The sequence below is a fragment of the Streptomyces sp. NPDC087270 genome, from assembly GCF_044744625.1.
Classification (GTDB): domain Bacteria; phylum Actinomycetota; class Actinomycetes; order Streptomycetales; family Streptomycetaceae; genus Actinacidiphila.
Genome location: NZ_JBIUYR010000011.1, coordinates 1 through 55843 on the forward strand (window position 1 = coordinate 1; position 55843 = coordinate 55843).

The window sequence follows — 55843 nt, forward strand, 5'->3', positions numbered from 1 at the left end:
CGCGCAGTTCCCCGCGCCCCTTGTTTGTGGCGCGCCTCCGCTGCACAGCGCGCCTCAGAGCACCCCCAGGGGCGCGGGGAACTGCGCGGCCAGCCACAACGTACGGGCACTGTGAACGCGGCGCTCGTTACCGTGGGGCGGTGACGCGGCGGCCGTGTTGGTGGGGGAGCGGGGGGAGGTCTTCCGCGCCGAAGGGATAGACGCGGAGCTGCCGCCAGACGTCGTCGGGGCCCTGTTCGTAGAGGGCGAAGCCGGACGCGGTCCACTCGGCGGCGAACCCCGCCAGCTCGGCCTGCGCCCGATCCATCGCATCCTCGGCGATGCCGTGCGCGATGGTGACGTGCGGGTGGTAGGGGAACTGGAGCTCGCGGGCCACCGGCCCGGACCGCACCTGCTCCTGGAGCTCACCGCACGCGGCATCCCCCTCGGCGATCCGCACGTAGACCACCGGGGAGACCGGCCGGAAGGTCGCGGTGCCGTCGAGCCGCATCACGAACGGCCGTCCGTACGAGGCGACCCGGGAGAGGTGCCGGCCGAAGCCGGGCAACTCCTCGCGGGCCACCTCCGTCGGCGGGAGGAGCGTCACATGCGTGGGGATCGCGAAGGCCGCGGGGTCACCGAACCCGGCCCGCCGCTCCTGCAACAGCCGTCCGTACGGCTCCGGGACCGCGATGGACACGCCGATGGTGGTGGTACCCACTGCGTTCACCTCTTTCCCGGGTCGCCTCACGGTCGTGCTCGTTCGTCCTGCTCAGTGTCGCGCGCATGCCGAGGAACCGGACAGCGACGTGCGTCACAACCCGATCCACCCGGCCGTACGGCCGGTACTTCAGTGCTTCGCCGGCAGGAAGCCGATCCGGTCGTACGCCAGCGCCAGCGTCTCGGCGGCGACGGCCCGTGCCTTCTCGGCTCCCTTGGCCAGAACGGAGTCCAGCGTCTCGGGGTCTCCCAGATACTCCTGCGTGCGCTCGCGGAACGGTGTGACCCACGCCACGAAGATCTCCGCGAGGTCGGTCTTGAGCGCACCGTAGCCCTTGCCCGCGTATCGCTCCTCGAGTTCGGCGATTCCGGTGCCAGTGAGGGCGGAGTGAATCCTGAGCAGGTTGCTGATGCCCGGCTTACCCGTTTCGTCGTACCGGATGACCGTGTCGGTGTCCGTGACCGCGCTGCGGAACTTCTTCGCCGACACCTTCGGCTCGTCGAGCAGGTTGACCAGACCCTTCGCGGAGGCCGCGGACTTGCTCATCTTCGCGGTCGGGTCCTGGAGGTCGTAGATCTTCGCGACCTCGCGCACGATGTGGGCCGCGGGCAGGTTGAAGGTCTGGCCGAACCGCCCGTTGAACCGCTCCGCGAGGTCCCGGGTCAGCTCGATGTGCTGCCGCTGGTCCTCGCCGACCGGCACCGCGTCGGCCTGGTAGAGCAGGATGTCGGCGACCTGGAGGATCGGGTACGTGAACAGGCCCACGGTGGTGCTGTCGGCGCCCTGCCGGGCCGACTTGTCCTTGAACTGCGTCATCCGGGACGCCTCGCCGAAGCCGGTGATGCAGTTCATCAGCCAGCCGAGCTGCGCGTGCTCGGGCACGTGGCTCTGCACGAAGAGCGTGCAGCGCTCCGGGTCCAGGCCCGCGGCCAGCAGCTGCGCGGCCGCCAGCCGGGTGTTGGCGCGCAGCGTCGCCGGGTCCTGCGGCACGGTGATCGCGTGCAGGTCCACCACCATGTAGAAGGCGTCGTGGGTGTCCTGCATCGCGACGTACTGCCGGATCGCACCCAGGTAGTTGCCCAGGTGGAACGAGCTGGCAGTGGGCTGGATGCCGGACAGGGCACGAGGTCGCAGGTTGGCCATACCTCCATTCTCTCAGGCCGCGGGCCCGCGCCCACACCCCCGGGCGATGCCGTCGATCCTTCGACGCACGGGCGGGTCCGCGGGAGGTTTCACCGGGACGGCGGTGAGCGACGATAGAAACGAGGGCACCACCCCCGCCCCGCTCCAGGCCCGGCCTGGCTCCTGACGCATGACGAACGGAGTACGCACGTGACGAACGACGAACCCGGCACCTCGGCTTCCGGCAGCGCCCCGGCTCCCGACAGCACCACGACCGACCGTGAGATCGCGGTCGTCGAGGAGTACAGCGCGCACAACTACCACCCGCTGCCCGTCGTCGTCGCCTCCGCCGAGGGCGCGTGGGTGACCGACATCGACGGCCGCCGGTACGTCGACATGCTCGCCGGGTACTCGGCGCTCAACTTCGGCCACGGCAACCCGCGGCTGATCGCCGCGGCGAAGGCGCAGCTGGACCGGGTGACGCTCACCTCGCGGGCCTTCCACCACGACCGGTTCGGCGAGTTCTGCCGGGGGCTCGCCGAGCTGTGCGGCAAGGACATGGTGCTGCCGATGAACACCGGGGCGGAGGCGGTGGAGACCGCGGTGAAGACCGCCCGCAAATGGGGCTACCAGGTCAAGGGCGTGCCGGACGGCCGGGCGAAGATCGTCGTCGCCGAGGGGAACTTCCACGGCCGCACCACCACGATCGTCAGTTTCTCCACCGATCCCGAGGCCCGCGCGGACTTCGGCCCGTACACGCCGGGCTTCACGATCGTCCCGTACGGCGACCTCGCCGCGATGGAGGCCGCGGTCGACGACGACACCGTGGCGGTGCTGATCGAGCCGATCCAGGGCGAGGCCGGCGTTCTCGTGCCGCCGCCCGGGTACCTCGCCGGGGTGCGGCGGCTCACCCGCGAGCGCGGGGTGCTCTTCGTCGCCGACGAGATCCAGTCCGGCCTCGGCCGCACGGGCCGCACGTTCGCCTGCGAGCACGAGGACGTGGTTCCCGACGTCTACGTCCTCGGCAAGGCGCTGGGCGGCGGGGTCGTCCCGGTCTCCGCGGTGGTCGCCTCCCGGGACGTGCTCGGGGTCTTCCACCCGGGCGAGCACGGCTCCACGTTCGGCGGGAACCCGCTGGCGTGCGCGGTGGGCATCGAGGTCGTCGACATGCTGCGGACCGGGGAGTACCAGCAGCGGGCCGCGGAACTCGGTGACCACCTGCATCGCGAGCTCGCGGCGATCGCCTCCGGCGGGGCGGTCACGGCGGTGCGCGGGCGCGGGCTGTGGGCCGGGATCGACGTCGATCCCTCCCTCGGGAGCGGGCGCGCGCTCACTGAGCGGTTGCTTCGGCGGGGGGTGCTCGCCAAGGACACCCACGGGTCCACGATTCGGCTCGCGCCCCCGCTGACCATCTCCAAGGAGGATCTCGACTGGTCTTTGGGGCGGCTTCGCGATGCCTTGACCTGACCCCCCGTAGCGGGTGGTCCCGCCCGCCCCGGGACCATCCCCCGGTGGTGGGCTTGTCGCGCCGTTCCCCGCGCCCCTGGGTAACCGCGGCTCTTCCGCGGAACGAACCTCGCTCCTTTCGGGGGTGCCCCCTACCGCGTTCTTGAGCTCGTTCTGTTGGCGGGCTTGACACCCGCAGAGCCTGCCCCTTGCAGGGGTCGCCGGATCTTCCCCCGGTGATGGGCTGGTCGCGCAGTTCCCCGCGCCCCTTGTTTGTGGCGCGCCTCCGCTGCACAGCGCGCCTCACTTGGTGCGGCTCCTTTCGCGGAAGAACCCGCAGCTTCCCAGGGGCGCGGGGAACTGCGCGGCCGGCCACAACGCACCGGGACTGTGAACGCGGTGGGCAACCACCCCGAAGGGGCGCGGGGAACGGCGCGGGAAGCCACCCACCGGGGGGTGGTCCCGGGACGGCGGGGGCGGGGGACCCGGGGGGTCCTGTTACCGCGGAGTCGTGATGCGGCGGAAGAGGGGGCGGGGGAGGTGGCGGAGGGCGGACATGACGGGGCGGAGCCGGCCCGGCACCCAGATCACCTCGGCCCGGCGCCGCAAGCCGGACTCGATCGCGGCGGCAACCACCTCGGGTGTCGTGGCGAGCGGCGCGGCGGGCAGATGCGCCGTCATCCGGGTCCGCACGAATCCGGGCCGTACCGCCATGACATGGACCCCGCAGGGGTGCAGCGCGTCGCCGAGCCCCTGGGTGAACGCGTCGAGCCCGGCCTTGCTGCTGCCGTAGATGAAGTTCTCCCGCCGGGCGCGCTCCCCGGCGACGGAGGAGAGGACGACGAGGGAGCCGTGCCCCTGGCGCTGGAGCGCCGCCCCGCAGATCAGGGACGCGGAGACCGCCCCGGTGTAGTTGGTCGCGGCCACCCGTACGGCCGACAGCGGCTCCTGCTCGTCGCGCGCCTGGTCCCCGAGCACGCCGAAGGCGACCAGCACCATGTCGATGTCGCCCTCGGCGAAGACCTTGCCGAGGACCTCCTCGTGCGAGCCCGGGTCGAGCGCGTCGAAGCCGGTGACGTGCACGTCGGCGCCGAGCGCGGACAGCTCGGCCGCGGCGGCGTCCAGCGCGGGGGAGGGCCGCCCGGCCAGGTGCACCCGCCGGGTCCTGCGGGCGATCAGCCGCCGCGCGGTGGCCAGCCCGATCTCGGAGCCGCCGCCGAGCACCAGCAGGGACTGGGGAGCCCCGAACGCGTCCTTCATGAGCGAACTCCCTACGTCACAGCGCGAGCCGCCGCGCCAGGTCCGAGGTGATGGCGCCGCGCGGGTCGTAGCGGGCGCGCAGGGAACGGAAGTCGTCCAGCCGCGGGTACATCCGGGCGAGCATGTCGGGCCGCAGCCGGGAGTCCTTGGCGAGGTAGACCCGGCCGCCGGCGGCCGCGACCGCCTCGTCGAGCTCGTCGAGGAGCGCGCCGAGCCCCGGCAGCCCCGCGGGGATGTCCAGCGCGAGGGTCCACCCGGCCATCGGGAAGGAGAGCCAGCCCGGATCGCCCGACCCGAACCGTTTGAGCACCGCGAGGAACGACGGGCAGCCGCGGGTGCTCAGCCGGCGCACCACCGAGCGCAGCGTCTCCTCCTGGCCGTGCCCGACCACGAACTGGTACTGCACGAAGCCGGCCCGGCCGTAGACGAGGTTCCAGTCCGGCAGGCCGTCCAGCGGGTGGAAGAAGGTGGCGAGCTTCTGGAGCTGGCCGCGCCGCTCGCGGGGCGCCTTGCGGTACCAGAACTCGTTGAACAGCCCGACGGTGGTGCGGCCGAGCAGCCCGTCGGGCGCGGGGCGCGGCGGGGCCGGCAGCCGGCGCGGGCGGAACGCGAGGGGGGCGCGGCGGGCCCGCTCCGGCAGCGCTTCGAGCGGGGCGTGGTCGCCGCGGGTGAGCACGGCCCGGCCGGTGCGGGCGCCACGGGCGAGCAGGTCGATCCAGGCCACCGAGTAGCGGTAGTGGTGGTCGGCGGCGGTCATCCGGGCCATCAGGTCGTCCAGGTCGGTGGCCCGCTCGGTGTCCACGGTCATCAACGACGTCTCGACCGGCAGCAGTTGGATCGTGGCGGCCAGCACCACCCCGGTCAGGCCCATCCCGCCGGCGGTCGCCCAGAACAGCTCCGGCTCCGCCTCCGGGGTCACCAGCCGGGTCTCGCCGTCGCCGGTCAGCAGTTCGAAGGCGAGCACGTGGCGGCTGAAGGAGCCCGAGACGTGGTGGTTCTTGCCGTGGATGTCGGCGCCGATCGCGCCGCCGACGGTGACGTAGCGGGTCCCGGGGGTGACCGGCACGAACCAGCCGAGCGGCAGCAGCACCTCCATCAGCCGGTGCAGCGACACCCCCGCGTCGCACGTGACCACGCCGCCGACGGCGTCGATCTCGTGGATACGGTCCAGCGCGGTCATGTCCAGCACCGCGCCGCCCGCGTTCTGCGCCGCGTCGCCGTACGCCCGGCCCAGGCCCCGGGCGATGGCGCCGCGGCCGTCGCAGGCCCGTACCGCCTCGACGACCTCCTCGTACGTGCCCGGGCGCAGCAGCCGGGCGGCGGTCGGGGCGGTGCGGCCCCAGCCGGTGACGGGGGTGGTGGCCGGCGCGAGCGGTACGGGCATGTCCGTGAACGTACCGCCGGCCAACCCGGAGGAATGCCCTATTGGGTGAGGTTCGACGGTATATGCGGCTTTTCTCACCGTAACGGTCGATCGGGAGGGGTAAGCGCGGGTGCCGCACGGTAAGCATTCGCAGTCCGATGGCCGAATCGTATGACTCACGCGCCGTGCGCGACGCGCACGGCGCACGCGACCCAGGGGACCCAGGGGGCGTGCACCCCGCACGCGACCCGGGGGGCGCGGCCGGCCATCGGCGCGAAGCCCGACCGAGGAAGCGAGGAGGTGCGGCCGGTGTTCCGCCCGGATCACGACCTGCTGACCGTGCTGCGCGGCTGCGGCCGGCAGCCGTACGCCGCCGCCGCGGCAAGGGGGCTGTCGATGGCCGGCGAGCACGGCGCGGTCTGGCTCGCCGCCGGGCTGGCCGGCGCGGCGGCCGACCCGGCCCGCCGCGGCGCGTGGCTGCGCGCCACCGCCCTGGTGGCCGCCTCGCACGCCGCGAGCATGGCCGTCAAGCGCGTGGTGCGCCGCCCGCGCCCGCAACTGCCGCCCGGCGCCGCGCCACTGGTGCGCACCGCCGGCCGGCACAGCTTCCCCAGCTCGCACGCCGCCTCCTCCGCCGCCGCCGCGCTCGCCTTCGGCGCGCTCGCCCCGGCCGCGCCCTTCCGCCCGCTCGCGACCGCGATCTGCCTGTCCCGGCTGGTCGCGGGCGTCCACTACCCGACCGATGTCGCCTTCGGCGCGCTGCTCGGCGCGACCACCGCCCGCCTCGGGCGGGACTGGACCCACAGGGGTGTGCGATGAGTGAACCCGCCACCGTCATCGAGCAGTCGGCGCCGCCGGCGCTCGCCGTCCCCGGCACCGGCTGGACCCTCGCCACCGGGCTGCTGCGGGCCGCCCGGCCCCGGCAGTGGGTGAAGAACGGGCTGGTGCTCGCCGCGCCGTTCGCCGCCGCCCGGCTGCTCGACCTCGACGAGGCGATACGGCTGGCGACCGCGCTGGTGCTCTTCATCGCCTGCTCGGCCGCGGTCTACCTGATCAACGACGCCCGCGACGCGGAGGCGGACCGGGCCCACCCGGTGAAGTGCCGCCGTCCGGTCGCCAGCGGCCAGGTCCCGGTCTCCGTCGCCTACACCGCCGGCGGCCTGCTCGCCGTCCTCGCCCCCGCCGTGGGCGCGCTCGCCTGCAACGGCCACACCGCAGCGCTGCTCGCCGCGTACGTGGTCATGCAACTCGCCTACTGCCTGCGGCTGAAGCACATGCTCGTGGTCGACCTCGTCATCGTCACCACCGGCTTCCTGATGCGGGCCATGGCCGGCGGGCTCGCCCTGAACATCGATCTCTCCCGCTGGTTCCTGATCACCTCCGGCTTCGGCGCGCTGTTCATGGTCGCCGCCAAGCGGTACTCCGAACTCGTCCTGATGTCGCAGCGCGACGGCGACCTGACCGCCACCCGCGCGCTGCTCGGCGAGTACACCATCGGCTATCTGCGGTTCGTCTGGCAGCTCGCGGCGGGCGTGGCCGTGCTCGCCTACTGCCTGTGGGCGCTGGAGAGCAGCGGCGGCGAGCACGGCCTGCTGCCCTGGCGGCAGTTGTCGATGGTCCCCTTCACCCTGTCGGTGCTGCGCTACGCGGTCTTCGCCGATGTCGGCGCCGCCGGTGAGCCCGAGGACGTGGTGCTGCGCGACCGCCCGCTGCTGGTGATCGCCATGGCGTGGAGCGCGCTGTACGTGCTCGCGGTGGTCAATTCGTGAGGCGGCGGGTGGGGCGGCCGGTGGGGCGGGTCTCGTCGTGCGCGGGCTGAGGAGGTCCGCGCGGCACGGAGCGAACGGGGCCGCGCGGCGCGAGGTGAGGGGGGCCGCGCGGCGCGGGATGTGGCCGGAGTTGATGGGGTTCGCGCTGGCCGGAGGGGCCGCGTACGCCGCCGACCTCGGGCTGTTCGTGTGGCTGCGCGGGCCGGGCGGGATGGGGCCGCTGACCGCGAAGTCGCTGTCGTTCCTGGCCGGCTGCTCGGTGGCGTACCTCGGCAACGCGCTGGGCACCTACCGCGGTCGCGGCCCGGTCCGGGGCAGCCGGGCGCGGCGGTACGGCGCCTTCTTCGCGGTGAACCTCGCCGGGGCGCTGGTGCAGTTGGCGTGCCTGGGCTTCTCGCACTACGTCCTCGGCCGCACCTCGGCGCGCGCCGACGTGGTCTCCGGCGCGGGGGTCGGGATGGCGCTGGCCACCGCGCTGCGGTTCTGGGGCACCCGGACACTGGTGTTCAGCTCCGCCGCCCGCGGGGACGGGCCCGGCCGGCGACACCCGGACGAGGGACCCGCGCAGCCCGCGGGCGTGCAGGCCACGGGGGAGGGTAGCCGCCCGACATGGACTGGTTGACCCGGCTGCCGTGGATCGGCCCGCACATCGCGCGGGCGATGCGCACCCACGCGTGGCGGGCGTTCGCGCACCTTCAGACCGTGCACTGGACGCGGCTGGCCGCCGCGATGACCTTCACCAGCTTCCTGTCGCTCTTCCCGCTGCTCGCGGTGGTCGCCGCGGTCGGCGCCGCCACCTTGTCGGATCACCAGCTCGACACGCTGGAGCACAAGATCTCCCAGCAGATCCCCGGCATCGCCGACAAGCTCGACATCAACAGCCTGGTCTCCAACGCCGGCACCATCGGCGTGGCGGCCGCCGCCGCGCTGGTGTTCACCGGTATCGGGTGGGTCGGCTCGCTGCGCGACTGCCTGCGCGCGGTGTGGCGCAAGGACGACGAGGAGCGCAACCCGGTCAAGGCCAAACTCTCCGACGGCGGGGTGCTGCTGGGCCTGGGCGCGGCCGCGCTGGTCTCGCTCGCGGCCTCCGGCTTCGCCACCGCGGCGGTCAACTGGACCGCCGACCGGGTCGGCCTGGACCACCACGGCCCGGGCCGGGTGCTGCTCACCGTCGTCGGCTACGTGCTGGCGATCGTCGCGGACTTCCTCATCCTGGTCTACCTGCTGACGCTGCTGCCCGGCGTCGACCCGCCCCGCCGGGCCGTCGCGGTGGCGGCGCTGATCGGGGCGGTCGGCTTCGAGATGCTCAAGGTCGGGCTGAGCGGCTATCTGCGCGGGGTCGCGGGCAAGAACGTCTACGGCGCCTTCGGCACCCCGATCGCCCTGCTGCTGTGGTTCAACTTCATGGCGAAGCTGCTGCTGTACTGCGCCGCGTGGACCGCGACGCAGTACGGCGAGGTGGCGCCGCGGGGCGCGGTCAGTGCTTCCGGGGGGAGCGGGGACGGCGCCGGATCGCCGGGCGGTCCGGAGAAGTCCCTGGCTGCTGCGCCTTCGTCTGCCCCTGCGTCTGCTCCTGTGCCTGCTCCTGATCCGGCGCGGTCCGCTGAGCGGGGGGAGACGCCTGGAGCGGAAGGTCCCGCGCCGCGCTCGGGCTCGCACCGCTGGGAACCACCGCGGACGGAAGCGGACGGCGACGCCGCACGACGATGATCACCGCGGCCAGTACCACCAGGGTCGCGGCGGTGATCCCGGCCGCCGTCCACAGCCCGCGGGACGACGAAGAGGAAGAGGACGACGCGGCGGCGACCGCGGTCCGCCCGTCCGTCGCGACGGACGACGGCGCCGACGTCTTGGCCGCGGGCACCTGGCTCAGGGGAGGCACCAGGGTGCCGACCGGCTTGACCGTCGGCGCGGCCTTGAAGCCCCAGTCCAGCAGCGATGCCGCCTCGCGGTAGACCGCGTTGTGCCCCGACACCGCCGGGTCCGGGTGCATCACGGTGACCAGCAGCTTGCGCCCGCCGCGTTCGGCGACCCCGGTGTACGTGGCGCCGGCGTTCGTCGTGTCGCCGTTCTTCACCCCGGCGATGCCCGGGTACGGTTTCACGTCGGAGTCACCGCTGAGCAGGCGGTCGGTGTTCTGGATCTGGAAGGTCTCCCGGGTCTTGCCCGGCTGGCCCTTCTTGGGGTGCTTGACCTTCTTGTAGTCGCCGGGGAACTTCGCGGTGACCGTCGAGCAGTACTCGCGGAACTCGGGGAGCTGGAGCCCCGCGCGGGCGAACAGCGTCAGGTCGTACGCGCTGCTGGCCTGGCCGGGCATGTCGTAGCCGTCCGGCGAGACCACGTGGGTGTCGTCGGCCTGGAGTTCGTGCGCCTCGGCGTTCATGTCGGCCACGGTCGCCGGGACGCCGTGGTTCATCGCCGACAGGACGTGCACCGCGTCGTTGCCCGAGCGCAGGAACACCCCGAGCCACAGGTCCTTCACGGTGTAGGTCAGGTTCTCCTTGATCCCGACCAGGCTGCTGCCCTCGCCCATGCCCTTCAGGTCCGAGGGCACCACCTTGTGCACGGTCGACGCCGGCAGCTTCGGTATGAGCATGTCGGCCAGCAGCATCTTCAGGGTGCTGGCCGGGGCGAGCTTCCAGTGCGCGTTGTGCTCCGCGAGGACGTCGCCGGTCTCGGCGTCCGTGACGATCCACGAACGCGCGGTGATGCCCTTCGGGAGCGCGGGCACGCCCGCGGCCGCGTTCACCTGCGTGCCCGGCAGGCTCAGCCGGTCGCCGCCGACCGTCGACATCACCGTCGGCGGGCTGGGCGTCTTCGGCTTGGCCGGCGCGGCCTGCGCGGTGCCGGCCAGCACGGTCCCTCCCAGCAGGAGGGCGGTCAGGGACGCCGCGGACGCTTTCAGGGCTGAGGTCACTGTCTTGGCCACCCGCAGAACGTACCGGGCCCGGCCGCCCTCCCGCGCCCCCGGGCCCCGCGCCCGTCACGTGACCCTTCGCACGCTCGCCGCCCGGAACCCCCGCACCCCGCCCGTCATCCCTCCCGACAGCCCGCCCATACTGGTACGTATGAAGCTCAGCCGCCGCGTCTCCTGGTTCCTGGTCGCCTTCGGCGTGTGGTCCTGGATCGTCTGGACGACCTTTGTGAAGAATCTCTGGAAGGACACCAGCGGCCTCGCCTTCCACCACGGCGACCACTCCCACCCGACCGCGTACTTCTGGATTCACCTCGCCCTCGCGATCACCTCCACGATCCTCGGCACCGCGATCGGCGTCCTCGGCATCCGCGGCCTGCGGGCGCTGCGCCGCGAACGGGACCGCGCGGCGGGCGAGCAGCCGCGGGACCTGCGGGAGCAGCAGCAGTCCGAGCGGGCAGCCGCCCGCTGACCCCTGATCGACGGGTCAGTGGCGGGTCGGCGCCGAGGTCACGCGTAACAGGACAGCAGCTCGTCCAGCGTCCAGACGGTCGCCGCCACCCCGGACGTACGGTCCAGATAGCGGTCCCGTTCGATCAGGATGTTCAGGTCGCCGCAGCCGAGCCCGTTGGAGGCGTGCTCGACCAGCGTGCTGCCGGTGCGGCCTCCCTGGATCAGCGCCTGCAAGTGCGCAGCGCCCCACTCCACCTCGTTGAGCGCCCAGGGAGCGTCGCCCTTGACGACCGCACGCAGCATCGCCGCGAAGAGCTCGGCACAGGTACGCCGCTGACGGCCGTCGGCGAGCTGGGCTATGTGGTTGCCCGTCTCGATGATCGCGGTCACCGGGAGCAGCAGGTCGCAGTCGCGTGCCTCACGCTTGGCCTGGTACTCCTCGACCACTTTCGCGTGATCCTGGCACTTGCCGGGGATCTTCAGCAGGTTGCAGAGGACGGAAGTGTCGACGAACTCGACCCTGCGTGCCATACGTCACCCGATCCCCAGCAGCCGGTCGAACTCGGTGTAGTCGCGATCGCGGGGCGGGCGGGTTTCGAGGCGTCCCCGCGTGACCACCTCGCCGAGCGAGCCCGCTGCCATGGCCGCGGGATAGCCGTCGAGTTCGGTGAGCCGGGTCAGGCGGCTGGTCCCCGTGTCGGGATCGCGCCAGCAGACCACCACGCCCTCGTGATCCTCGGAATCGAGTGCGGAGAGCAGCGCCGGGCTGTGCGTGGTGATGAGCACCTGGGTGCTGTTGGCCGCACCGGCCTGGCGGACCAGCCCGAGCACCTCGGACGCCTGGGACGGATGGAGGCCGTTCTCCAGTTCCTCGATCACCAGCATCAGCGAGCGTTCGTCCCGCTCGGTGGTGGAAGGCCCCAGGTCGAGCCCGCCACCACCGGTGAGGAGCGAGGTCGTGATGGCCAGGAAGCGGAGCATCCCGTCGCTCATCTCCCGGGCGGGTGTGAGGCCGAGCGGGCCCTCGTTGAGCGCGATCATGACGTCGCCGAGTTCGGAACGGGTGACCGCGAGTGTCTCGATCTCGTGATCGGCGAGGCCGCGCAGCAACTCCACCAGGCGCCCGAAGAGGGGCCCGTCGGTACGCTCGATGTTCCCCACCGCGGCCGACAGGTTCTCGGCGGTACGGCGCAGGCTGCTGTCGCGTGAGGGGACGTACTGGCGCATGAGGTGGGGGACGGGGTCGAGGTGGAAGACGCCCTCCAGCGTGGAGATCATTGTCTCGGCGCACCGCACGGCGTACTTGCCGCCAGGCGTCTCACCGTCGACGCGCAACGGGAGCTGCGCCGTCAGAAGGCGGGAGCCGCGGAACCGGAGTTGCGGGTCCCGGCCCGGTTTTCCGTTGTGCCAGGTGGCCACCACATCGCCGTGCTCCGCGTTCGACTCGCGGCTCACCAGCATGTCCTGGCGGCCGTCGTCGGTCCGGGCCGTCAGCCGCTCCTCGATGATCTGCACCTCGGGCTCGACCTGGACGGTCACATCGAGCTGGATCGGCCCACGCTTCGTCCGCACGCTGCACCCGAGCGAGAAACGGTCGGAGCCGTGCGGGACGCACCCTGCCAGTCCGCCCCGGACCGCGCCTTCCGGACCGCGCCGGCTCTCCAGCGCCTCGGCGATGTCCTCGCCCCGGGCGAGCCGGGACAGCACTTCGAGACCGTCGAGCGCGTTGGACTTCCCGCTGCTGTTGCGACCGATGAGAGTGGTCAGCGGGGCAAGGGGGAGGACCTGGTCGCGAAAGCTCTTGAAGGCGGTCAGCCGCACCTCTTCGATGCCCTGGACGTTCACGCGATTCAAGCTACCCCAGCGGGTCATCAGGCGGCCCTTTTCGTGGGGGGTGGGGTGGGGCGGCAGTCGGCGCAGCGGGTGGTGGGGTCGTGGGTGCGGAAGGCGCGGTCGCAGCCGTCGCAGGTGTGGAGGGGGGCCGGGCGGCCGGTTGGCAGGGGTGCGGGTGGGAGTGGGGGTGGCAGGAGGGCCGTCAGGCGGTGGGCGAGGAAGCGGCCCGGGTGGTGGACGGGGCCGTGCGGCAGACCGGAGGTCAGGGCGCGGGTGACCTGGTCCGGGTCGGCGAGGCGCTCCAGCCAGGTGTCCACGGCGGGGACCAGGCGCGCGATGTCGCGGGCGGGCAGCAGCAGGCGGGGGTCGGCGAGCCGCAGCCGGGCGAGCAGGTCGGCGGCGGGTCCCCGGGTGGGCGCCCGCACGGGCTCCTCGGCGGGGATCGGCGTCGGGCGGGCCGTGGAAGTCGGCACGGGTGCTTCCGGGCCGATGCCGCCTCCGCCGCCTCCTCCGCTCGGTCCGCCTCCTCCGTCCGGTTCGGGCGGCCGCGGGGGCCAGGGGTGGCCGGGCTCCGGGCGGTCGTACGCGATCGTGCGGCTGGCGAACCGGCCGCCGCCGATCAGGAAGCGGCGCCGCTCCAAGTAGCCGGTGGCGACAAGCTCGTTGAGCGCGCGGCGGATCGTGATCTCGCCCTCGGGAAAGCGCGCGGTGAGCGCCTTCACGGTCACCGGGGCACCGTCGGGCAGCGACAGGATGTACACGCCGAGCCCGATCGCGAGGGCGGACAACCCGGTGTGCTGGGCCAGGTGGTTGCCGATCACCGTGAAGTTCTCGGTGTGGCGGTGCCGGACGTGGATCACCCCGGAGTACGGAGTGCCGTCGGGGAGTGGGGACGCGGACAGGGGCGCGTTAGACTCAGGGTCAGCCATCGGGAAGGGTCTTCTTCCTGGTTGGTCAGGCCCTCGGACCAGGATTGCCGTCCTGCCGGGGGCCGAAGTCGTTTCGTGGGTGGGGCGCTGCCGGTGGTGCGGAGTGGCGGCGCCGTTAGCGGCGACCGTACCGCATCCGTCCGACAATCCTGACGGTATGTCACCCGTTCGGGTTAATGGTCGGATGTGGGCCGGGGGAGCCCCGACTGCGGGGACGGCAGGGGTGGTTGGTGGTTCTTTCACCTGGTCCTTTAGGTACCTCGCGACCGTCCGGTACCGGGGCCACCGCAACGTGTGCGGCCACGCCCCGGACGTGGATCGCCGCCGCGAACTCGCTACGGACGCGCCCCCTGCGGGCCTTCGTCCATGACCGCTTCCGCCCGCACCGTCTTGCCGACCTCGCGCGACGAGACACCCCACGCCCGCGCCGGCGCCTGCACCAGCAGCAGCCCGCGTTCGGGCCCGAGGCATGGGCCGCGTTCGTCGCGTACGCCGCCGAGCGGGCCCGAGTGCAAGGGCGTCAAGTGCCGGACGGGTCCGCCCGAGCGGTGAGTTGAACGTTTCAATCACATCAGGTGTGACCGGGTGAGGTCGCACGGCGAGGCGCGGCGTAGACGACTTCCTTCCTGGGCATTGCCCGGATCGAAAGCACGGGTCTAACCTGGCGCACGAGTTGAACCGAATCAACTGCACCGGGTCGTCTCCGCGTGCCGTCCAGCGTCCGATGCCGACGAAGGAGCGGAACGGACGGTGCCCCGTGTCGGGTTTCGCGACAGCGCCGGGACGACGGCCGACACGGACGACCGTTCGCCTGCTCGGCTTCGCCGCTTCGCCGCTTCTCCGCCAGGAGGCACCCGTATGGTCACGCGCAGAACGTTCCTGTCCGGCTCGGCGGCCGCGGCGGTGGTCGGCGTCGGTGCGGAGCCCGCTGCCGCCGAGGCCCGTACGCCGGCGGGCGCCGGGTCGATGCGCCCGATCGACCGGCAGGCCGTCGTGGCCCGCCACCGCGTGGTCCGCGGGAAGCTCGACACGCAGAGCCCCCTGCAAGTCGGCAACGGCGGGTTCGCGTTCGGCGTCGACGTCACCGGGCTGCAGACGTTCGTGCCGTTCAACACCATGTCGGACTGGGGCTGGCACAGCTTCCCGCTGCCGCCCGGCCAGGAGCCGTCCGACTTCCGCGGCCAGGTCTGGGACACGCACGGCCGGCCCGTCGACTACCCCATTCCCAACCCGGACCAGCCCGAACTGTCGGCGTGGCTCTACGCCAATCCGGCCCGCCTCAACCTCGGACGTATCGGCATGGAGCTGACCATGCCCGACGGCCGCGCGGCCACCGCCGACGACCTCACGGCCGTCCACCAGGAACTCGACCTGTGGACCGGCGTCCTCGACAGCCGGTTCGAGATCGCGGGCGAGCCGGTCCACGTCCGTACCTGCTGCCACCCCGACCACGACACGATCGCCGTGCAGATCGACTCGCCGCTCGTCGCCACCGGGCGGTTGGCGGTGCTCCTCGACTTCCCGTATGCCGACGGGCAGGAGTTCGCGGCGTACGTCGGTAACTACGGTGCGCCGGACGCCCACACGACGACGGCGACGACGCGCGGGCACGACCGCGCCGACCTCACGCACCGGCTGGACTCCACCGAGTACCACGTCGCGCTCGCCTGGGAAGGCCAGGGCGCGTTCACCGCGCTGGGCGCCACCACCGGCGAACTCGCCATCCGTACCGCGCGGTACGGCACCGACGGCCACTGGGCCGACGTCACCGGCATCCTCGCGCCGCTCGTCGCGGACGACTCGCTCACCCTGCTGGTCAACTACCTGAACCTCGGCGACCCGGCGCCCGGCCAGGCCAAGCGCCTGGAGGTCGGCTACACGTACGCGGGCCAGGACCACGACATCGTCGTCCCCGACGGCCAGACCCTGTCGATCGGAGCGGCGGCCGACCGGCACCGCTACCGCCTCGCCGCCGGCGGCCGTACCGACCGGCTGCGGTTCACCTGCACCTACGCGCCCACGCCGGCCGGATCGGTGCCGACGTCGAGCGCGAGCTTCGCGGCGAGTACCCGGGCCTGGCGCCAGTACTGGCTCTCCGGCGGGGCGATCGACCTGTCCGCGAGCACCGACCCGCGCTGGGAGGAACTGGAGCGGCGCGTCGTGCTCTCCCAGTACCTGATGCGCGTCAACGAGGCGGGCTCGCTGCCGCCGCAGGAGGCCGGGCTCGTCAACAACGGCTGGAACGGCAAGTTCCACATGGAGATGTACTGGTGGCACGGCGCGCACTGGGCGCTGTGGAACCGCTGGCCGATGCTCGACCGCAGCCTGGACGTCTACGAGCGCTTCCACCGGTCGGCGCGTGAACGGGCGCAGTTCCAGGGCTTCGGCGGCGCGCGCTGGCCGAAGTGCACGACGGCCGACGGGCGCGAGTCGCCGCACGTCATCCACGCCCTGCTGGTGTGGCAGCAGCCGCACCCGCTCTTCCTCGCCGAGATGGACTACCAGGCGCACCCCGACGAGAGCACGTTGCACAAGTGGCGCGACATCGTCTTCGACACCGCCGACTTCCTTTCCTCCTGGGCCTTCTGGGACGAGGCCACGAGCCGCTACATCCTCGGCCCGCCCATGTACGTCGTCTCGGAGAACACCGACCCGAGGACCACGCAGAACCCGACGTTCGAACTCGCCTACTGGCGCTTCGGGTTGCGGATCGCGCAGCAGTGGCGCAAGCGCCTCGGCCTGCGCGACGATCCGCGGTGGCAGCGCGTCCACGACAGGCTCGCGCCGCTGCCGGCGCAGGACGGGGTGTACGTCCTGCACGAGGGCGTCCAGGACATGTGGACGCAGTGGAACTACGAGCACCCGGCCCTGATCGGGCCGTACGGCTGGCTGCCGGGCGACGGCGTGGACGTGCCCACGATGGCCCGCACCGCCGAGAAGGTCTTCACCGGCTGGCAGTTCGACCAGACCTGGGGATGGGACTTCCCGATGCTCGCGATGTGCGCCGCGCGGCTCGGCCGCCCCGACGACGCCGTGGACTTCCTGCTCCACCCGGCCGCGGGCTTCCAGTTCGACGACGCCGGCCTGGCCACCGGCGGGCCGTTCCCCTACTTCCCCAGCAACGCCGCGCTGCTGTACGCCGTCGCCTTCATGGCCGCCGGCTGGGACGGCGCCCCCGACCGCCACGCCCCGGGCTTCCCGTCCGACCGGAGCTGGTCGGTGCGCTTCGAAGGGCTGCAGTCCGCCCTGTGAGTTCAGGGCCGAGGGGCGCACCACCGGTCAGGTGATTCCGGGGGCGGGTCCGGGCGGTTGGGCGGGTCGCCGCGCCTGGCACGGTCCATGATCGCCTACGCCGACATCTCGGCCTCGGCTGTCGGCGGACGGAGGCGGTCATGGACATCCTGCTGGTGGCGAGCGCGTTCAACAGCCTGACGCAGCGCGTGTTCGCGGAGTTGGGGGACCGCGGGCACCGGGTGGCGGTGGAACTGGCTCTCGGGGACGAGGCGTTGCGCGAGGCCGTCGCGGGCCACTCGCCCGAGCTGATCGTCGCACCGATGCTCAGGACGGCGATCCCGCGGGACATCTGGTCGGCGTACACCTGCCTGATCGTCCACCCGGGCCCGGTGGGCGACCGCGGACCGTCGTCGCTGGACCGGGCCGTCACCGAGGGGGCCGAGGAGTGGGGGGTGACGGTCCTCCAGGCGGTCGCCGAGATGGACGCGGGCGACGTGTGGGCGTCGGTGGCCTGCCCGGTGCCCCCGGTCGGCAAGAGCGACCTGTACCGCAACGAGATCGGTGACGCGGCGGCCCGAGCGGTGATGCTGGCGGTCGAGCGCGTCGCCGCCGGGAGCTATGTGCCGCGCCCGCAGCAGGCAACTTCCGCAGCTCCTGCCGCTCCTGGTGCCGAAGGGCCCGCCGAACCCGCCGCCGCCGGACCGGGGGCGCCGCAGTCCCGGCCCTACCTCGACCAGAGCGAGCGGCGGATCGACTGGACGGCGGACCCCACCGAACTGGTGGTGCGGAAGCTGCGGGCAGCCGACTCGCAGCCCGGCGTGCTCGACGACCTGCTCGGGGTGCAGTGGTACCTGCACGGCGGGCATCCCGAGGACGTCCTGCGCGGGCGCCCCGGGACGCTGCTGGCCACCCGTGCCGGAGCCGTCTGCCGTGCGACCGCGGACGGAGCGGTGTGGCTCCCCGAACTGCGGCCCCGCCGCAAGCCGGGCGGGCCCGCCACCTTCAAGCGGCCGGCCGTACTCGCCCTCGGGGACCGGATGCCCGCGCTGCCCGAGTCCGCCGTCCCGCTGTGGCTGCCCCGGGAGCGGCGGACGTACAGCGACATCCGCTACGAGGAGGACGGGCAGATCGGGTTCCTGCGGTTCGCCTTCCCCGGCGGCGCGATGAGTACCGACCAGTGCCGGCGGCTGCTCGCCGCCCACCGTTTCGCCTGCTCGCGCCCGACCACCGTGCTGGTGCTGGGCGGCGCCAGGGACTTCTTCTCCAACGGCATCCACCTGAACGTGATCCAGGGCGCCGCTGACCCGGCCCAGGAGTCCTGGGAGAACATCAACGCCATGGACGACCTCGTCGAGGCGCTGCTGACGACCCCGGACCGGCTGGTCGTGGCCGCGCTCGCCGGTAACGCGGCAGCCGGCGGAGTGCCGCTCGCGCTGGCCGCGGACGAGGTCTGGTGCCGCGCCGGGGCCGTGCTCAACCCCCACTACCGCCTGATGGGGCTGCACGGTTCGGAGTACTGGACGTACACGCTGCCCCGCCGGGTGGGGGACGCGCAGGCCGAACGGCTCATGCGGCAGGCCCTGCCGGTGACCGCCGCCCGCGCGCGCGACCTCGGCCTCGTCGACCTCGTGCTCGACAGCACACCCGCGCAGTTCGGTGCGGCCGTCGCGGAACGTGCCGCACGTCTGGCGTCGGCGCCCCGCACGCAGCAGCGCGTCGTCGAGAAGAAGGCGCGGCGGGAACGGGACGAGGAGACGCTGCGGGCCCACCGCGAGCGGGAACTGGCCCTGATGCGGCAGACCTTCTTCGACCCGGACGCGCCGTACCACGCGCTGCGCAGTGCCTTCGTCACCAAGCAGCGCCCCGCGCGGACCCCTGAGCATCTGCGCTGCGGGAACACGGCGGACTAGGGCCGGCCGCAGGCGGGTCGGGCGCCGGCGGCGGGTGGGTCGGGCGCCGTTCGGCGGTCAGGCGCGGCGTTTGCGTCTACTGGTGGGGGTGGGCGGCTTCGGTGGGGTGGGGAGGGGGGTTTTGCCGATGGTGGGGAGGATGAAGTCCTGGATCAGGCCCTTGGCGTCGCGGACCAGGGGGCGGAAGGCCCGGTAGCGGGAAAGGGTGATGATCCGGGCGACGAACGGGGTGGAGCGGCGGACGAACTCGCGGGTGCGGGCGGTGTCCTCGGTGCGGTCGAAGACCCAGTACAGGACGACGACCATCAGGTGCAGCCACAGCAGGTCGGGGAGGAGTTCGGCGAGTTCCGCGTCGAGTTTGGGGGCGAGGTCGGAGCCGGTCAGGACGTCGCGGAAGAGGGCGACGGCGGTCTCGCGGGCCGGGTGGGACTCGTTGGAGAACGGGCTGAGCGAGCTGTCCGGGTCGGCGGCGGTGCGGAAGAACTGCGCGGCGAACTCGTGGTACTCCGCCGCGCAGTCCAGCCAGGAGGCGAGGGTGATCTCCAGGCGCCGCGCGAAATCCCGCTCCCCCTCCATGCGGGATGTCGCGTCGCGCGCGTGGTCGTGCGTCATCAGGTCGTAGAACCCCTGGATCAGGAATTCCTTCGACTCGAAGTAGTAGTACGCGTTGCCGACCGAGACCCCGGCCTCCTGGGCGATCGCCCGCATCGTGGTCTTGTCGTAGCCGCGCTCCTGGAACAGCCGCATCGCCGTGGCGAGGATCAGCGCCCGGGTCTGCTCGCTCTTGCCCGTCTTCGGCCTGGCCCGGCCGCCGGGCAGCGGCTCGGCCTCGCCGGTGTCGGCGGCCTTCGCGGTGGTGCGGTCGTTCATGTCCTCCACCCGGGTGAGCCTATCCGGGGGCGGGCCCGCAGCCGTCCGTGCAGGTGCCGTCGTGCTCCCCGGCGCCGGTGCGGGTGCCGGTGCGTGAGGTGGGAGCGGGGTCGGGGTCGGGGCCAGGCTCCGGGCTCGGCCCGGGCGCCTGGCTCCATCCGGTGACCCGGTCGTACGTCCAGCCGGGCGCCATCCCGTACGTCACCTTCCCCGGCGGCCTGGCCGGCGGGTGGGCGAGCGCGCCGTGGCTGGTCGTACCGCGGTACTTCGCCGCGCTGAGCACCGCGGCCCGGGCCAGCCGTCGCCCGGCCGGCCTGGTCAGGGTGTGCGCGAACTCGCGGTGCCCGGCCAGCGCCCACAGGCAGACGATGAACGCGTTGTCGCCCCGGTAGACCTGGCCCTGGTCGCCCACCGCGGTGATCTCCTTGGCCGTGGCGGCGTGGTCCAACTCCGGGAAGCGGCGCAGCGCTTCGCCCGACCCGGTGGGCACCAGGTCGATCGGCACGAGCTGCCGCTGCCGGGCCAGCCAGTCCGCGACGAACGAGCACAGCTTGCAGCGCGGGTCGTACAGCACGGTCAGCCCGCGCAACGGCCGGCGGGGGATCGCCCGGCGGGGGACCGGCCGGCGTCCGCTCCCGGTCGCGCTCCCACTCCCGCTCCCGGTCCCACTCCTGCTCCCGGTCACGCGTGCCGCGGCCGGCGGCCGGTACGGCTCCGCCCGGCGGGCCGCGGTGCCGGCGGCCATCTCAGGCCCCCGCGGGCTTGGGCGCCCACGCGGTCGGCGTGGTGTCGTCCGGCTCGATCGGCGGGTACTGCTCGCGGTCGCTCAGGCCGCGCCGCCGGAAGCGGTTGAGGACGTAGACGTTGCCCAGGTGCATGGCGCCGAGCACCAGCAGGACGACGCCGAGCTTGACCGACAGCGCCTCGAAGACCTCACGGGCGTCCTCGATGGTGTCCGTGGTCTTCAGGTAGAGCGCGACGAAGCCGAGGTTGACCAGGTAGAAGCCGACCACCAGCAGGTGGTTGACCGCGTCGGCCAGCTTCTCGTCGCCGTGCAGGACGTCGGACAGGAAGAGCCGGCCGTTGTGGCTGAGCGTCCGGGCCACCCAGACGGTCAGCGTGACGCTGATCGCCAGGTAGATCACATAGGCGAGGACGGTGAGGTTCATGACGCATTCCACCCCTGGGAGAGTGCTCTTGAACGTGTTCAAAACTCTGACAGCAAGGATGCTAGCCCTGTTCTTGAACGTGTTCAAGACTGCCAAGTGCCGTCACTGCGGGACTGGGTGACGGAGTGACGGTCTTGCCGGGTGGCGGGGCGGGGCAGACGAAAGCGGCCCGGCTCCCTCGGGGAGGGAGCCGGGCCGCGTCGGGTGGGTGCGGGAATGCCGCGCCGAGGTGGATGGGCGCGGGAATGCCGCGCCGAGGGACGGGGCGATCGAGCACGTTCGACCGTCGACACCGGGTCCAAGTGCCCGGAGGCGAGACAGCGGTTGGGAAGGGGGCCGTTCAGTCGGAGTGGGCGAGTTCCAGGTCGACGTCTCCGTCGCCGTCACGTTCGTGGTCGGTCAGCCGGACGGTCGCGGGGAAGGGCGGGTAGCCCATGGTGAGGAGGGTGTAGCTGCCCGGGTAGAGGTTGGCGAAGGCGTAGGAGCCGTCCTCGGCGGTGCGGGCCTCGGCGACCTGGTGGCCGTCGGCGTCCCTCAGGACGACCTTCGCGTCCTCGACGGGGCCGCCGTCGGCGCGGCGTACGGTGCCGGTGAGCGAGCCCGTGCCGGTCAACACCAGGTCGCAGTCGACCTGGTGGCCGGCGGTGAGCACGCTCGCGGTCTGCGGGTGGTGCCCGGGGGCGCCCGCCACCAGGACGTAGGAACCGTTGCCCGGGGCCGGCAGCGAGAAGGCGCCGTCCGGGGCGGCCTGGGCCCGGGCGGCCTGGCGGCCGTCCGAGGCGATCAGGGTGAGCTCGGCGCGCGGCACCGGCAGCCCGGCCGCGCCGGTCACCCGCCCGCGCACCAGCGGACCGGGGGCCGGAGCCGGGCCGTCGCCCGGGGCGACCGCGACCCCCGGCGCGGCGGCGGTCGCGAACCCTTCGGCCTCCTCCTCGGCCGGCTCGACCGCAAGATGCGGCAACCGCTTGTCCAGCCACCTCGGCAGCCACCAGTTGGCCGGGCCGAACAGGTGCATCAAGGCCGGCACCAGCACCGTGCGCAGGATGAACGCGTCCAGCGCCACCGCCCCGGCCAGACCGATGCCGAACATCGCCAGCACCCGCTGGCCGCTGAGCACGAAGGCCGCGAAGACGCAGATCATGATGACGGCCGCGGAGTTGATCACCCGGCTGGTCTCGGCGAGGCCGACCCGTACCGCCCGCGCGTTGTCCCTGGTGTGCACCCACTCCTCGTGCATCCGGCTGACCAGGAACACCTGGTAGTCCATCGACAGGCCGAAGAGCAGCGACAGCATGATCACCGGCAGGAAGGCGTCCACCGGTCCCGCCCGCCCGGCGAGCGCGCCGCCCCAGCCCCACTGGAAGACCGCGACCAGCACCCCGAAGGAGGCCGCGGCCGCCACCAGGTTCATCACGGCAGCGGTCAGCGGCACCACCAGCGAGCGGAACGCGAACAGCAGCAGCACGAAGCCGAGCGCGATGATCACCCCGATGAACAGCGGCAACTTGCCGTACAGCACCGTGGAGAAGTCCTCGAACATCGCGGTCTGGCCGCCGACGTACGCCCGCATGGTGCTGCCCTTCTCGGCCGCGGGCACCACGTCGTCACGCAGGTGGTCGATCAGGTCGGACGTCGCCTTGTCCTGCGGGGAGGTGGTCGGCACCGCCTCCACCAGCGCGACCTTCTGGCCGGCCTTCATCGGCATCTGGGCCGCGTAGGCGATGCCGTGGGTGGCGCGCAGATGCGTCACCAGGCCGTCCAGCGCCGCCTGGTCGCCGGCGGACGGCACCTCGGCGAGGATCGTCAGCGGGCCGTTGAAGCCGGGCCCGAAGCCCTCGGCCAGCATGTCGTACGCCTTGCGGGTGGTGGTGCCGGCCGGGTTGTTGCCCTGGTCGGAGGAGCCGAGCCGCAAGGACAGCGCAGGGATCGCCAGCGTCGCCATCACCACGACCGCGACCGCCGCGAGCGAGCGCGGGTGCCGCTGGAGGAAGCCCGACCAGCGCGCCGCCGGGCCGTTGACCTGCTCGACCTGCGGCCCCGACGCGGCCAGCGCCCGCCGCTGCCGGCGGCTGAGCACCCGCAGGCCGAGCAGGCCGAGCAGCGCGGGCAGCAGCGTCATCGCCGCCGCCACGGTGATCACGACCGTCAACGCGGCTGCCACCGCAACGCCGTTGAGGAAGGTCAGCCGCAGGGTGAACATGCCCAGCAGCGCGATGCACACCGTGCCGCCCGCGAACAGCACGGCCCGCCCTGAGGTGTTGAGGGCGACGACCGCCGCGTCCTCCGGGCTGCGGCCGCGCAGGATCGCCCGCCGGTGCCGGGTGACGATGAACAGCGCGTAGTCGATGCCGACGCCCAGCCCCACCAGCGTCGCCAACTCCGGTGCGAAGTCGGCCACATCCATGCCGTGGCTGAGCAGGATGATCGCCGAGGACGCGATGCCGATGCCGAACAGCGCGGTGACGATCGGCAGCAGCATCCCGAACAGCGAGCCCAGCGCCAGGAAGAGCACCACCCCGGCGGCCGCGATGCCGATGCCCTCGGCGAGTTCGGGCAGCGGCTGCTCGGCCTGGGCCGGCTTGGCGCCGCCGACCTCGACCCGCAGCCCGGGCGCCCGCGCCGCGTGCGCGGTGTCGATCAGCGACTGCGCCTGCCCGTTGGACAGTTCACCGCCGATCTTGGTGTACGTCACGGTGGCGTACGCGGTCCGGCCGTCCTTGCTGATCTGCGCCGCGCCCGCCGGGTCGTACGGGCTGACCACCGCGCCGACGTCCTTCTGGTGCGCGATCCGCGTCAGCGCCGGGGTGATCCGCTGCCGCACCTGGGCGTCGCGCACCGAACCGGAGTCCACGTGCCACACCACGGTGTCGGCCTCACCGGACTGCTCGGGCACCGCCTTGCCCATCAGGTCGAGCACCTTCGCGGACTCGGTGCCCTTCAGCGAGAACGCGTTGGAGTACGCGTCCCCGGCCATCCGGCCCGCGCCGCCCACGATCAGCAGCGCGGCCGACCACAGCAGGATCACCCACCACTTGTGCCGGAAGCACCAGCGCGCCACACCCGCCACGTCACATCCCCCATCGTCGGTCGAAGTCGCATCCGAACCCCGAACGGCCCGTCCCTTCAGCGTCCGTGGCCGCGCACCCCCTCACCAAGCCGAACCGCGTTCTCTCAAGGAACTCCAAAGTTCGCCGCCGTCCGCCCGCCACACCGCCCACGGATACTGAGGGGCATGGACGCCACCGTGCTCATCGTCGAAGACGAACCCGGTATCGCCGACATCCTGCGAATCACCCTGAAATACAACGGATTCACGGTATACGAGGCGGCCACCGGCCGGCAGGCGCTGGCCGCCGCCCGGGAGCACCGGCCGGACCTGGTGCTGCTCGACGTGATGCTGCCCGACGGCAACGGCTTCGAGGTGTGCCGGGCGCTGCGCGAGGAGCGCGCCGCCGAAGGCGCGGGGCCGGACGGCGACCGGACCGACGCGCCCGCGGTCATCTTCGTCACCGCCCGCGACGCCCCGCGCGACGTCGTGGCCGGACTCGCCCTCGGCGGCGACGACTACATCACCAAACCCTTCGGGGTCGACGAAGTGGTGGCCCGGGTGCACGCGGTGCTGCGCCGCACCCGCCGCGACCCGCTGCCCGCCGCGCGGCTGCTGCGCCACGGCGACCTGGAACTGGACGAGGCCACCTACACCGTCCGCCGAGCCGGACAACCGGTCGAACTCACCCCCACCGAGTACAACTTGCTGCGGCACCTGCTGCGCAACGCCGGCCGCATCCTCACCAAGGAACAACTCCTCCAGCACGTCTGGCGTTACGACACCGCGGTGTCCTCCACCGTCGTGGAGACGTACATCTCCTATCTGCGGCGGAAGTTGGACCGGTTCGGGCCGCCGCTGATCCAGACCAGGCGCGGGGTCGGCTACGGCATCTGCACGGCGCCGGGCGCGGCCCGCGATGTCCTTCGGTCGGGTGACCCGCGTCAAGCAGGTGACGGGCGTCAGGCCGGTGACGCGGGGCACGCCGATGGCGGGCGTCAGTCCGGCGACACGCGTCGAGCCGGGGACGCGTCCGGCGACGTGTCCGGGGACGTGTCCGGGGACCTGCCTGGGGACGGCGGTGCGGCGTGAGGGCGGCGGCGACGGTGTGGGCGCGCTGCGGGTTCTGGCCGCGCCCGCACTCGCTGCGCGGCCGGTTCACCATCGCCAACGTGCTCTTCCTCGCGGTCGGGCTGGTGCTCGCCGCGGCCGCGAGCATCGCCGCCACGTACGTGGTGCTGGTCGGCGAGATCGACGACTCGTTGAAGTCGTCGCAGTCGACCATGGCGCACGCCTCCCTCGACGCCAGCGGGCTACGGCAGTTGTGCACGCTCGCCGACGTGCTGGGCGGCAAGGGCGGCGGCTCGGCGGTGGCCAGGACGTTCCAGCAGGACCTGCTGATCGTGCTGGACCCGCACGGCAGGCCGGCCACGATCTGCCAGAACGGCGCGACCCCGGTCGACGCCGAACAGCGGTCCCTGGCAGCCGCGTTGCCTGACCCGCGGAAGCTGGCGAGCGGTGGCGCGGTGACCGTGCACGGCGGCGGCAGGAAGTACCGGGTGGTCGGGGTGCGGCTGGCCGACGGCACCATCGTGGTGCGGGGCATGCGGCTGAGCGGGGTGGACCACGCGGTCGGCGAGCTGCTGGTCGTGGAGGGCTGCGTCGGGGTGGTGCTGCTGGCGCTGCTCGCGGCCGGCTCGCTCACCGCCGCCCGCCGGCGGCTCAGCCCGCTGGAGGACATGGTGGAGACCGCCTCCGCGATCTCCGAGGGCGACCTGTCCCGGCGGGTGCCGGAACCGACCGCCCGGCACGGCTCGGAGGAGGTCGAGCAGCTCAGCGGCTCGCTCAACGCGATGCTCCAGCAGATCGAGACCGCGCTCACCGACAGCGAGCGCGCCACCGCCCAGTTGCGGCAGTTCCTCGCCGACGCCTCCCACGAACTGCGCACCCCGCTGGCGTCCGTACGCGGCTACCTCCAGCTGTACGAGAAGGGCATGCTCGACGCCGACGAGCAGGACCGGGCGCTGCGCCGGGTCTCGGCGGAGGCGTTGCGGATGAGCCGCCTGGTGGACGAACTCCTGGCGCTGGCACGGCTGGACGACCGCCCCGCGCTGCGGCTCGGCCCGGTCGACCTCGCCTGCCTGGTCCGGGAGGCCGCCGCCGACCTGGCCGCGCAGCAGCCCGAACGGCCGCTGATGATAAGGGTGTTGGCTTCTCCCGCGACGGTCGCTCCCGCAGCGGTCGCTCCCGCGGCGGTCGCTCTTGGGGTGGCCGGCGCCGGAGCGCCCGACGCCGGAGCGGCCGGCGCCGAGACGGCGGACGCGGACCTGCCACCGGTCCTCGGCGACGAGGCCGGGCTGCGGCAGATCATCGGCAACCTGCTGGGCAACGTCCGCGTGCACACCCCCGCGGACGCCCCGGTCACGGTGGAGGTCGCCGCCCACGGCACCGACGAGGTACGGCTGTCGGTGAGCGACCGCGGCCCCGGGCTCGCCCCTGCCGATGCCCGCCGCGTCTTCGACCGCTTCTTCCGGGCCGCGCCCGACCGCGCCCGCGACACCGGCGGCGCCGGCCTCGGCATGTCCATCGTGCACGCGCTGGTCCAGGCCCACCACGGCGAGGTCACCGTGCGGACCGCACCCGGCCGCGGCCTGACCGTGGAGGTCACGCTGCCTGCGGTGAGCAGGCAACTCGCGCCCGCGTGAAGGCGAGTGCGCGGACCGGGCCGCGGGCGGGGGAGCCTGAACCGGTCCGCGCGCGGGGGGAGCCCGGGGCGCTCATGCGGCGGGTACCGGCTCGGCCGGCAGCGCGCGGGCGGCGCGGACCCCGGGCACGGCCGCGGTGCCCAGGCACGCGGCGGCGACGAGGGCGGCCGAGACGTACAGGGGCGCGGCCGGGCCGAAGGAGTCGGCGGCGAGCGGCGCGACGGCGTACCCCACGGGCATCGCGGCCAGCGACAGCAGCCAGTCGTACGACGTGACGCGGGCGAGCACCCCGGCGGGCACCGACGCGTAGACGTAGGTCTCCCAGACCGGGGTGAGCAGGCCGAGCGCTGCCAGGGCGAGGCCGTAGGAGGCGACCAGCAGCCACGCGGGCGCGCCGGCGGCGAGCAGCGCCAGCGGCAGCGCGTACGTGGCCAGGCCGAGGTTGCCGGTGAGGATCGGGCGGCGCAGCCGGACGCGGGAGGCGAGCAGCGAGCCGAGCAGCAGACCGACCGAGCCGGCTTCCAGGACCGCCACCCAGACCCCGTCGCCGCCGGCCTCGCGGTGCACCACGAGCGGGCCGAGCGTGGCCAGTACGGCCGCCGCACCGTTCCAGATCCCGTGCGCCACGAGGCTGGTCCAGTACCAGTCGCGGGAGCGCACCTCGCTCCAGCCCTGGACCAGGTCCTTGCGGATCGACCGCCGGGGTATCCGCTCGCGCCGCACCCGGATCACCGCGAGCATCGAGGCGCTGGCCGCGAAGGACGCCGCGTCCAGTACGAAGGCCCAGCCGGGTCCGGCGGTGAAGATCAGCGCGCCCGCGACGGCCGGGCCGGCCAGCCGGGTGGCGTTCGCCGCCGAGGCGGTCAGCGCGTTGGCCCGCAGCAGGCCGGCGGCGCCCACGGTGCCGTTGATCAGCGGCCCGGTGGTCGGCATCGCGAAGGCGGAGGCGGTGCCGCCGATCGCCTCGGCCACCGCGATGTGCGCCAACCGCGGTGACCCGCCGATGAGTTCGAGGCCCACCAGGAGTTGTGCGGCGCACCGGACCAGGTCCGTGACGAGGGCGACCTTGCGTGCGTCGAGCCGGTCGGCGACCACCCCGCCCAGCGGGAGCAGCAGCAGGCGCGGCACCATCGCGCAGCCCAGCACGAGGGCGAGCGCGGAGGGCGAGCCGGTGGCCCGGCTGATCGCGATGGCCAGGGCGGCGGGGACGACGGCGTCGCCGAGCGCGGACAGGGTGCGTCCGGCGAACAGCAGGCGGAAGGCGCGGAGTCGGAGGGGGTGCGTCACGCCCGCAGGGTATTTCGGCATCGAATCTTTCGTCAACGAATATTTCGCTGACGATGGACCACGGTCGATCGGCAGTAGGATGCCGCCATGACCCCCGCCTCCGACGTCCCGCCCGGGCCGCCCGGGCCACCCGCGCTGCCCGCGGCGCCCGCGCCGCCCGCTCCGGCGAAGCGGCCCCCGCGCGCCGGGAGCGCGGCCCGGGACTGGACGGACGGGCACGTCGCGCGCTGGGAGCCGGTGCTGCCCGGCCTCGACCCCGACATCGAGGGCGCGGTCACCCGGGCCAAGGCGCTCACCGACCACCTGCGCCGGGTGCGGGAGCGCTCGCTGGTCGACTTCGGCCTGCACAAGCACGAGTTCGACACGCTGCACACCCTCGCCGGCCGCGGCGGCCGCGCCGCCCCCTCCGAACTCGCCGCCGATCTGAAGATGGCCCCCGCCTCGATCACCGGGCGCCTGGACGGCCTGGAGCAGCGCGGGTTCGTGCGCCGCAGCCACTCCGCGGAGGACCGCCGCCGCGTCGACGTCGAACTCACCGAGGAGGGCCGCGCCGCGTGGCTCGGCGCGCTGGACGTCGTCGGTCACGAGGAGTACCGCCTGCTGGGCACCCTCAGCCCCGCCGAACGCCGCACCCTGTCCGACCTGTTGCGCCGGATCATGGTCGTGGCCGAGGACCCGGACGACGGGCCGTAGGCACACCCGGCCCCGGGGGCCAGGCGCGCGGGACTCAGACGGACGCTGCTGCGCGCGGCAGTTGGCGCAGGGTCGACGGGTCGGTGATCGACGCGCCGTCCGCCAGCAGGAACGCCTTGGAGAGCGCCACCGCCAGCACCCCGCCGTCCTCCTCGAACGGCAGGAGCAGCCGGGCGGGCGCGCGCACCGCCCGCACGTCGACCGGGTCCGGCTTGCCGTCGCACAGCCGGTCGTGGAACCAGCGGGCCGCCGTGCGCGGCTTCGGGTCGTCCGGACCGGCGGTCAGCCGCCCGACGGTGGCAGGCTATGCGCGGCCACCGACATCGGCCACCGACACCGGCCACCGGCAGTGGCCGGCCGCAGCAGCCACCGACGCCCGCTGCCAGGAGGCGTGTCGGTGGGGGCATCTAGGGTCGGTTCCATGGCAACGGTGACCTTCGTCGACGAGACGACATCCGGTGGGCGGAGCGGCTCCTGGGGGCTGGAGATCGCGGAAGAACGGCTGACGGTGGGGGAGTTGATACGCAGGAGGGTCTTCCAGGAGGTCGCGGAGTACCACGCGGCCGGGTCGGAGGTCTTCCGCGGCCTCGTCCAGCCGTCCGACGCCGAAGTGGCCCTGAACGGATACCGGTTGCGCACCCCGCGCCGGATCGACCCGGAGCAGCAGTACGAGTTGGCCCGCACCGCCTTCGGGCGCAACGGCTTCCTGGTGCTCGTGGGGGACCGCCAGGTCGAGGAGTGGGACCAGGAGATCGACCTGCCGCTCGGCACCGAAGTGGTCTTCCTCAAGCTCGTTCCGCTGGTGGGTGGCTGATGGCGGTCTTCGGCGAACTCGTGGTGGAGGTCCGGCGGCACGCCGCCGAGCGGAACATGGGCCTGCTGGCCGGCACGCTGGTGCGGGCGGTCACGCGGTCCGGCCGGCTGTACCCCGGCATGGAGAAGCCGATCGAGGCGGTCCGGGAACTGCCGGACGACGACCGGCGCCGCCTGGTCGGCGCGCTGGTCGACCGGCACCGGGCCGGCACCGACACCGACGAGGTCCGCGACCTGGTGCTCCAACTGGTGACCCTCCTCGCCCAAGGTCTCGGCGAGGACACCCTCGCCACCGAACGGTCGCTGCGCCTGGACCGGTACGCCCACACGCACAGCGTCTGGTACGGCGACGAGCTGGCCGTCCTGGTGGCGGCCGAACTCGCCGCCGGGCGGACCCTGCCACCCCCGGTGGTCGGCGTCGTACGGCGCAGCGCCCTGGTCGCCTACCGCAGCGGCCCGCTGTCCGCGCTGGCGAAGAACCTCGCCGAGCCCGCGCTGAACATCGGCGAGCCCTGGGCCGAGGCCGCGCTCGCGGATGCGGCCGAACTCGGCCCGTCCTGGGTCGAACTGCTGCGGCACGCGGCCACCGCGACCGCCGCGCGGCCGAACGGGGCCTGGGAGAAGAAGGGCCGCGCCCTGCTCGACCCGCTCGACCCGGACGCCGTACGGGCCCGCGTGACCGGCTGGCTCGCCCGGGTCGGCCGCCCGCGCACGCTGCCGTACGAGGAGCAGGCGTACGCCCCCGCGCAGAACGACCTGTTCGACCCGTACAACGCCAACGCGCTGCGCGGCCTGACCTGGCTGCTGTCGCTGCTCCCGCCGCACCCCGACACCGCCCGCGCGCTCGGGCGGCTGGTCGAGACGTCGCTGCGCAAGGTGCCCGGCACCGGCCCGCGCAACCCCAAGGTCGCCAACGCCGCCGTGCTGGCGCTGTCCAGGACCGAGGGCGAGGCCGCGCTCGCCGAACTCGCCCGGCTCGCCTCCCGCGTCACCTTCAAGGGCACCCTCAAGCAGCTCGACACCGCGCTGGAGACCCGGGCCACCGCGATGGGCCTGAGCCGCGAGGAGGTCGAGGAACTCGCGGTCCCCACCTACGGGTTGACCGAGGTCGGCCGACTGCCGCACGAGCACGGTGAGTTGGCGGTGACCGCCGGGAAGGCGGTACTGACCTGGCGGAACGCCGCCGGCAAGACCGTGAAGAGCCCACCCGCGCCGCTGAAGCGGGAACAGCCCGAGCTGATCGCCGAGTTGAAGGCGACCGCGAAGGACATCGACAAGATGCTCAGCGCGCAGGCCGAGCGGCTGGACCGGCAGTTCCTGGCCCGCCGCACCTGGGCGTATGCCGCGTGGCGCGCGAGCTACCTCGACCACCCGCTGGTCGGCACCCTCGCGCGGCGCCTGCTGTGGACGGTCGACGGCCGTGCCTGCGGCTGGGCGGACGGCGGGTTGCGCACCCTCACCGACGACGCGCTCGGCCCGGTGGACGCCGCCGCCACCGTCGAGCTGTGGCACCCGGTGGGGCGGGAGCCGGCCGAGGTGGTCGCCTGGCGGGACTGGCTGGAGCGGCACGAGATCACCCAGCCGTTCAAGCAGGCCCACCGCGAGGTGTATCTGCTCACCGACGCCGAACGCGCCACCCGGACGTACTCCAACCGGTTCGCCGCGCATGTGCTGCGCCAGCACCAGTTCCACTCGCTGGCCGCGGTCCGCGGCTGGCGCAACAAGCTGCGGCTGATGGTCGACGACACCTATCCGCCCGCCGTGCGCGAGCTGCCGCGGTGGGGACTGCGGGCCGAGTACTGGATCGAGGGCACCGGCGACGCATACGGCGCGGACACCACGGAGTCCGGGTCCTACCTGCGGCTGAGCACCGACCAGGTGCGCTTCTACCCGGCCGGCGCGCCGGAGAACTGGGCGCACGCCGGCGGCGGCGGTTACGGGCAGGGTCGGCGGCAGACGCCCGCCGAGGCACTGCCGCTGGAGGAGGTCCCCGCGCTCGTGCTCAGCGAGGTGCTGCGCGACGTGGACCTCTTCGTCGGTGTGGCCAGCGTCGGCAACGACCCCACCTGGCAGGACGGCGGCCCCGGCGGCCACTTCCAGGCGTACTGGCACAGCTACAGCTTCGGCGAGCTCTCGCAGACCGCCGAGAGCCGTCGCGACCTGCTCACCCGGCTGGTGCCGCGGCTGGCGATCGCGGACCGGTGCAGCATGGAGGGCCGGTTCCTGCACGTACGCGGCGAGCGGCACACGTACAAGATCCACCTCGGGTCCGGGAACATCCTGATGACGCCGAACGACGCGTATCTCTGCATCGTGCCCACGTCCGCACCGGGCGCCCCCGGTGTCGGCTACCTGCCCTTCGAGGGCGATCGCACCCTGGCGGTGATCCTCAGCAAGGCGCTTCTGCTCGCCCGCGACACGGAGATCACCGATCCGACGATCCTGAGCCAGCTCTGAGCCGACGCCGAACCCCTGGTGTGCTCGGCTCCTTCGCACGGAAGGAGCCGAGCACACCAGGGGCGCGTCAAAAGGATCAGAAGCGGCGGGTGATCAGGGCGCGCTTGACTTCCTGGATCGCCTTCGTGACCTCGATACCGCGCGGGCAGGCGTCCGTGCAGTTGAAGGTGGTGCGGCAGCGCCAGACCCCGTCCTTGTCGTTGAGGATCTCCAGCCGCTGCTCACCGCCCTCGTCGCGGGAGTCGAAGATGAACCGGTGCGCGTTGACGATCGCGGCCGGGCCGAAGTACTGCCCGTCGTTCCAGAAGACCGGGCAGGCCGACGTGCACGCGGCGCACAGGATGCACTTGGTGGTGTCGTCGAACCGCTCGCGGTCCGCCGCGGACTGCAGCCGCTCGCGGGTCGGCTCGTTGCCCGTGGTGATCAGGAACGGCATCACGTCGCGGTACGCCTGGAAGAACGGGTCCATGTCGACCACGAGGTCCTTCAGCACCGTCATGCCCTTGATCGCCTCGACGGTGATCGGCTTCTCCGGGCTGACGTCCTTGATCAGCGTCTTGCAGGCCAACCGGTTCTTCCCGTTGATCCGCATCGCGTCCGAACCGCACACGCCGTGCGCGCACGAGCGGCGGAAGGTCAGCGACCCGTCGATCTCCCACTTGACCTTGTGCAGCGCGTCCAGCACGCGCTCCTTGGGGTCGACCTGGATCTGGTAGTCGACCCACTCGGCCTCCGCGGAGACCTCCGGGTTGAACCGGCGCACCCGCAGGGTGATCGCGATCAGGTGGTTTCCGGTGACCTCGGCCGCGTCCAGGGCCGCCGAGTGCTTGTCGACCGTCGGGGTGCTCATCAGTACTTACGCTCCATCGGCTGGTAGCGGGTCTGCACGACCGGCTTGTAGTCGAGGCGGATCGACTCGGAGCCGTTCGCGTCCACCTCGCGGTACGCCATCGTGTGCCGCATGAAGTTGACGTCGTCGCGGGTGGGGAAGTCCTCGCGGTAGTGGCCGCCGCGGGACTCCTTGCGGGCGAGCGCGGAGACCGCCATCACCTCGGCGAGGTCGAGCAGGTTGCCCAGCTCGACGGCCTCCAGCAGGTCGGTGTTGAACCGCTTGCCCTTGTCCTGGATGGAGACGTGCAGGTAGCGCTCGCGCAGCTCGGCGATCTTCTCCACCGCGGTCTTGATGGTCTGCTCGGTGCGGAAGACCATCACGTTGGCGTCCATGCACTCCTGGAGCTCCAGGCGCAGTTCGGCGACCCGCTCGTTGCCGGTGGAGTTGCGCAGCCGCTCGACCTGCGCCTCGACCCGCTCGGCCGGGTTCTCCGGCAGCGGCACCAGGTCGTTGGCGTGCGCGTACTCCGCGGCGGCGATGCCGGAGCGGCGGCCGAAGACGTTGATGTCCAGCAGCGAGTTGGTGCCCAGCCGGTTCGCGCCGTGCACGGAGACGCAGGCCACCTCGCCGGCCGCGTACAGGCCCGGCACCACGGTGGTGTTGTCGGAGAGCACCTCGCCCTGCACGTTGGTGGGGATGCCGCCCATCGCGTAGTGCGCGGTGGGCTGGATCGGGATCGGGTCGGTGTACGGCTCGATGCCCAGGTAGGTGCGGGCGAACTCGGTGATGTCCGGCAGCTTCGCGTCCAGCTGCTCCGGCGGCAGGTGGGTCAGGTCGAGGTAGACGTGGTCGCCCTCGGGGCCGCAGCCGCGGCCCTCGCGGATCTCGGTGTAGATCGCGCGGGAGACGACATCGCGCGAGGCGAGGTCCTTCATGACGGGCGCGTACTTCTCCATGAAGCGCTCGCCGTCCTTGTTGCGCAGGATGCCGCCCTCGCCGCGGGCACCCTCGGTGAGCAGGATGCCCATCCGCCAGATGCCCGTCGGGTGGAACTGGAAGAACTCCATGTCCTCCAGCGGCAGCCCGCGCCGGTAGATCGCGGCCTGGCCGTCGCCGGTGAGGGTGTGCGCGTTGGAGGTCACCTTGAAGAACTTGCCGGTGCCGCCCGACGCGTAGATCACCGCCTTCGCCTGGAAGACGTGGATCTCACCGGTGGCCAGCTCGTACGCCACCACGCCGGACGACCGCTGCACGCCGTCGACCTCGGTGAGCAACTGGTCCAGGACGTAGAACTCGTTGAAGAACTCCACGCCCTCCTTGACGCAGTTCTGGTAGAGCGTCTGGAGGATCATGTGGCCGGTGCGGTCCGCGGCGTAGCAGGAGCGGCGCACCGCGGCCTCGCCGTGGTTGCGGGTGTGGCCGCCGAAGCGGCGCTGGTCGATCCGGCCTTCGGGCGTCCGGTTGAACGGCAGGCCCATCTTCTCCAGGTCGAGGACCGCGTCGATGGCCTCCTTCGCCAGGATCTCGGCGGCGTCCTGGTCGACCAGGTAGTCACCGCCCTTGATCGTGTCGAAGGTGTGCCACTCCCAGTTGTCCTCCTCGACGTTGGCCAGTGCGGCGGCCATGCCGCCCTGGGCCGCGCCGGTGTGGGACCGGGTCGGGTAGAGCTTGGTCAGGACGGCGGTGCGGCTGCGCTTGGTCGACTCGATGGCCGCGCGCATACCCGCGCCGCCCGCGCCGACGATGACGGTGTCGTACGTGTGGAATTGCATGGGGGTCGCTTCCCTGTCCGGCCCTGGCCTAGCGGATGTTCGGGTCGAAGGTGAAGATCACCAGCGACCCGAGCGCGATGGTGAACGCCACAGCGGTGAACAGAATGGTCTTGAGCCAGACACGGGTGTTCGGCTGCTCGGCGTAGTCGTTGATGATCGTGCGCAGGCCGTTGCCGCCGTGCAGCATGGCCAGCCAGAGCATGGCCAGGTCCCAGTACTGCCAGAAGGGCGACGCCCAGCGGCCCGCGACGAACGCGAAGCCGACCTTGGTGACACCGCCGTCGAGCACCAGCTGGATCAGCAGGTGGCCGAGCACGAGCACCACGAGCACCACACCGGACAGCCGCATGAACAGCCAGCCGTACAGCTCGAAGTTGGTGCGGCCGCGGCGCGGCGTGCGCTTGGTCCTGGCCCGCGGCGGCTCGATCACCGGCGCCGGGTTCTCCGGGCTGTAGGAGATGCTGGAGCCGGTCAGTTCGACGGCGTCCTTGGGGGAGACTTCAGTGGCCATGGGTCAGCTCCCGAACAGGACTCGGGCGGCGTGGCCGAGTACCGGGTAGATCGCGCCGAGCATCAGGACGATCCACAGGCCCATCACGGTCCAGAACATCTGCTTCTGGTAGCGGGGGCCCTGGGTCCAGTAGTCGACGGCGATGATCCGCAGACCGTTCAGCGCGTGGAAGAGGATGGCGGCCACCAGGCCGTACTCCAGCAGGCTGACGATGGGCGTCTTGTAGGTCGCCACGACCTTGTCGTAGTCCTCGGGCGATACGCGCACGAGCGCGGTGTCGAGGACGTGGACGAACAGGAAGAAGAAGATGAGGACACCGGTGACTCGATGAGCCACCCACGACCACATGCCTTCCCGGCCGCGGTACAGCGTTCCAGCCGGCACGGAAAATACCCTCCGGGAGCGGGACGAGGGCTGCCGGCTTCTTGTCGGTCACGCCCGGCCGGGTACGGTCCACCGGCCCCGGCCATCGTAGCGACGTGACCTGTGCCTCGTACTGCGGGGTAGTGCTTGTGTGATCGATCCCGCACGGTCGGGTGAACGCTACGGCCGGTGCGCGTCCACCAGGGCGGACGGTCGGAGGGTGTCGGGACCCGCTGCCAGCCGCAGCAGCCGGGCCCGGGTGATCCGCCTCAACTGCTCGGCGGTGACGGCCGACTCGTGGTCCGCGTCGTGGCCGAGCCGGGTGCGCAGGCTGGCCATGGTCTGGTCGAGGGCGGCGGCCGGGTCGGCCGCGTCCAGGGCGATCACGAAGACATGGCCGAACTTCGCCTCGTAGGCGGCGTGGGCGGCGCGCAGCGCGGTGTGCACGGCGAGCCCGCCGCGGTCCGGCAGCGGGGTGGTGTCCTCACCCAGCAGCGCCTCGGCGACATCGGCGGGCGCCAGGTCGTACGCCGCCTCGTCGGCCGCGGCGAGCAGCGCCTCCACCGTCGGGTACGGGCGGTGGGCGGCCATCCGGCGGGCCCAGCGGTGCGAGCCGCAGCAGGTGAGCAGGGCCGTCTCGGCGTCGGCGGCGGGCACGCCGTTGAGCAGGCTCAGCCCCTCGGGCGGCGTGTCGCTGGACAGCGGGGCTCCTGGATCGCGAGGCGGTCGCGCCGGCACGGGGGGTCGTACGGCGCGCGGTTCGGGACGCGGGGCGAGGCGCGTGACGGGGGGCGTGACATGGGGCGTTACGGAGGGCACGGCAACTGTAGACGCGGCTGGGGCCCGATCGGTTGGCCCGATCTGCGAATTCACCCGTACGAGCAAGGGGCGCGGGGTGGACCCGGGCGCGGCGCGATCGGGAGACCGGGTCCGGTGCGGCCGGTCCGCTGCGGTCGGTTCGCTGCGGTCGGTCCGGCGTGACGACGGCCGGGGGCCGCCTCCCCCCACAGGAGCGTCCCCGGCCGCCGACTTGTACGGCGTATGCGGGACCGAAAGTGTCACCGGCCGTCATGGGGCAGGATGGTGGCTGTTCACGGGGGACCAGGGGGTCGAGGGGGCGGGGCCGGACGTGGATCTGGAGACCGCGGTGAGCGCGGCGCAGGGCGGTGACGAGACCGCGTTCAGGGTCCTGTACCGCGCGGTGCAGCCGCAGTTGTTGCAGTACGTACGCAGCCTGGTCGGCCCGGGCGACGCGGAGGACGTCGCCTCGGAGGCGTGGCTTCAGATCGCCCGCGACCTGCCGAGCTTCCGTGGCGGCGGTAGCGGTATCCGCGGTTGGGCGGCCCGGATCGCCCGCAACCGGGCGCTGGACCACATCAGGGCGCGCAGCCGCCGCCCGGTCGCCGGGGCGGGGGTGGACGAGCTCGTCGCGCTGCCGGGCCGGGCCGACACCGCGGGCGAGGCGCTGGACGCGGTCGCCACCGACCGCGCGCTGGCCGCGATCGTGGCGCTGCCGCGCGAGCAGGCCGAGGCGGTGCTGCTGCGGGTGGTGATGGGCCTGGACTCCACCAGCGCGGCCCAGGTGCTGGGCAAACGCGCCGGCTCTGTGCGGATGGCCACACACCGGGGGCTGCGCAGGCTGGCCGAACAGCTCTCGGTGGTGCGCGAGGACCGGGAGGATGGTGCCCGCGGGGCCGGCGGGGAAGCAGTGGGGGAACCGGAGGGGGAAGCAGAGGGGGGAGCGGCGGTGCGGACCGGCGCGACGATCTCCGCGCCCACGGCAGGCCCTAGGGCCCGATGAGGAAGTGGCATGAGTGACGACGGACGGGCGGCGGGGGTCCCGCGCCCGCGGCGGCCCGAACGACCGCCGGGCGCGGGCGGGATGGGCGATTCGTGCTGTCCCGATGCTTCGGACGGTTGGGGTGGCCCGGACGGATCGGATGGTTGGGGTGGTCCGGACGGTTCGGATCATTCGGACGGCTGGCGCGACTTCGGCGGCCCGGACGTCCTGGCCGGATTCGGCGGCGCCGGGTTCGGCGGCGGGCCCGGACGGCCCGAGGCGACCGGCGGCCGCGCGGACTGGCTGACCGGCGACGCTGCGGAGGCGCTGCTGTCCGGCCGCCGGGTGCCGCTCGCGGACCGCAGGGCGGCGGGCGAGGCGGAGCGGTTGGCGCTGCTCCTGCTGGCGGCCGCGGCGGACCCGGGCGTCCTCCACCCGCTCGACCCGGGGCGCGAGGAGGCGGCCCTGGCCGCCTTCCGCGCGGCGCGCGCGGCGGGCCTCGGGTCGGCCGAACCGGTCCTCGACGGGGTGCCGCCGGTGCCGATCGCGCGCGGGCCGGTGCCGGGCGGGCCGGCCGCGGGCGACGCGCTGCCGGAGCCCGTGGTGGTGGGCGGCCGCGCCGCGGACCAGGTCCGCGCCGGGTCCGTACGCTCCGCGCGCCTCGTACCGGTGCGGCGGACGCGGAGCGGGCGCTCCACCCGGATCGTGCTGGCCGCGGCGGCGTCGGTGGTCGCGCTCGGCGGGGTCGCGGTCGGCGTGGCGGCGACCGCAGCGCGCGGCGGTGGCCGGGAGCCGGTGCGGCCGGCCGGCAGCAGCGCGCCCGTGTCCGTCGCGTCGGACGGTTCCGGCCCGCCCGACACCGGCGTCTCGGGTGCCACCGGCCGGCGCGCCGTGATCCCCGGGGAGGTGCCCGATCCGGCCCGTACGACGCCCGGCCCGCCCGCGCGTACCGCCCTGCCTCCCGACGGGGACCGGGACACTCTCGTGCCGCCGGGACACGGCGACCACGGGCGCGGGAAGGGCGCCGCGAACCGCCTGAAGCACGGCCGCCACAAAGGCTGGGGCCGCGGCCACGCGGTGGCGTCGGGCGCGGCGCGCTGACCCGCGGCGGACCGCCTGTCCGCGGCAGTGGGTGACACTTCCGGGGCTCGCGCCGCCGTAAGGAGTGGGCCGACTGGTCATCGGCCCGGTGGACGCCGGCTCTCCCCGTGCCGGTGTCCACGACACAGAGCGCGGCCGGGTGCGTTTTTCCCCCTGCCCGGCCGCGCTCGCCGTTCGCGGGGCGCCGCGAGCGTCGCGCGGCGGCCCTCGGCGCGCAGCGCGCCCACTCCGGCGACGCGCGGCATCCGTCCCCTTTCGCTCCCCACGTCGTAAGGTCCGTGGGCGAGCCGGTCTGTTCACGCGCCCGCCACCCCCCGTGGCGCGGACGCGGGCACACCCCCACCGAGCCGGCGGAGGCGGAGGCGGAGAGCATGACGCGCGAGTCGGAGTCCGGTCTGCCGATCGAGCCGGTGTACGGCCCGGAGGACCTGGACGGCTGGGACCCCGCCGAGCGGCTGGGCGAACCCGGCGGGTACCCGTTCACCCGCGGTGTGTACCCGTCGATGTACACCGGCCGGCCCTGGACGATGCGGCAGTACGCCGGGTTCGGCACCGCCGCCGAGTCCAACGCGCGCTACCGGCAGCTCATCGCCCACGGCACGACCGGCCTGTCGGTCGCGTTCGACCTGCCGACCCAGATGGGGCACGACTCCGACGCCCCGATCGCGGCCGGCGAGGTCGGCAAGGTGGGTGTGGCGATCGACTCGATCGACGACATGCGGGTGCTCTTCGACGGCATCCCGCTGGACCGGGTGTCCACGTCGATGACGATCAACGCGCCCGCCGCGCTGCTGTTGCTGCTGTACCAACTCGTCGGCGAGGAGCAGGGCGTGCCGGCCGGGAAGCTCACCGGCACCCTCCAGAACGACGTGCTCAAGGAGTACATCGCGCGCGGCACGTACATCTTCCCGCCCAAGCCGTCACTGCGGCTGACCGCGGACATCTTCGCCTACTGCCGGGCGGAGATCCCCCGCTGGAACACCATCTCGATCTCCGGCTACCACATGGCCGAGGCGGGCGCCTCGCCCGCGCAGGAGATCGCCTTCACGCTCGCCGACGGCATCGAGTACGTCCGCACCGCGCTCGCCGCCGGGATGGACGTCGACGACTTCGCACCGCGGCTGTCGTTCTTCTTCGTGGCGCGCACCACCATCCTGGAGGAGATCGCGAAGTTCCGTGCCGCCCGGCGCATTTGGGCGCGGGTGATGCGCGAGGAGTTCGGGGCGAGGAACCCCAAGTCGCAGATGCTGCGCTTCCACACCCAGACCGCCGGGGTGCAACTCACCGCGCAGCAGCCCGAGGTGAACCTGGTCCGGGTCGCCGTGCAGGGCCTGGGCGCGGTGCTCGGCGGCACCCAGTCGCTGCACACCAACTCCTTCGACGAGGCCATCGCGCTGCCCACCGACAAGTCCGCGCGGCTGGCGCTGCGCACCCAGCAGGTGCTCGCGTACGAGACCGACGTGACCGCCACCGTGGACCCGTTCGCGGGCTCCTACGTGATGGAGCGGATGACCGACGACGTCGAGGCCGCCGCGCTCGAACTGATGGGCCGGATCGAGGACGCGGGCGGCGCGGTGCGGGCGATCGAGCGGGGCTTCCAGAAGTCCGAGATCGAGCGGAACGCCTACCGGATCGCCCTGGAGACCGAGGCGGGCGACCGCGTCGTGGTCGGCGTCAACCGCTTCACGCTCGACGAGGAGGAGCCGTACGAGCCGCTTCGGGTGGACCCGGCGATCGAGGCGCAGCAGGCGGCGAGGCTGGCGAGGTTGCGGGCCGAACGTGACCAGGGCGCGGTCGACCGCGCCCTGTCGGTGCTCTGCGAGGCGGCGGCCGGCACGGACAACGTGCTCTACCCGATGCGGGAGGCGTTGCGCTGCCGCGCGACCGTGGGGGAGGTCTGCGACGCCTTGCGCGGTGTGTGGGGGACGTACGTCCCGACGCCGGCGTTCTGAGGGTGCGCGGGGGAACCAGGGGGCGCGGGGAACCAGCGGCGCGGGGAACTGCGCGCTCAGCCGTCGTCGTGGCGCGGGCCGCCACCGGTCCAAGGGGGCCGTTGCTGTCGTAGCCGGGCCCCCGGCCGGTGGATGGTTGCGCGCGCGCTTCCCCGCGCCGCTACGGGTCAATACACCTAGGTAGCGCTCCCGAAGGGCCGGGGCGGGTCAGCGCGTGGCGTACGTCAGGACGCGGTCGCCGAGGAGGGACTCGACGGAGTTGAGGAGGGCCAGCGCGTCTTCCGCCACCGTGCCCGGAGGGCACCCCGCCCGGGAGCGCTCACCGATCTCGCGGAAGAGCTGCTCCTGCGCCCAGCCGAGCTGGGAGGCGACCAGGCGCGGCGTGGGGTCGCCCGGCTCCGCACCGGTCTCGCCGGCGAGCGTCTCGGCGAGCGCGTCGACCATCTCGCGGGTGGTCGAGTCGAGGCGGGCGGAGAGCGTGGGCTCGGCGCGGACCATCTCCAGGAAGCGGGCGAAGCCCTGGGTGAGGCCGACCATGCGGTCACCGTGCCGCAGCTCGCCGCGCAGGGTGGCGAGGACGGCGCCGGCGGCGGACTGCCCGGGCGGGCGGTCCCGGACCATCTCCACCATCCGCTGCGCGGACGCCTCCTCCGGATAGAAGACCAGGTCCTCCTTGGAGGGGAAGTACGTGTAGACGGTGTTCACGGACACTTCGGCGGTGCGGGCCACCTCGGCGATCGTCACCCGGGCGAAGCCGTGTTCGAGGAACAGCCCGGTGGCCACCTCCGCGATGTGCCGCCGGGTCTGGCGCCTCTTCTCGTCGCGCAGGCCGACCGCGAGGATCGCCTCGGCGCGCGTCGGCTGTTCGCGCAGACTCCCACGGGTGATGTCGCTCACTGTTCCATCGTAGGGCAGGGCGTATGAGCTCCCGTGTCCGTTAATCGGGGCGCCCGGCCGTCGGCGGCCGGGCACCCCGAGATCATCCGGCCACCGCCTACCCGAGCGCGGCCTTCTTCAGTGCGCGGGCGCCGCGGGCCACCTGGCGGACGGCGCGCACCCGCGGCACCAGCGAGCGCCGGGCCGGGAGCGCGCCGGGCAGGCCGAGCGAGGTCAGCCGGCGGCGCTTGAAGTACGGCGCGACCCCGGAGCCGAGGTGGTCCTCGAGCCACGCCACGGCCTCCGCCCGCAGGTGCGGGTACGCCTCGGCCTGCATGCAGTAGCCGACGGCGTGCAGCAGCGGGGTGAGCTCGGTGGCCACCTGCCGCGGCGAGGGCGGGGTCCAGCCGCGTACCGCGTCCGGGTCGGACACCTCGGGGAGCAGCGCGTGCACGAGGGTCACCGGCACCCGGTTGCTGTTCTGGTACGGCGAGAGCCGGTCGAGCAGCAGCTTGGTGCCGCTGCGGGCGACCGGGATGCCGTACAGCGCGGACGCGGTCAGCAGCGCGGTGGAGAAGCAGCCGGCCACCAGGGCGGGGCGGGCCCGCTGGTAGACCACCTCGGCGAGCACCGGGGAGTCCAGCACGGTCAGTTCGGCGCCGAGCTTGCGCGCCTCCTCCCGCAGCGGCTCCAGCCAGTGCGAGGGCGCGGTCGGGTGCGGCTTGAAGACGAGCCGGCGGTGGCCGAGGGCGACCGCGCCGCGCACCAGGGACAGGTGCAGCTTCTCCTCCTCCTCGACGCTGAGGATGCCCAGCGCCGAGAGGTACTGGCCGAGCAACAGGGCCGCGTCGCGCGGCAGTTCGTCCACCGGGTCCGGGCCGATGCCGTGTCCGCGGGTGGCCTCGGCCACCTCGGCGAGCACCTTCGTGAACTCCGAGCTCGGCACCACCCGCGAGGGCACGCCGAACTCGCTGAGCAGCAAGGGCTCCAGGCCCGGCACCAGGTCGAGGTGGAGCAGCGCGTCGATCCGGGTGTCCACCAGCAGCCCGAGCTTGTTGCGGGTCGGGCCGTACGACATCAGGCCGTCGGCGTAGACGGTGATCGGGGCGCCGGTGAAGACCTGTGCGAAGGAGAGCGCGGGCGCGACCTGGATGGACTCCACGACCAGGTCGAGGTCGTCGTCGTCGAGCTGCCACAGCTGCCGGAAGTACCGGTCCCACATGGGGACTTCGTCGGTGCGCGGGGCCCAGCCGCCGGGGTGCATCGGGCGGATCGCGTCGTTCCAGGACACCACCCGGTCGAAGCGGGTGCGCAGCGGCTCGAAGCCGGGCGCCCGGTCCGGGGCGTCGTGGGTCTCGGGTACGGCCGCGTTGTTGCTGACCACGAGGATGCGGCGGTCGGCGGGCGGCACGGAGCCGGCGTCGATCGCGGCGGCGAGGGTGGCGATCCCGTACAGGGTCGAGGCGAGGAGGAGCTGGGTGCGGGCCATCACGCGACCGCCGATCCGCTGGTCGCGTTGTCGCGTACGTCGGCGTCGCTGTCCGTGGCGGGGCCGGAGTGGTCGGCTCTGGCCGCGGTCCGCCCGCGCAACCGGCGGACCCGGGCGCTGCGTTCGGCGTCCATCGAGTCCAGCGCGTCGGCGAGCAGGTCCGCGGGCAGCCGGCCGAGCGCGGCGGCGGAGAGCGTCTTCAACTGCCGGGCCAGCGCGGGCTCGAACCGGTCGATGTTGTCGAGGTGGTGGGCGATGATCGCGCAGTAGGTGCGGATCGCCTTGGGCAGGAACCGCTCCTCGTCGGGGTCTCCGGCGAGTTCGGCTATCACCTGGTCGAAGGAGCGGACGAAGTCCAGCTGCCGCTCGTCGCCGATCTGGGTGAGCGAGGTGTTCACCCCGCGCCGGTAGTGCACGCCCAGCAGGCCCACCACCGCGCAGGACTTGGCCTCCCGGTGCAGCCGCCAGATCCACGGCCGGTCCTCGGCGGTGCGCAGGTGCGCGGGCATGTGCACCAGGCCCTGCTCGACGATCCGGCGGTGGTAGGCGCCGGCCCAGGAGTAGGGGTAGTCCACGAGGGTCGGGCGGTCGGCGGGCAGGATCGCGGCGCGCGGGTCGATCCGGGCGTTGCGGCGGCCGTGCGGGGCGCGGATCACGTTGCGGCTGGAACCGGTGCACTGCACGTGGTCGGTGCGCAGGAAGTCCACGTCCAACTCGTCCATGGCGCGCACCAGTTGCGGCAGGTAGCCGGGGGCGAGCCAGTCGTCGCCGTCCATGAAGGTCAGATACTCGCCCCGGGCCTCGTCGATGCCCGCGTTGCGCAGTGCCGCGACACCGGTGTGGTCGCGGCGGATGATCCGGGCGCCCGGCAGCGAGCCGGCGCCCTCTTCGAGGAGTTGCGGAGTCCGGTCGGTCGACCCGTCGTCCATCAACAGGAACTCGAAGTCGTGCCGGGCGTTGGCACGCAGACTCCGCAGCGCATCGGGGACGAATGGCTGCACATTGAAAAACGGCACGATGACGGAGAGCTTGACCACCCGATTACCTTAAGCCGCCGTTCGGCTCGGTACTTTGCCGATTGCGTACTTCCAGGTAAACGGAATATGGCGAGCAGGTGATTCACTCGCGACGGATGACCACTCGCAAAGTAGCGGCATTCTGTTTACCTGCCGTTGGCCTTCGATTAGCCCATTCCACCCACCCGCTTCCTACTGTCTGCGATGTGCCAGAACGTACGTCAGGGCCCTTGCGGGTCACGGTGATCGCCGATTCGGACACCCGCTGGAAGTGGGGTGCGCTGACCGCGCGCCGGATCGCCCCGGATGCGCGGCTCGACGCCCGCCTCCTGCGCGGCCGTGCCACGCCCACTCCGCGCCAGCTCGCCGAACTCGGAATTCCCGCCGACTCGATGACCGAGCAGACCGCCGCGGAGATCCTCGCCGAGACCAGCGCCGACAACTGCGATGTGCTCGTCATCTCCTGCGTGGGCGGCACCATCCAGTGCTTCCTGCACGGCTTCGACCGCGCCTGGCGCGGCCACCCGCGCCGCCCGGTGGTGGTCACCGGATACGTCGGCGTGGTCTACGAGAAGCTCGCCGACGGCCTGCTGCTGCGGGCCGGCGCCGACGTGGTGCTCGCCAACAGCACCGACGACGCGCTGCGGTTCCGTTCCGTGTACGAAGGGGTCGGCTTCCCGACCGGCGCGATCGTGGAGACGGCGCTGCCGTTCCTCGACGGCGCACCGTACCGGCCCGACGGCAGCCGGCCGTTCACCGTCACCTTCGCCGTGCAGCCGTCCGCGCCCGCCGAGCGCCCCGAGCGGCTGTACCTGCTGCGCCGGGCGGTCGAGCACGCCCGCCGGCACCCCGAGCGCGAGGTGCTGGTGAAGCTGCGCAGCATGCCCGGCGAGCAGACCACGCACATCGAGGAGCACCCCTACCAGCACCTGATGGAGTCGCTGGAGCCGCCGGCGAACGTCTCGCTGGTCTACGGCGCGATGGGCGAGGTGCTGGACCGCACCGACCTGCTGGTCACGGTCAGCTCCACCGCCGCGCTGGAGTCGCTGCACCGCGGCATACCCACCGCCATCCTCACCGACCTGGGCATCCGCGAGCCGCTCGGCAACCACCACTTCCTCGGCTCGGGCTGCCTCGCCTCCTGGGACCAGCTCGACGACGGCGAACTGCCCAAGCCCGACCCCGAATGGACCGCCGCGCACGGCGTGGCCACCGGCGACCCGTACGCCGACCTGCGGGCCCGCGTCCAGGGCCTGGTCGCCGCCGGCCGGCTGCCGAGGCTGACGCCGTACTACACGCTGCGCACCGCCCCCGGCTACCTGCCGGGCATCCTCGCCCGGCAGGGCCTGGACCCCGAGGGGCTGCCCGCCGTGCGTGCCGCAACCGCCGGCGGAGCCGGCAGCAACCGGGTGCGCAAGGCCGCCCGCCGGGTGCTGCGCAAGTCCGCGCGCACCGCCTACCGCCAGGGCGTGCAGCGCGTCGCCCCGGCCATCCGCCGCTGGGGCCAGCTGTGAGCCGGCCAGCGGTGGGCCGGCCCCGCACCGCGATGCCGACGCCCGCGATCCCCGCTGGACGGCGGCCCGCTGGACGGCGGCCCGCGGGACCGGTGCGGAACGGCGGCCGCCCGGCCGCCGGCGCGCCCCTCGACCCCCGCACCGCACGCGCCCTCGCGGCGCACCATGCCGCGACCGCGGCCCGTATGACCCCCACGACAGGAGCCGCACGATGACCCAGACCATCACGCCGGCGGGGGAGCCACCCCGCGCCCCGGCAGGCGACGCCCGGGTTCTGGCCGTCATCCCCGCCCGCGGCGGCTCGAAGGGCGTGCCGGGCAAGAACGTGGCGACGGTCGGCGGAGTGCCGCTGGTGGCCCGGGCGGTACGCGCCTGCACCGCCGCCCGCCGGATCAGCGCGATCCTGGTCTCCACCGACGACCCGGCGATCGCCGAGGTGGCCCGGGCGGCCGGCGCCGAGGTGGTGCTGCGGCCGGCCGCGATCGCCGGCGACACCGCGACCAGCGAGGCCGCCGTGCTGCACGCCATGGACGCGTACGAGGCGATGAGCGGCGCCGCCGCCGACGTGGTGCTGCTCGTCCAGTGCACCAGCCCGTTCATCACCGGCGACGAACTCGACGGCGTGATCGAGGCGATCGCCGACGGCGGCGCCGACACTGCCCACACCGTCGCCCCCTTCCACGGCTTCGTCTGGCGGGCGGACGGGGCGGACGTGGCGGATCTGGCCGCGGGCGCGAACGCGGGCGCCGGCATAGCCGCGGGAACCGGCACAGCGACCGCCGGCGCCGGTTCCGGCACCGGCGCGGACTTCCGCGGCAACGGCGTCGGCGTCAACCACGACAAGGCCACCCGCCCGCGCCGCCAGGACCGCCCGCAGGACCTGCTGGAGACCGGCGCCGCCTACGGCATGCGCGCCGACGGCTTCCGCGCCGCCGGCCACCGCTTCTTCGGCCGCACCAGCCTGGTGTGGACCGACCCGGCCCGGGTGCTGGAGATCGACGAGCCCGCCGACCTGGACCGGGCCCGGGCGCTCGCCCCGGTGCTCGACGCCGGCGCCACCACCCCGCGCCGCGACGACGTGGACGCGGTCGTACTCGACTTCGACGGCACCCAGACCGACGACCGGGTGCTGATCGACTCCGACGGCCACGAGGCGGTCACGGTGCACCGGGGCGACGGCCTCGGCATCGCCGCGCTGCGCCGCGCGGGCGTGCCCGTACTGATCCTGTCCACCGAGACCAACCCCGTCGTGGCCGCCCGCGCCCGCAAGCTCCAGGTGCCGGTGCTGCACGGCATCGACCGCAAGGACCTCGCGCTCAAGCAGTGGTGCGAGGAGCAGGGCATCGCCCCCGAGCGGGTCCTGTACGCGGGCAACGACGTCAACGACCTGCCGTGCTTCAGCCTCGTCGGCTGGCCCGTCGCCGTGGCCGGCGCGCACGACGTGGTGCGTGCCGCGGCCCGCGCGGTGACCAGCACGCAGGGCGGGTACGGCGCGATCCGCGAGATCGCCGCCTGGCTGCTCGGCCCCACGCTCGCCCGCTGAGCCCGCCACCTCGCCTGGCCCGCCAACCCGCTTGCCCCGCCAACCCGCTTGCCCCGCACCGGACTTGTCCCCTTTCTCGTCCGCCTTCTCGTCCCCGGGCCGTCCGGCCCGTGCCACCCCCCTGTCCCAACCCCGTAGTGAAGGAACAGCCGTGACCACCTCCCTCCCCGCCAACCTCCGCGCCGTCGGCTCCCGCCACATCGGCAACGGCCAGCCCGTGTACGTCACCGGCGAGATCGGCATCAACCACAACGGCGACCTGGAGAACGCGTTCGCCCTGATCGACGCGGCCGTGGCCGCGGGCTGCGACGCGGTCAAGTTCCAGAAGCGCACCCCGGAGATCTGCACCCCGCGCGACCAGTGGGAGATCGAGCGCGACACCCCCTGGGGCCGGATGACCTACATCGACTACCGGCACCGGGTCGAGTTCGACGAGGACGGCTACCGCGCGATCGACGAGTACTGCCGCAAGCGGGGCATCGACTGGTTCGCCTCCCCGTGGGACGTGCCGTCCGTGGAGTTCCTGGAGAAGTTCAACGTGCCGGTGCACAAGGTCGCTTCGGCCTGCCTCACCGACGACGAGCTGCTCCAGGCGCTGCGCGCCACCGGCCGTACCGTGGTGCTGTCCACCGGCATGTCGACGCCGAAGCAGATCCGGCACGCGGTGGAGGTGCTCGGCAGCGACAACATCGTGCTGTGCCACGCCACTTCGACCTACCCGGCGAAGCACGAAGAGCTCAACCTGCGCATGATCAACACCCTCCAGTCCGAGTTCCCGAACGTCCCGGTCGGCTACTCCGGCCACGAGGTCGGCCTGCAGACCACGCTCGCCGCGGTCGCGCTCGGCGCGGTCTTCGTGGAGCGGCACATCACCCTCGACCGCGCCATGTGGGGCTCGGACCAGGCCGCGTCTGTCGAGACCCAGGGCCTGGAGCGCCTGGTCCGCGACATCCGCATCATCGAGACCTCGCTGGGCGACGGCGTCAAGAAGGTCTACGACGGTGAGCTGGGCCCGATGAAGAAGCTGCGCCGGGTGCCCGGTGTGGTGGCCGAGTCCGAGCAGTCGGTCGACGCCACGGTCTGAACGGTCCGCTGCCCCGCGCCCCCGGGTTCGCCGAGGGGCGCGGGGCGGAGTTGACGGCGGGATCGTGCACCCGCCCACCGAAAGGAACCCTCATGGCCGACCGGCCCGCCCCACCGGGTGCCGTCGCGCTCGTCGAGTCGCCCGTGCAGCTGCTCAACGTGCTGGAGTGGGGCCACGTCCGCCCGCCCGCCGCACCCGGTGAGCGCGCGGAACCCCTCACCATCGTGGTGCTCTCGCCCGCCGACCCCACCAGCCGGGGCCAGTTGAAGCGGATGGCCGAACTCGCCCGGGACGAGGGCGCGTTGGTGCGGTGGTACGAAGCGCGGGGCGGTCGCGGCGGGTTGCTGCGCACCGCGTGCGCGCTCGCGCCGACGCTGCTGCGGGTGCGGCGGCTGGTGATCGGCGACCCGTTCTCCCGGCTGGTCCAGGTGCTGCTGCCGCTGTGCCGGGCGAAGGACATCACGGTGGTCGACGACGGCACCGCGACCATGGAGTTCACCGAAATCCTGGCCCGCGGCGGGAAGTTGGTGCGCTGGCACCGCAGCGGGCGGCGCCGTTCCCCGGCGGACGTGGCCTTCGGCGTCTTCGCGCGCACCGCGCGGCGCCGGCTCACCCCCGGCCGGCGGCACCGGATCGAGCTGTTCAGCGCGATGCCGGCCACGCCGCCGCCCGGGATGGCGCTGCGGGCCAACCGGTTCGCCTGGACCCGGGGGCGGTTCGGGCCGCCGCGGACGCTGGCCGGTACCGACCTGATCGGCACGTCGCTGGTCGAGACCGGTGTGGTCGATCCCGAGCGGTACCTCGCGGTGGTGCGCGGGCTGGCCGAACGGCACGGTGCCCGGCGGTACTTCGCGCATCGGCGGGAGGCGCCGGCCAAGTTGCATCGGCTCGCCGCGGAGACGGGGCTGGAGATCGTGCGGCCGGACCTGCCGCTCGAACTGGTCGCTCGGCGCGGGCCGATCGGGCGGTCCGTGCTGTCCTTTCCTTCGACGGTCGTCCACACGTTGCCGCTGGCGCTGGCCGGAACCGGGGTGACGATCACCGTCTGCGACATCGATCAGGAATGGCTCACCACGGCGGCTTCGCCCCGCGCCCACACCTTCCTGTCCGACATCACGGACAAAGCCCGCACCCTCCACAACCTGATGTGACCGGGGCACCCCGACCCGCCCGGGGTGGTGTGCCCTGTCGGTTCAGGGACCACCTGCCGGTGGGTGGCCGCGCGCGGTTCTCCCCCCAGAGCTTCGCCTGGGTGGGAGCCCCCCGGCGGAGCCAGGGGGAGTGCCCCCACGCGCCCCCGGGTTGGTGGCCCTCTTCTCGCGGAGGGAGCCGCACACATCCAGGGCCGCGGGGAACGCCCCCAGAGGGGGTACCCCCAGCGACCAGCCACAGCGGACCGCGAGGTCCCGGCACTCGCAGGACGGGGCAGCCCGGAGGGGACCCCACCCACCGGCTGGTCGTCCCTGAACCGACAGGACGGGGAAACCCGGGGGGTCGCGTTCGTTCACTTGGAGGGGGTCGGATACGGGAATGGCGGAGCCCTCAGCCCGGCCGACGCTGCGCGTGGCAATCGTGACGGATGGTGTGTTGGACGGTGACTCCCGAGCCATGCGCGTGGCGGCGGCAGCCGACTCCGCGGGGTACGGCGTCACGCTGATCGGAGCGGGCCCGGCGACCGCGGCCCCGCGGGGCGTGGCCGTACGCGAGGTGACCGTCGGCTCGCCGCTCGGCGGCTACCGGGAGCGCCGCCCGCGCCCGGGTCTGCGCTGGCCGCTGGCCTACCGCGGCGCGGAGTCGTACGAGCGCCGCACCGCCCTGCTCGCCGCACACCGCTCCCTGCACGCCACCCGCGCCGCCGAACTGGACGTGGTGCACCGCCCGTTGCCGCTGCAAGCGTTCGCCAGGGCCGGCCACGGCCTGACCGCGGTGCGGCTGGCGGTACGGGCCGGGTGGACCGGACTGCGGGCCGCGCAGCACCGCGCCGCGGTGGAGCGCCGCCGTACCCCGGACGCACGGCTCGACGACCTCGTCGCCGAACTCGCCCGCCTGCTGCGCGGACGGCGGGCGTGGCGGCGGCTGGACCCGGGCCTGCTGGACCAGGAGATCGGCTACGGGCCGGTGCTCGACGAGGTCCGCCCGCACCTGATCCACGCGCTCGGGCACCGCGCGCTGGCCCTGGCGATCCGGGCCGCGCTGCGCGCGGAGGGCGCCGGGCACCGGATCGAGGTGGTGTGGGACGCGCCGCCGCGTATCCCCGCCGCCACCCGCCGGGCCGCCGTCGCCGACGACGCGCTGCTGCGCTCGTACGCCCGCGAGGCCGACGGCGTGGTCACCGTCGGCGACCGCCTCGCCGGCGAACTGCTGGTGCGCCATGGCCTGTCCACGCTGCCCACGGTGGTCCGCAACACCCCGCCGCTGGCCCGGATCGCCGACCGCCGCGACTCCGGCGTACGCGCCCGCTGCCGGCTCGGCCCCGAGGTGCCGCTGCTGGTGCACGCCGGTCCGGTCACCCCCGACCGCGGCCCGTTCACGGTCGTCGAGGCGCTGCCCAAGCTCTACGACCTGCACGCCGCGTTCGTGGTGCCCGACCCGGACCACCCGCACCTGGCGGAGTTGCGGGACCGCGCCGCCCAACTCGGCGTGCACGCCCGCCTGCACGTGGTGCCGTACGTCCCGGTGCCGGAGGTCCCCGCGTTCCTGTCCTCGGCCGACATCGGGGTGCTGCCGGTGCACCAACTCCCGCATCATCAGACGGTTCTGGCCACCCGCTACTACGAATACGCGCACGCCCGGCTGCCGGTGGTCGTCTCCGACGTGCGGGCGATGGCCGCGGCCACCCTCGAAGTCGGCAACGGCGAGGTCTTCCGGGCCCGCGACACCGCCGACTTCGTGCGCGCGGTCGGCGCGGTGCTCACCAACCCGCGCCGCTACCGCAAGGCGTACGACCGGGTGGAGGTGCTGCGCCAGTGGTCCTGGCAGACCGAGTCGGCGCCGCTGCTCGACCTGTACGCCCGGCTGCTCGGCCCGTTGCGCTGACTGTCCGCCCGACCCGTTGCGCTGACGGGTGGGCGGCTCCGCCCGGCCGGCCCCGGCGTTCTCAGGCGACCGGCGGGCCCTGGATGTAGTGGCCGTTCGTGTCGTACGGCCAGGCGTTGGCCTTGCAGCCGTGCAGGCCGTCGATCTGCTGCATCATCACGGGGGCGAGTTTGCCGGGGCCGGGGCAGCCCTCGTGGCCGTGGCCGATGCGGTGGCCGACCTCGTGGTTGATGATCAGGGCGCGGTAGTCGTGGATCGGGCCGCTGAACTCGGGCGAGCCGAGGAGCCAGCGCTTGAGGTTGACCACGACGGTCGCGCCGACGTCGCAGTTGACCTCGCCGTGGGTGTGCAGGCCGGCGGCGCCGCAGATCTTGTCCACCGTGTCGGGGGTGGCGATCTTGATGACGAAGTCGGCGGGGCCGGAGGAGACCAGCTGGAAGCCGTCGTGGCCGTCGTCGGTCCAGCCGCGCGAGTCGGCGAGGATGCCCTGGATCTCCTTCGCCGCGGCCGCAGAGGCCACGCCCGTACCGCCCTCGACCTGCACTTCGTAGCGGCGGATGTTGCCGTGCCCGGCCGCCTTCGCGGAGGCGTCGGCGGTGCTGAAGTCGCCCGAGCCGTGTTCCGGGACCGTGGGCGTACCGGGCTTGGCCGGGGAACTCACGGCGGGGGAACCCGCGGCGCGAGCGGCCTTCGACGGTGCGGGCTCGCCGGCACCGCCCGTGGCCGCGCCGGTCGGGACGCCGCCGGCGGTCGCCGAGGTACCCGCGTGGGCCTGCCCGCCCGAGCGCACCGTGACGAGCGTCACCCCGAGCAGCGCCAGGAAGATCAGCCCGAACAGCAGGTACGCCCCGCGGCCGAGGGACGTCCTCCCGCCGCCGTGCGCGCCGGCCCCCCGCTTCCGTGCCCTGCTTCCCATTCCCGGTCCTCTCCGATCGACGATGCCGCGGCGCGCGCGCCGGCGGTGCGAAGGGGGAGGGGGGCCTGGCAACCGCGCACCGTGCGTGCGGACTTCAGGCTCGCGGCCGTAGATGATGACGCTTGGCCCATTCGGTCACGAACGCGTCACGACCTGTCGGATGTCGCCTGCTGGGGGCGGTTGGCGGGTCCGCGATCCATGTGACCGTTCTGCAACAGTTGACGCGCGAAGGGGGTCCGGCCGGGCCGCCCGCCGGAGGGCGTGCACATACTGATGCGCGTGTCCCGCGTCCTGCTGATCGAAGACGACCCCGCCGTGCGGCGGGGCCTGGAGTGGGCGCTGCGGCACCGCGGGCACACCGTCACGGCCGCGCCCACCGGCGAGGAGGGCCTGGCCCTGCTCCGCCCGCACCGGCCCGACGTGGTCGTGCTCGACCTGATGCTGCCCGGCATCCCCGGGCTCGACGTCTGCCGCCGGATACGCGAGAACGACCAGGTCCCGATCATCATCGTGACCGCCCGCGGCGACGACGTGGACGTGGTGGTCGGGCTGGAGGCGGGCGCCGACGACTACGTGGTCAAACCGGTGCGGGCCGGCGTGCTGGAGGCCCGGATACGCGCGGTGCTGCGCCGTACCGCCCCCGATGCGACCGGCAGCACCCGGCCGGTCCCGCGGACGTACGGCGACCTGGTCGTCGACCGCGCGGCCATGGTGGTCACGCACCGCGGCGAGCCGGTGCCGCTCGCCCCCTCCGAACTGCGCCTGCTGCTGGCCCTGTCGGCCTCGCCCGGCCAGGTGCTCAGCCGCCAGCAACTGCTGGAGCAGGTCTGGGAGCACACCTACCACGGGGACGTCCGGCTGGTGGACGCCTGCGTGAAGCGGCTGCGCGGCAAGCTCGGCGACAACCCCGGCTGCATCGAGACCGTACGCGGTTTCGGCTACCGCTTCCGCGCGGTGTGAGGGCGGCCGGACGCCCATGGTCAGGATGCCCGGCGCGGTACGCAGCCTGCGCTTCCGCCTCGTCGCCGGCTTCGGGCTGATCGCCGTGGTGAGCGCGCTCGGCACCGGCGCCCTGACCTTCCGCGAGGCCCGTACCGGGGTGCTCCAGCAGAGCCAGGACACCGTCGTCAACCAGTTCCGGGACAGCGTCGACGCGTTGACGCCCGGCATCCCGTCCCGGCCCCGACTGCCCGAACTGGCCTCGCTGGTGGACAACCTCGCCTCGACGCACCGCTCCCAGCACTGGCGGGTGCTGGCCACCTACGGCGACCTGCGGGCCCCGTCCCGGGCCGGCGACTCCTTCCCCGAACTGACCGCGTCGCTGCGCCAGTCGGTACGCACCCGCCAGGTGGCCGTCTTCCAGCGCGTGCACACCGGCGGCGGCTCCTCGCTCGTGGTCGGCCTGCCCGTCGTCTACGGCGCCGGCGACGGCACCCGGGTCGGGTCCGGGCTGGCGCTCTACCTCGTGGTGCCGCAGACCACCGAGCAGCGCTACGTGACCGCGCTGGTCAGGGCCGTCGAGCGCGCGGCGCTGCCCGCGCTGTGCCTGGCGGTCCTGCTGGCGCTGTTCGTCGCCCGCGGCGTGCTGCGCCCGGTCCGCGCGCTGCGCCAGGCGACCCGCAGGATGGCCGCCGGGCACCTCGACACCCGGCTCAGCGTCAACGGCTCCGACGAACTCGCGGACCTGTCCACGGCGTTCAACGAGACGGCGGTCGCGCTGGAGCGTTCGGTGTCGGAGCTGCGCCGGATGGAGGCCCAGGCCCGCCGGTTCGTCGCGGACGTCTCGCACGAACTGCGCACGCCGCTGGCCGCGATGTCGGCGGTGACCGACGCGCTGGACGAGGAGGCGCCGCGTCTGGAGCACGGCACCGCCGAGGCCGTCCAGCTCATCAGCGAGGAGACCGAGCGGCTGGTCCGGCTGGTGAACGACCTGATGGAGGTCTCCCGGTTCGACGCCGGCGCGGCCGAACTCCACCTCGACGAGATCGACCTGGCCGAGTCGGTGCGGCGCACGCTGGCCGCGCGCGGCTGGCAGGACCAGGTGGTGCTACGGCTGCCCGCGCCCGGGGAGTTGCGGATGCCGGTCGACCCGCGGCGCTTCGACGTGGTGGTGGCCAACCTCGCCGGCAACGCGCTGCGGCACGGCGCCGCCCCGGTCACGGTGTCGCTGGAGAAGGGCTCTTACGGGCCGGACGGTCGGGGCGGCGGGTGGGTGCGGCTGGTCGTGGCCGACCGCGGGCCCGGGATCGCGCCGGAGGCGCTGCCGCACGTCTTCGACCGCTTCTACAAGGCGAGTTCGGCACGGACCCGGAGCGAGAGCAGCGGACTCGGGCTGGCGATCACCGCGGAGAACGTGCGGCTGCACGGGGGCCGTATCCGCGCCGACAACGCGCCCGGGGGCGGCGCCGTCTTCACGGTGGACCTGCCGGGCCCGCGGGACGGGTCCGCCGCGCGCCCCGGGCGGGACGCGTGAACGGGCGCCGCGCGGGCGCGATGACCGCGCTCGGGGCCGCGGCGGCCGTACTGCTCGCCGGCTGCGGGGTGCCCACCACCGGCGTCGTCGACGTGGGGGAGCCGGCGAACGGGCTCGCCACGGCGCCGGCCGCACGCTCCGAGGCGGTCGCCTTCTTCCTGGACGGCGAGCGGCTCCAGGCGGCCGGGCGCAACGTGTCGGGCGAGTCCGATCCGGTGACCGCGGCGGTGGACCTCCTCTTCGCCGGCCCCGCCGCGGTGGGGCGGCCCGACCTCACGACACGGCTGCCCCAGCCGCCGGTCACCGCCGACGTGCGGACGGAGGGCCGTACGGTCACGGTCCGGCTGCCCGCCGGCGTGCGGCGACTCGACCCGCTCGCGATGCGGCAACTGGCGTGCACCGTCGTGGTGGCCTTCCCCGCGGCCCTGTCGCTACCCGCATGGCCCCCGCCCTCGGGCGAAGCCGCACCTCAGCCCACCACGGCACCCGTCCGGGTCGAGGTGACCACCCCCGGCTGGCACCTCGCACAGACCGCCCCCACCTGCCCCCCACCCTCCCTCCCCTTCGCCACCTCCACCAAGCCCCCTTCGTAGCCGTACCGCCCTCTGAGGTTCAGCCGCGCGCGACGGCCTCGTACGGATGGACCCGCGCGGACGAGGACAGTACGAGCGCGAAGGAGCCGAGCGACCGCCGTACCGTCGCGGCCACGCCGGGCTCCTCACGCAGCTCACGCCGCGCCCAGTCCTCGGGGCTCTCGCCGGGTTCCCTTCGCCCCGCGGGCAGGAAGAGGCAGTCCCCGCCGTGCTCGAGAAGGCGGGCACTGAGCACGGCCACCAGGCCCTCCGCGTCGCGTGCGACGACCACCGAGGCGTCCCGGGTCGGCCCGGGAGGCGGGCCGGCGGCGCGGGACGTTCGGGCCCGTGCTCGACATCAGCGGGATTCCAGGTGCCACGGATCGGTGACCTCGTAGGTGCGGCCGCCGGGGTGGCCGGCGAAGGCGCAGCAGACCTCGTCCGTCGTCCGCGCAAGGCAGTCCGGCCGCGTGCTGATCTCGGCCGGGTGCCGCGCGTCGTTCCACGTGGTCCAGACCGAGCCGCTGCTCATGCCGGGAGTTCCCGTACGAGGGCCTGGTGGTCGCCGCTGCTGTGGGCCTGGAGGATGCAACGCAGGTCCCGGTCGACGTCGGTCGGGTCGGTGCCTTCGGTCGGCGGCAGGGCAAGTGCGGCGTCGCACAGCGCTGGGGGCAGGACGACCGGGCCTGCCACCAGTGGCTGGGGCGGTTGATCCCTACAGGCCAGTTGAAGCGCAGCCCAAACATGCTTGCCCCGCCCATCCAGTGACCGCTCGAACCCCCACCTGTTGTGGCACAGAGCGGAGATGATGTGGAGCCCGCGGCCGGATTCCGCGTGCTCTCCCGCGGACCTCAGCACCGGAGGCAGCGGGCTCTGGTCCCCCACCGAGACGTACAGACTTCCGGCAGCAGGACACAGCAGCATGGAGCACGACCACCGTTGGGGCTGCTCGCCACTCGATCTCGGCATGGCTGCGTGGCGCACCGCGTTGGTCGCCAACTCCGACACGACCGTCAGCGCGTCGAACGCGACCTCCTCCG

49 protein-coding genes and 2 pseudogenes (1 of these 51 cut by a window edge) are annotated in these 55843 nt (G+C 73.3%); 24 read left to right on the forward strand and 27 right to left on the reverse strand.

Going from position 1 to position 55843, the window contains the following annotated elements; translation table 11 throughout:
• Nucleotides 1–127: 127 nt before the first annotated feature.
• Together ACIPAE_RS22140 and trpS are read right to left on the reverse strand one after the other, a co-directional pair.
• Nucleotides 128–700, reverse strand: a complete 573-nt coding sequence (locus ACIPAE_RS22140) for a 2'-5' RNA ligase family protein (protein WP_329365621.1) — start codon at nucleotides 698–700, stop codon at nucleotides 128–130.
• Between the two features lie 129 nt (nucleotides 701–829).
• A complete protein-coding gene (gene trpS, locus ACIPAE_RS22145; protein ID WP_402447372.1) occupies nucleotides 830–1843 on the reverse strand; it encodes a tryptophan--tRNA ligase in 1014 nt (337 codons plus the stop codon).
• A gap of 189 nt (nucleotides 1844–2032) precedes the next feature.
• Here trpS and rocD point away from each other — a divergent pair, with 189 nt between their 5' ends.
• Nucleotides 2033–3289: an ornithine--oxo-acid transaminase gene (gene rocD, locus ACIPAE_RS22150; protein WP_402447374.1), complete on the forward strand. Its 1257-nt coding sequence runs from the start codon at nucleotides 2033–2035 to the stop codon at nucleotides 3287–3289.
• Between the two features lie 477 nt (nucleotides 3290–3766).
• Here the strand turns inward: rocD and ACIPAE_RS22155 are convergent, their stop codons facing one another.
• The gene (locus tag ACIPAE_RS22155) at nucleotides 3767–4528 is read right to left on the reverse strand and encodes a decaprenylphospho-beta-D-erythro-pentofuranosid-2-ulose 2-reductase (protein WP_328468289.1); all 762 of its coding nucleotides are present in this window, start codon (nucleotides 4526–4528) and stop codon (nucleotides 3767–3769) included.
• Between the two features lie 16 nt (nucleotides 4529–4544).
• Nucleotides 4545–5912, reverse strand: a complete 1368-nt coding sequence (locus tag ACIPAE_RS22160) for an FAD-binding oxidoreductase (RefSeq protein ID WP_329365616.1) — start codon at nucleotides 5910–5912, stop codon at nucleotides 4545–4547.
• A gap of 288 nt (nucleotides 5913–6200) precedes the next feature.
• Here ACIPAE_RS22160 and ACIPAE_RS22165 point away from each other — a divergent pair, with 288 nt between their 5' ends.
• From ACIPAE_RS22165 to ACIPAE_RS22180, 4 genes and pseudogenes are all read left to right on the forward strand, one after another.
• The gene (locus ACIPAE_RS22165; protein WP_329365615.1) at nucleotides 6201–6710 is read left to right on the forward strand and encodes a phosphatase PAP2 family protein; all 510 of its coding nucleotides are present in this window, start codon (nucleotides 6201–6203) and stop codon (nucleotides 6708–6710) included.
• Nucleotides 6707–7660: a decaprenyl-phosphate phosphoribosyltransferase gene (locus tag ACIPAE_RS22170; protein ID WP_329365613.1), complete on the forward strand. Its 954-nt coding sequence runs from the start codon at nucleotides 6707–6709 to the stop codon at nucleotides 7658–7660. Before ACIPAE_RS22165 ends, ACIPAE_RS22170 begins: the two co-directional genes overlap by 4 nt.
• A 118-nt stretch (nucleotides 7661–7778) precedes the next feature.
• The gene (locus tag ACIPAE_RS22175) at nucleotides 7779–8282 is read left to right on the forward strand and encodes a GtrA family protein (RefSeq protein ID WP_402447637.1); all 504 of its coding nucleotides are present in this window, start codon (nucleotides 7779–7781) and stop codon (nucleotides 8280–8282) included.
• Between the two features lie 38 nt (nucleotides 8283–8320).
• Nucleotides 8321–9094 (forward strand): annotated as a pseudogene (locus ACIPAE_RS22180) (YihY/virulence factor BrkB family protein); the annotation flags it as partial.
• A 43-nt stretch (nucleotides 9095–9137) separates the two neighbouring features.
• Here the strand turns inward: ACIPAE_RS22180 and ACIPAE_RS22185 are convergent.
• On the reverse strand, nucleotides 9138–10589 hold the full coding sequence (locus ACIPAE_RS22185; protein WP_402447376.1) for a D-alanyl-D-alanine carboxypeptidase: 1452 nt from the start codon (nucleotides 10587–10589) through the stop codon (nucleotides 9138–9140).
• 139 nt (nucleotides 10590–10728) lie between these two features.
• Here ACIPAE_RS22185 and ACIPAE_RS22190 point away from each other — a divergent pair, with 139 nt between their 5' ends.
• A complete protein-coding gene (locus ACIPAE_RS22190; RefSeq protein ID WP_402447378.1) occupies nucleotides 10729–11046 on the forward strand; it encodes an SCO4848 family membrane protein in 318 nt (105 codons plus the stop codon).
• A 38-nt stretch (nucleotides 11047–11084) separates the two neighbouring features.
• Here ACIPAE_RS22190 and ACIPAE_RS22195 read toward each other — a convergent pair whose 3' ends face one another.
• From ACIPAE_RS22195 to ACIPAE_RS22210, 4 genes are all read right to left on the reverse strand, one after another.
• Nucleotides 11085–11558 carry a hypothetical protein gene (locus ACIPAE_RS22195; protein ID WP_402447380.1) on the reverse strand — a complete coding sequence of 158 codons (474 nt, stop codon included), beginning with the start codon at nucleotides 11556–11558 and terminating at the stop codon, nucleotides 11085–11087.
• A 3-nt stretch (nucleotides 11559–11561) separates the two neighbouring features.
• Complete coding sequence (locus ACIPAE_RS22200; protein WP_329365605.1) at nucleotides 11562–12872, reverse strand: ATP-binding protein; 1311 nt, start codon at nucleotides 12870–12872, stop codon at nucleotides 11562–11564.
• 26 nt (nucleotides 12873–12898) lie between these two features.
• Nucleotides 12899–13789, reverse strand: coding sequence for a hypothetical protein (locus tag ACIPAE_RS22205; RefSeq protein WP_402447382.1), 891 nt, complete (start codon nucleotides 13787–13789; stop codon nucleotides 12899–12901).
• Between the two features lie 335 nt (nucleotides 13790–14124).
• The gene (locus tag ACIPAE_RS22210) at nucleotides 14125–14313 is read right to left on the reverse strand and encodes a hypothetical protein (protein WP_402447384.1); all 189 of its coding nucleotides are present in this window, start codon (nucleotides 14311–14313) and stop codon (nucleotides 14125–14127) included.
• 334 nt (nucleotides 14314–14647) lie between these two features.
• On the opposite strand from ACIPAE_RS22210, the gene ACIPAE_RS22215 reads away from it, so the two are divergent.
• Nucleotides 14648–17041 carry a DNAJC11 domain-containing protein gene (locus tag ACIPAE_RS22215; protein WP_402447386.1) on the forward strand — a complete coding sequence of 798 codons (2394 nt, stop codon included), beginning with the start codon at nucleotides 14648–14650 and terminating at the stop codon, nucleotides 17039–17041.
• Nucleotides 17042–17181: 140 nt separating this feature from the next.
• On the forward strand, nucleotides 17182–18933 hold the full coding sequence (locus tag ACIPAE_RS22220; RefSeq protein WP_402447388.1) for an enoyl-CoA hydratase-related protein: 1752 nt from the start codon (nucleotides 17182–17184) through the stop codon (nucleotides 18931–18933).
• Between the two features lie 57 nt (nucleotides 18934–18990).
• Here ACIPAE_RS22220 and ACIPAE_RS22225 read toward each other — a convergent pair whose 3' ends face one another.
• The 4 genes from ACIPAE_RS22225 to ACIPAE_RS22240 all read right to left on the reverse strand — a co-directional run bounded on the left by ACIPAE_RS22225 (nucleotide 18991) and on the right by ACIPAE_RS22240 (nucleotide 24030).
• Nucleotides 18991–19803 (reverse strand): TetR family transcriptional regulator, encoded by an 813-nt coding sequence (locus ACIPAE_RS22225; RefSeq protein WP_329374008.1) that lies wholly within the window; start codon nucleotides 19801–19803, stop codon nucleotides 18991–18993.
• A gap of 19 nt (nucleotides 19804–19822) precedes the next feature.
• Nucleotides 19823–20392, reverse strand: coding sequence for a thiol-disulfide oxidoreductase DCC family protein (locus tag ACIPAE_RS22230; protein ID WP_402447389.1), 570 nt, complete (start codon nucleotides 20390–20392; stop codon nucleotides 19823–19825).
• 157 nt (nucleotides 20393–20549) lie between these two features.
• Entirely contained in the window at nucleotides 20550–20972 is a 423-nt protein-coding gene (locus tag ACIPAE_RS22235; RefSeq protein ID WP_328468322.1) for a hypothetical protein, read from the reverse strand.
• Between the two features lie 340 nt (nucleotides 20973–21312).
• Nucleotides 21313–24030 (reverse strand): MMPL family transporter, encoded by a 2718-nt coding sequence (locus tag ACIPAE_RS22240; protein WP_402447639.1) that lies wholly within the window; start codon nucleotides 24028–24030, stop codon nucleotides 21313–21315.
• 174 nt (nucleotides 24031–24204) lie between these two features.
• Between ACIPAE_RS22240 and ACIPAE_RS22245 the strand changes: the two are divergent.
• Both ACIPAE_RS22245 and ACIPAE_RS22250 read left to right on the forward strand, forming a co-directional pair.
• Nucleotides 24205–24912, forward strand: a pseudogene (locus tag ACIPAE_RS22245) (response regulator transcription factor); the annotation flags it as partial.
• 194 nt (nucleotides 24913–25106) lie between these two features.
• Complete coding sequence (locus ACIPAE_RS22250) at nucleotides 25107–26723, forward strand: sensor histidine kinase (protein WP_402447391.1); 1617 nt, start codon at nucleotides 25107–25109, stop codon at nucleotides 26721–26723.
• Nucleotides 26724–26795: 72 nt separating this feature from the next.
• Here the strand turns inward: ACIPAE_RS22250 and ACIPAE_RS22255 are convergent, their stop codons facing one another.
• A complete protein-coding gene (locus ACIPAE_RS22255) occupies nucleotides 26796–28010 on the reverse strand; it encodes an MFS transporter (RefSeq protein WP_329365595.1) in 1215 nt (404 codons plus the stop codon).
• A gap of 87 nt (nucleotides 28011–28097) precedes the next feature.
• On the opposite strand from ACIPAE_RS22255, the gene ACIPAE_RS22260 reads away from it, so the two are divergent.
• A complete protein-coding gene (locus ACIPAE_RS22260; RefSeq protein WP_402447393.1) occupies nucleotides 28098–28703 on the forward strand; it encodes a MarR family winged helix-turn-helix transcriptional regulator in 606 nt (201 codons plus the stop codon).
• 34 nt (nucleotides 28704–28737) lie between these two features.
• Here ACIPAE_RS22260 and ACIPAE_RS22265 read toward each other — a convergent pair whose 3' ends face one another.
• Nucleotides 28738–28890 carry a hypothetical protein gene (locus tag ACIPAE_RS22265; RefSeq protein WP_402447394.1) on the reverse strand — a complete coding sequence of 51 codons (153 nt, stop codon included), beginning with the start codon at nucleotides 28888–28890 and terminating at the stop codon, nucleotides 28738–28740.
• 234 nt (nucleotides 28891–29124) lie between these two features.
• Here ACIPAE_RS22265 and ACIPAE_RS22270 point away from each other — a divergent pair, with 234 nt between their 5' ends.
• Both ACIPAE_RS22270 and ACIPAE_RS22275 read left to right on the forward strand, forming a co-directional pair.
• Nucleotides 29125–29517 carry a hypothetical protein gene (locus tag ACIPAE_RS22270; RefSeq protein ID WP_329365590.1) on the forward strand — a complete coding sequence of 131 codons (393 nt, stop codon included), beginning with the start codon at nucleotides 29125–29127 and terminating at the stop codon, nucleotides 29515–29517.
• Nucleotides 29517–31973: a DUF4132 domain-containing protein gene (locus ACIPAE_RS22275; protein ID WP_402447396.1), complete on the forward strand. Its 2457-nt coding sequence runs from the start codon at nucleotides 29517–29519 to the stop codon at nucleotides 31971–31973. The genes ACIPAE_RS22270 and ACIPAE_RS22275 overlap by 1 nt, the downstream gene beginning before the upstream one ends.
• 76 nt (nucleotides 31974–32049) lie before the next feature.
• Here ACIPAE_RS22275 and ACIPAE_RS22280 read toward each other — a convergent pair whose 3' ends face one another.
• The 5 genes from ACIPAE_RS22280 to ACIPAE_RS22300 all read right to left on the reverse strand — a co-directional run bounded on the left by ACIPAE_RS22280 (nucleotide 32050) and on the right by ACIPAE_RS22300 (nucleotide 36189).
• On the reverse strand, nucleotides 32050–32823 hold the full coding sequence (locus ACIPAE_RS22280; RefSeq protein ID WP_329365586.1) for a succinate dehydrogenase iron-sulfur subunit: 774 nt from the start codon (nucleotides 32821–32823) through the stop codon (nucleotides 32050–32052).
• Complete coding sequence (gene sdhA / locus ACIPAE_RS22285; RefSeq protein WP_329365584.1) at nucleotides 32823–34577, reverse strand: succinate dehydrogenase flavoprotein subunit; 1755 nt, start codon at nucleotides 34575–34577, stop codon at nucleotides 32823–32825. Before sdhA ends, ACIPAE_RS22280 begins: the two co-directional genes overlap by 1 nt.
• A 28-nt stretch (nucleotides 34578–34605) precedes the next feature.
• A complete protein-coding gene (locus tag ACIPAE_RS22290; RefSeq protein ID WP_328468341.1) occupies nucleotides 34606–35088 on the reverse strand; it encodes a succinate dehydrogenase hydrophobic membrane anchor subunit in 483 nt (160 codons plus the stop codon).
• A 3-nt stretch (nucleotides 35089–35091) separates the two neighbouring features.
• Complete coding sequence (gene sdhC, locus ACIPAE_RS22295) at nucleotides 35092–35472, reverse strand: succinate dehydrogenase, cytochrome b556 subunit (protein ID WP_202235655.1); 381 nt, start codon at nucleotides 35470–35472, stop codon at nucleotides 35092–35094.
• A gap of 159 nt (nucleotides 35473–35631) precedes the next feature.
• Nucleotides 35632–36189 (reverse strand): 2-oxo-4-hydroxy-4-carboxy-5-ureidoimidazoline decarboxylase, encoded by a 558-nt coding sequence (locus ACIPAE_RS22300; protein WP_402447398.1) that lies wholly within the window; start codon nucleotides 36187–36189, stop codon nucleotides 35632–35634.
• Between the two features lie 391 nt (nucleotides 36190–36580).
• On the opposite strand from ACIPAE_RS22300, the gene ACIPAE_RS22305 reads away from it, so the two are divergent.
• The 3 genes from ACIPAE_RS22305 (at nucleotide 36581) to ACIPAE_RS22315 (ending at nucleotide 40284) form a co-directional block, all read left to right on the forward strand.
• The gene (locus tag ACIPAE_RS22305) at nucleotides 36581–37252 is read left to right on the forward strand and encodes an RNA polymerase sigma factor (protein ID WP_402447400.1); all 672 of its coding nucleotides are present in this window, start codon (nucleotides 36581–36583) and stop codon (nucleotides 37250–37252) included.
• 9 nt (nucleotides 37253–37261) lie between these two features.
• Entirely contained in the window at nucleotides 37262–38332 is a 1071-nt protein-coding gene (locus ACIPAE_RS22310) for a hypothetical protein (protein ID WP_402447402.1), read from the forward strand.
• A gap of 371 nt (nucleotides 38333–38703) precedes the next feature.
• A complete protein-coding gene (locus ACIPAE_RS22315; RefSeq protein WP_366412369.1) occupies nucleotides 38704–40284 on the forward strand; it encodes a methylmalonyl-CoA mutase family protein in 1581 nt (526 codons plus the stop codon).
• A 207-nt stretch (nucleotides 40285–40491) separates the two neighbouring features.
• Here the strand turns inward: ACIPAE_RS22315 and ACIPAE_RS22320 are convergent, their stop codons facing one another.
• From ACIPAE_RS22320 to ACIPAE_RS22330, 3 genes are all read right to left on the reverse strand, one after another.
• The gene (locus ACIPAE_RS22320; protein ID WP_402447404.1) at nucleotides 40492–41181 is read right to left on the reverse strand and encodes a TetR/AcrR family transcriptional regulator; all 690 of its coding nucleotides are present in this window, start codon (nucleotides 41179–41181) and stop codon (nucleotides 40492–40494) included.
• Nucleotides 41182–41278: 97 nt separating this feature from the next.
• Nucleotides 41279–42649: an alpha-2,8-polysialyltransferase family protein gene (locus ACIPAE_RS22325; RefSeq protein WP_402447406.1), complete on the reverse strand. Its 1371-nt coding sequence runs from the start codon at nucleotides 42647–42649 to the stop codon at nucleotides 41279–41281.
• Entirely contained in the window at nucleotides 42649–43686 is a 1038-nt protein-coding gene (locus ACIPAE_RS22330; protein WP_402447407.1) for a glycosyltransferase family 2 protein, read from the reverse strand. The genes ACIPAE_RS22325 and ACIPAE_RS22330 overlap by 1 nt, the downstream gene beginning before the upstream one ends.
• Nucleotides 43687–43871: 185 nt before the next feature.
• Here ACIPAE_RS22330 and ACIPAE_RS22335 point away from each other — a divergent pair, with 185 nt between their 5' ends.
• The 5 genes from ACIPAE_RS22335 (at nucleotide 43872) to ACIPAE_RS22355 (ending at nucleotide 50842) form a co-directional block, all read left to right on the forward strand.
• A complete protein-coding gene (locus ACIPAE_RS22335) occupies nucleotides 43872–45179 on the forward strand; it encodes a DUF6716 putative glycosyltransferase (protein ID WP_329365567.1) in 1308 nt (435 codons plus the stop codon).
• 211 nt (nucleotides 45180–45390) lie between these two features.
• Nucleotides 45391–46722: a cytidylyltransferase domain-containing protein gene (locus tag ACIPAE_RS22340; RefSeq protein WP_402447409.1), complete on the forward strand. Its 1332-nt coding sequence runs from the start codon at nucleotides 45391–45393 to the stop codon at nucleotides 46720–46722.
• A 151-nt stretch (nucleotides 46723–46873) separates the two neighbouring features.
• Nucleotides 46874–47806: an N-acetylneuraminate synthase family protein gene (locus tag ACIPAE_RS22345; protein WP_328468362.1), complete on the forward strand. Its 933-nt coding sequence runs from the start codon at nucleotides 46874–46876 to the stop codon at nucleotides 47804–47806.
• Between the two features lie 92 nt (nucleotides 47807–47898).
• Nucleotides 47899–48957, forward strand: a complete 1059-nt coding sequence (locus ACIPAE_RS22350; protein WP_402447411.1) for a hypothetical protein — start codon at nucleotides 47899–47901, stop codon at nucleotides 48955–48957.
• Between the two features lie 421 nt (nucleotides 48958–49378).
• The gene (locus ACIPAE_RS22355; RefSeq protein ID WP_402447412.1) at nucleotides 49379–50842 is read left to right on the forward strand and encodes a glycosyltransferase; all 1464 of its coding nucleotides are present in this window, start codon (nucleotides 49379–49381) and stop codon (nucleotides 50840–50842) included.
• A 61-nt stretch (nucleotides 50843–50903) separates the two neighbouring features.
• Here ACIPAE_RS22355 and ACIPAE_RS22360 read toward each other — a convergent pair whose 3' ends face one another.
• Nucleotides 50904–51758 carry a DUF3152 domain-containing protein gene (locus ACIPAE_RS22360; RefSeq protein WP_402447414.1) on the reverse strand — a complete coding sequence of 285 codons (855 nt, stop codon included), beginning with the start codon at nucleotides 51756–51758 and terminating at the stop codon, nucleotides 50904–50906.
• Between the two features lie 279 nt (nucleotides 51759–52037).
• On the opposite strand from ACIPAE_RS22360, the gene ACIPAE_RS22365 reads away from it, so the two are divergent.
• The 3 genes from ACIPAE_RS22365 to ACIPAE_RS22375 are packed head-to-tail and all read left to right on the forward strand — an operon-like array spanning nucleotide 52038 to nucleotide 54824.
• A complete protein-coding gene (locus ACIPAE_RS22365) occupies nucleotides 52038–52718 on the forward strand; it encodes a response regulator transcription factor (protein ID WP_366412376.1) in 681 nt (226 codons plus the stop codon).
• A 25-nt stretch (nucleotides 52719–52743) separates the two neighbouring features.
• Nucleotides 52744–54231 carry an ATP-binding protein gene (locus ACIPAE_RS22370; protein ID WP_402447641.1) on the forward strand — a complete coding sequence of 496 codons (1488 nt, stop codon included), beginning with the start codon at nucleotides 52744–52746 and terminating at the stop codon, nucleotides 54229–54231.
• Nucleotides 54228–54824 carry a hypothetical protein gene (locus ACIPAE_RS22375; protein WP_402447416.1) on the forward strand — a complete coding sequence of 199 codons (597 nt, stop codon included), beginning with the start codon at nucleotides 54228–54230 and terminating at the stop codon, nucleotides 54822–54824. The genes ACIPAE_RS22370 and ACIPAE_RS22375 overlap by 4 nt, the downstream gene beginning before the upstream one ends.
• 19 nt (nucleotides 54825–54843) lie before the next feature.
• On the opposite strand, the gene ACIPAE_RS22380 is transcribed toward ACIPAE_RS22375, so the two are convergent.
• The 3 genes from ACIPAE_RS22380 to ACIPAE_RS22390 all read right to left on the reverse strand — a co-directional run.
• Nucleotides 54844–55095, reverse strand: coding sequence for an NUDIX hydrolase (locus tag ACIPAE_RS22380; RefSeq protein WP_402447417.1), 252 nt, complete (start codon nucleotides 55093–55095; stop codon nucleotides 54844–54846).
• A gap of 66 nt (nucleotides 55096–55161) precedes the next feature.
• A complete protein-coding gene (locus ACIPAE_RS22385; RefSeq protein WP_402447419.1) occupies nucleotides 55162–55335 on the reverse strand; it encodes a hypothetical protein in 174 nt (57 codons plus the stop codon).
• A protein-coding gene (locus tag ACIPAE_RS22390) for an ATP-binding protein (protein WP_402447421.1) crosses the window boundary here: on the reverse strand, nucleotides 55332–55843 show its 3' portion. Its footprint extends 109 nt past the window's final position; 512 of the gene's 621 nt are visible here — the last part of the coding sequence; its start codon lies beyond the right edge, outside the window; it ends in the stop codon at nucleotides 55332–55334. Before ACIPAE_RS22390 ends, ACIPAE_RS22385 begins: the two co-directional genes overlap by 4 nt.

What these genes read in the sequence shown, in the direction of transcription:
- ACIPAE_RS22195 (WP_402447380.1), bottom strand. Translation starts at nt 11,558, where the DNA reads ATGGCACGCAGGGTCGAGTTCGTCGACACTTCCGTCCTCTGCAACCTG.
- ACIPAE_RS22235 (WP_328468322.1), bottom strand. Translation starts at nt 20,972, where the DNA reads ATGAACCTCACCGTCCTCGCCTATGTGATCTACCTGGCGATCAGCGTC.
- ACIPAE_RS22325 (WP_402447406.1), bottom strand. Translation starts at nt 42,649, where the DNA reads ATGGCCCGCACCCAGCTCCTCCTCGCCTCGACCCTGTACGGGATCGCC.
- ACIPAE_RS22280 (WP_329365586.1), bottom strand. Translation starts at nt 32,823, where the DNA reads ATGAGCACCCCGACGGTCGACAAGCACTCGGCGGCCCTGGACGCGGCC.
- ACIPAE_RS22340 (WP_402447409.1), top strand. Translation starts at nt 45,391, where the DNA reads ATGACCCAGACCATCACGCCGGCGGGGGAGCCACCCCGCGCCCCGGCA.
- ACIPAE_RS22170 (WP_329365613.1), top strand. Translation starts at nt 6,707, where the DNA reads ATGAGTGAACCCGCCACCGTCATCGAGCAGTCGGCGCCGCCGGCGCTC.
- ACIPAE_RS22350 (WP_402447411.1), top strand. Translation starts at nt 47,899, where the DNA reads ATGGCCGACCGGCCCGCCCCACCGGGTGCCGTCGCGCTCGTCGAGTCG.
- ACIPAE_RS22220 (WP_402447388.1), top strand. Translation starts at nt 17,182, where the DNA reads ATGGACATCCTGCTGGTGGCGAGCGCGTTCAACAGCCTGACGCAGCGC.
- ACIPAE_RS22290 (WP_328468341.1), bottom strand. Translation starts at nt 35,088, where the DNA reads ATGGCCACTGAAGTCTCCCCCAAGGACGCCGTCGAACTGACCGGCTCC.
- ACIPAE_RS22205 (WP_402447382.1), bottom strand. Translation starts at nt 13,789, where the DNA reads ATGGCTGACCCTGAGTCTAACGCGCCCCTGTCCGCGTCCCCACTCCCC.
- ACIPAE_RS22260 (WP_402447393.1), top strand. Translation starts at nt 28,098, where the DNA reads ATGACCCCCGCCTCCGACGTCCCGCCCGGGCCGCCCGGGCCACCCGCG.
- ACIPAE_RS22190 (WP_402447378.1), top strand. Translation starts at nt 10,729, where the DNA reads ATGAAGCTCAGCCGCCGCGTCTCCTGGTTCCTGGTCGCCTTCGGCGTG.
- ACIPAE_RS22275 (WP_402447396.1), top strand. Translation starts at nt 29,517, where the DNA reads ATGGCGGTCTTCGGCGAACTCGTGGTGGAGGTCCGGCGGCACGCCGCC.
- ACIPAE_RS22160 (WP_329365616.1), bottom strand. Translation starts at nt 5,912, where the DNA reads ATGCCCGTACCGCTCGCGCCGGCCACCACCCCCGTCACCGGCTGGGGC.
- ACIPAE_RS22315 (WP_366412369.1), top strand. Translation starts at nt 38,704, where the DNA reads ATGACGCGCGAGTCGGAGTCCGGTCTGCCGATCGAGCCGGTGTACGGC.
- sdhA (WP_329365584.1), bottom strand. Translation starts at nt 34,577, where the DNA reads ATGCAATTCCACACGTACGACACCGTCATCGTCGGCGCGGGCGGCGCG.
- ACIPAE_RS22155 (WP_328468289.1), bottom strand. Translation starts at nt 4,528, where the DNA reads ATGAAGGACGCGTTCGGGGCTCCCCAGTCCCTGCTGGTGCTCGGCGGC.
- ACIPAE_RS22385 (WP_402447419.1), bottom strand. Translation starts at nt 55,335, where the DNA reads ATGAGCAGCGGCTCGGTCTGGACCACGTGGAACGACGCGCGGCACCCG.
- ACIPAE_RS22360 (WP_402447414.1), bottom strand. Translation starts at nt 51,758, where the DNA reads ATGGGAAGCAGGGCACGGAAGCGGGGGGCCGGCGCGCACGGCGGCGGG.
- ACIPAE_RS22370 (WP_402447641.1), top strand. Translation starts at nt 52,744, where the DNA reads ATGCCCGGCGCGGTACGCAGCCTGCGCTTCCGCCTCGTCGCCGGCTTC.
- ACIPAE_RS22270 (WP_329365590.1), top strand. Translation starts at nt 29,125, where the DNA reads ATGGCAACGGTGACCTTCGTCGACGAGACGACATCCGGTGGGCGGAGC.
- trpS (WP_402447372.1), bottom strand. Translation starts at nt 1,843, where the DNA reads ATGGCCAACCTGCGACCTCGTGCCCTGTCCGGCATCCAGCCCACTGCC.
- ACIPAE_RS22175 (WP_402447637.1), top strand. Translation starts at nt 7,779, where the DNA reads ATGTGGCCGGAGTTGATGGGGTTCGCGCTGGCCGGAGGGGCCGCGTAC.
- ACIPAE_RS22215 (WP_402447386.1), top strand. Translation starts at nt 14,648, where the DNA reads ATGGTCACGCGCAGAACGTTCCTGTCCGGCTCGGCGGCCGCGGCGGTG.
- ACIPAE_RS22310 (WP_402447402.1), top strand. Translation starts at nt 37,262, where the DNA reads ATGAGTGACGACGGACGGGCGGCGGGGGTCCCGCGCCCGCGGCGGCCC.
- ACIPAE_RS22225 (WP_329374008.1), bottom strand. Translation starts at nt 19,803, where the DNA reads ATGAACGACCGCACCACCGCGAAGGCCGCCGACACCGGCGAGGCCGAG.